Here is a 57,671-nt window from a genome sequence, read left to right as displayed (position 1 = left end):
AAGCAGTCGGCAGACTTCCTGAACTGGCTGCGTCCGGAAATTCACACGATGAATGAGGATATCAAGCTGGCGGGCCGCGAGTTGGCAAAGGCCCTGCTGGCGCGCATCGATGGAAAGCCGGTGGAAGGGTTGCAAACCCTCAGTCAGCCGGTCTGGTCCAGCCGCGCCCCGAAATTCGGCGCATAAGAAAAGGCCCGCTCGAAGCGGGCCTTTCAGTGTGGTTCTTAGAAAATATCCAGACCGCTGCCCCATGGGCCATGCGGCTTGTCAACACCATCGGTGCGCTCGAAACCATGCGCGCCGAAGAAGTCGCGCTGCGCCTGAATGAGGTTGGCACTGCCACGCGCACGACGATAGGCATCGAAATAGCCAAGTGCGGAAGCGAGTGCTGGAACCGGCAGGCCTGAGAGAACGGCATGGGAAACGACGCGACGAAGCGGCGCGTCCGTATCCTTCACCATCTGCGCGAAGGCGGGCGTGACGATGAGGTTGGCGACGTGCGGGTCCTTGGTGAAGGCCGATGTGATTTCATCCAGGAACTGCGAACGGATGATGCAGCCAGCGCGCCAGATGCGAGCGATGGTCGGCATCGGCAGATCCCAGCCGAATTCCTTGGAGGCGGCAGCCATCACTGCAAAGCCCTGCGCATAGGCGCCGATCTTGGCGGCCAGAAGCGCATTTTCCAGATCGGCAATGAAGGCCTTCTTGTCGGCAGGCGCTGGCAGAGCCTTTGGCAGACCGAGAATGGTCTCAGCAGCTTCACGCTCGGTCTTCTGCGAGGACAGGATACGGGCAGCAACGGCAGCTTCGATAGCAGTCGCTGCAACGCCCATGTTCTGTGCTTCGATGACGGACCACTTGCCGGTGCCCTTCTGGCCAGCCTTGTCCAGAATGAGATCGACCATCGGCTTGCCGGTGATCGGGTCTGCGGCGCGCAGAACCTTTTCGGTGATTTCGATGAGGTAGGAGTTCAGGCGACCCTTGTTCCATTCACCGAAGACATCGGCGATTTCAGCGGCGCTCAGCTTCAGGCCATCGCGCAGAATGCCGTAGATTTCGGCAATCATCTGCATGTCGGCATATTCGATGCCGTTGTGGATGGTCTTGACGAAGTGGCCTGCGCCATCATTGCCCAGCCACGCCACGCATGGATCATTGTCGTATTTGGCGGAGATGGAGGTCAGCACCTTCTCGACGCGCTTCCAGCTCTCTTCCGTGCCACCAACCATGATGGACGGGCCGTGACGCGCGCCTTCTTCACCACCGGAAACACCCATGCCGATAAAGGTCAGGTCGGTATCCTTCAGCGTATCGAAACGGCGGATCGTATCGCGGAAATTCGCATTGCCGGCGTCAATCATGATGTCGCCGTTTTCGAGATGCGGCTTGAGGATCTCCATCTGCTGATCGACCGGGTCGCCAGCCTTGATCATGATGATGATAGGGCGCGGCGGGCGAATGGCTGCAATGAATTCCTCGATGGTTTCGCAAGGAATGATCTGGCCCTGCAACTCGCCAGCATCGGCGTAGAATTTCTTCGTGACTTCCGGGGTTCGGTTGAAAACAGCAATCTTGTTGCCTTTTTCTGCGATGTTGAGCGCGAGGTTGGACCCCATTACGCCAAGACCGATCAAACCGATTTCTGCCTGTTCCACGAACGTATCTCCAAATTGCTTTTAACGGCGATGTTGTGGCACTCTAATGTGAAAACGGCAAGGCTAGCGCGAACTGAAACGATTATATTTTGATGACGCAAGTCAGCTTTGCGACATGCGCATGGAAGCCATGATTATCAGCCCGGTCGGTCGTCGCCATCATCCAGCGCCCGCCATGCTGAACCGTCCATATCGTCATACTGGCCACTTTTCAGCGACCACATGAAGGCGAAAAGACCAAGCCCGCCCAGAAACAGCGCCACCGGAATGAGGAACATCAGCATATTCATGCGAAGCGCACCTCGGGGCTTTTGCCCTCGCTCTTGTCTCTCGCGATCATCCGTTCAGCCGAGCCGTTCAGTCGCAAGGCATTGACGACCACGATGATCGATGATGTCGACATGGCGATGGCGGCAATCATCGGCGTGGCATAACCGGCAAGCGCGATCGGCACCGCGATGATGTTGTAGCCGATGGCGAGCGCGAAGTTCTGCCGGATCAGACGCCCCGCCTTTCTGGACGTATCGATAGCAAACCAGACGGCACGCAGATCATCCCGCATGAAAACGAAATCCGCAGCCTGCCGACCGATATCCGCAGCCGTCGCCGGTGCCATCGACACATGGGCGGCAGCCAGTGCCGGCGCATCATTGATACCATCGCCCACCATCAGAACCTTACGACCTTCGCCCGTCAATTCAGCGCAACGACTGGCCTTTTCGGCAGGTGATAGCCCACCCTGCCCGGCATCGATGCCCACCCATTTGGCAAGTGCCGCCACAGCGGCTGGGCGATCGCCCGAAACGATCTGCGTCGAAAAACCGGTATGATGAAGCTGCGCAATGGCAGCGGCGGCACCGGGGCGAATGCTGTCTTCGAACTGAAACTGCGCGACCTCGCTCCAATCGAGCGACAGAACGACTTCCGATGTCGCATCGTCACTTTGCGCAACCTCATCAGCGCAGGCAAAGCGCCGGTTACCAAGCCGGTAAATGCCATCAGATGTTCTCACCTCGACGCCCGAACCGGGAATTTCGCGGACATCTTCAAACATAGGCAGCGGACCATTCATCTCCCGGCAAAGGCTTTGCGAAAGAGGGTGGCGGGAGTTCGCGGCGATGCCAGCGGCAAGCCGCATCGTTTCTGCGGATATCGCTCCACCATTCACCAGTCGTGGCTGGCCCACCGTCAATGTGCCGGTCTTGTCGAACAGAACCGTATCGGCCTCCGCCAGCCGCTCCATGGCAGAACCGTCTTTCACCATGATGCCGTTTTTGAACAGCCGCCCGGCAGCGATCACCTGAACGACAGGCACGGCGATGCCGAGCGCACAGGGGCAGGTGATGATCAGCACTGCAATCGCAATCAGCATTGCCTGCTTCCAGTCACCACCTAAGACGCCCCAGGCGACGAAGGAGGTCAGCGCTAGCAGGTGCACGACCGGCGAATAATATTGCGCGGCACGGTCTGCCAGGCGGCGGTAACGCGCCCTGCCCCCTTCGGCAGCTTCCATAAGGCCGATGATTTCCGAGAGAAACGAATCCCGCGCCAGCGCCGTCGCTTCCATCACCAGCGGGCCAGTGAGATTGAGCGTTCCTGCCTGAATAATGTTGCCCACGCGCACCACGCGCGGCGCGCTTTCGCCATTGGCAATGGACACATCCAGATCGCTATTGCCGCTGACGATCCTGCCATCCACCGGCACACGCTCGCCCGCCGAAATCGCCACCCGATCACCGGGTACGATTTCACCGACGGGACGGTATTCACGGTTGCCATCCTCAAGCAAAACAGTCGCGCCGCGCGGCGAAAGCCGTGCCAAGCCTGCGATGGCCGAGCGCGCCCTGTCGCGCATCACGTGATCCAGCGTACGACCAATCAGCAGGAAAAACAGCAGCGAAACCGTGGCATCAAACCATGCATGCGCGCCGCTATGCATCGTCTCCCAGATGGACACGCTGTAGGACAGGGTGATCGCCAGCGCGATGGGCACATCCATATTGGTGCGCCCATGTTTCAGGGCGTTGTAGGCGGATTGATAGAAAAAGCGCCCGCCATAAATCAGCGCCGGTGCCGCGATCAGCGCCGAAATCCAGTGGAACATATCGCGCGTCGCCGCATCCGCCCCGGACCACACCGAAATCGACAGCAGCATGATGTTGACGGCTGCAAAACCGGTGAGACCAACGGCGCGGATCAGCCTGTTGCGCATGTCATCCGATGTCTCTTGCCCAGAGCCGAAAAGATGCGCCTCATAGCCTGTCGAGGCCACGGCCCTTGCCAGATCGGCAGGATCCGTTCGCTCCCCCACCACCTCTTCCTTCCAGACGATGGAGACTCGTTTGGAGGAGAGGTTGACGCGGGCGCGTTCCACTTGCGGCATCCCCGCCAGTGTGCTTTCGATGGTGGTGATGCAGGCACCGCAATAAACGCCGGGCACGGACAGGTCCGTCTGCCGCAGCCCCTGCCCCAGATCACGGCTGGCCAGCATCAGCTCTTCTGACGAAGGCAGCGCTCTCTTCAACCCGGCCTGTTCGAGAGCGATTTCCGTTCCGGGCGCGCAGCAGCTCATCTCACACCTCCGGCGATGTCGATGCGTGTTCCCTCATGCACGATCACAGCCCCATCCTTCACGGCAATCGCCTCGACGATCCAGTCGCCTGGGGCCAATTCGTGCCGGGCGGAGAATGTGTTAGGGCCGTGCTTTTCCAGAGACAGCGAAAAATCCTGATGCTCCCCCACCGGACGGCGGAAGTTCAGCGTCACCTTATCGGTATCGACGGCGCCGCGCTGCGGGTGAGACACCTCATATTCTACAGTGCTTCCATCAATATGAAGTTTGCCGACGATGCCGCTGGCGGCGCGGGCCTTCGCTGCCTCCGCCTTGCCATTGAACTGCTGGCTGGCGACATAGGTATTCGGCACCACCAACCCGCTCCAGCTGGTGACAGCGTTCCAGGCCATGGTCACATTCACGGAAATGATCGTGCCGAAGAACAGCAGCATGATGGTCAGCATGTGCCAGCCGGTGAAGGTAAAGCCCGGCTTTTCGCCCTGTTCAGCGCTCATTTCTTTGCTCCCGGCCCGTTGAAGACGGCCTTGTAATGTGCGGTTTCGGAATATTCGTCATCGACCGCTATGAAGTTGAAATCATCAGCAGCACGAACGGCGGCCCCGCTCGGCGTGGTCACGAAGACCCGCAGATTCGTCACCTCATCCGGCTTCACATCAATGCTGAAGGACCGTGCAGGCTCCGCTGCCATGCCGTTGATCTTCATCACCGCATCTGGCAGGCCATCGAGCGACAGTGTGATGGTGCGTGGCTGGGCGATCATGTTCAGCAGCCGCACCGTATAGCCGTTGCGGATCGAGCCATCCGACTCCATCACATATTGCGGATTGCGGTCATGCAGCACATTGACGGAAAGCCGTTCTCTGGTTGCCAGCGTCACCAGCATGACGACGCCGACAAGGCACCAGATCGTCATGTAGAACACGGTGCGTGGGCGGAAGATGATGCGCCAGTTGAAGTGCCTGACGGCATCGACAAACGTCCCATCCGGGTTTCGAACATTGCCGGGGCGGATGTCATGCGCACCGTCGCCGGTGGCAAGCGCCATGTTGTCTTCATATTCGCTGAGCGTCGCATAGGCGATCAGGCCGCGCGGCTTGGAAAGCTTGTCCATGACGCTGTCGCAGGCATCGATGCACAGCGCGCAGGTAATGCACTCCATCTGCTGGCCATCCCGGATGTCGATGCCCATGGGACAGACCGCAACGCAGGCATTGCAATCCACGCAGTCCCCCACCGGCTCTCCGGCGGAAATGGCCTTCTTGGCGTGGCGCGAACGGCGTTCGCCACGCCAGTCATGATAGGTCACGACCAGTGAATGCTCGTCCAGCATAGCACCCTGAATACGCGGCCACGGACACATATAGGTGCAGACCTGCTCGCGCATCAGCCCGCCCAGCACATAGGTCGTCGCCGTCAAGGTGGCGACGGTATAATAGGCAATCATCGCTGCATTGCCGGTCAGAAACTGCATGGCCAGCGTCGGCGCATCGGCGAAATAGAATATCCAGGCACCGCCGGTCAGAACGCCGATGACGATCCATATCGCGTGCTTCACCAACCGCTTACGGAGTTTCTCGAAAGTCCAAGGCCCGGCATCCAGCTTCATGCGCGCATTTCTGTCGCCCTCGATGAACCGTTCGACCACGAGAAACAGATCGACCCAAACCGTCTGCGGACAGGTATAACCGCACCATGCGCGCCCGACGGCAGACGTCAGCAGAAACAGCCCGAACCCGGCCATGACCAGCAATCCGGCAACATAGAAAAACTCCTGCGGCCAGATTTCGATGAAGAAGAAGTAGAAGCGACGGTTGGCAATATCGATCAACACAGCCTGATCCGGCGCGTATGGCCCCCGGTCCCAGCGAAGCCACGGTGTCAGGTAATAGATGCCAAGCGTGATCAGCATCACGATCCACTTGAAGCGCCGAAAACGGCCCTCCGCACGCTTGGGAAATATCTTCTTGCGCGCTTCATAGAGAGGCTGTCTGCGACCAGCGGAATTCACCGGTTCTGCATTCAGTCTTTCAACCGTATCGGAGCCGTTGCCATTGTTTCCGGCGCTGTAAATGTTCATGGGGCTAAGTGTCCGGTTTCTCACCCTTGCGTTTTGGCACTTCACCGGGCAACCATCCTTGACTTAGGTCAAGTCAGGACAAAGTGGCGCAGTCGAACCGCGCAGGACGAGGAGGCAACAATGACCACGATGACATCGCACATCGTTCACATCTCGATCGAACGTCCCTGGAAAGACGTTTACGCCTATGCAGCCGATCCGGCCCGTATGCCGCAATGGGCTGCTGGCCTTGCCAGTGGTTTGACGAACGATGGCGATGAGTGGATTGCGTCGGGGCCGCTGGGCGGTGTGCGCGTGAAGTTCGCCCAGCCGAACGATTACGGCGTCATCGATCACGTCGTGACGTTGCCGGATGGGATGGAGGTTTATAACGCGCTGCGGGTCACGCCCAATGGAGATGGGGCGGAGGTGGCGTTTACGGTGTTAAAGCTGTCTGGCATGACAGATGCCCAGTTTGAGCGCGATGCGGCGGCAGTGCTTGCGGACTTAAAAGCGTTGAAGGCGATTTTGGAGGGCGCGTGAGGCTGAACCCACACCTCACCTTTATCACCCTCAGGGCTTTCCCTCTCCGTCATTCCGGCCTTGAGCCGGAATCCAGCCGCGCCGCGTCTGCGGCGCGAAGATTTCTTTTTTGATCAAAGACTTGATCACGCTGGATCCCGCATCTAGTGCGGGATGATGGGGCATGGAGCGATACCGCCCCTTATTCCCCACCACCCAGAGAATGCACAAACAGCGTCAGCTGCTTGACCGTCGTATCGCCAAGGCGCTCTCCCCATGCGGGCATCAAACCGTGTTTGGGTGCGCGTATCTGTGCGATGATGCCATCTTCGCCGTGCGCCTTCAGCCAGATGGCATCGGCAAGGTTGGGTGCGCCCATGTCGCGGTTGCCCTTGGCGTCTTCACCGTGGCAAGACGCACAGTTGTCGGCGAAAATCTGTGCGCCCGGCTGGACCATGGACACATCACGTGGCGTACCCGTCAGGCTGACGACATAGGCTGCGACCTCGCGGATTTCGTCAGCTTTGAGCATTTCCGCGAAGGCTGGCATTTCCGAGATGCGCGTGTCGGCATCCTCGGCAAAACGAATACCATGCGTAATCGTCGTGTGGATGTCGTTGACGGTTCCGCCCCACAGCCAGTCGTCATCGTTGAGGTTGGGATACCCATTGCCGCCTTCTGCGCCCGAGCCGTGGCACTGAATGCAGTTGATCTTGAAGGCGGCGGCACCGCCTGCGACGGCAAACTGCATCAACTCGCCATCCTTCTGAATATCCTCCAGCGAAGACGAGGCGATCTTCTCAAGGTAGACGTTCTGTGCCGCCTTGGCATCTGTCACCTCGGCCACGAAATCTGCGCGGCTGTGCCAGCCAAGGAGGCCTTGCGTGCTGCTAGAGATCAGCGGCCATGCCGGAAAGGCAATCGTGTAGCCGATGGCCCAGAGGATGGTGACGTAAAAGGTCCATACCCACCAGCGCGGCATGGGGTTGTTCAATTCGCGGATGCCGTCCCATTCATGACCGGTGGTTTCTACGCCGCTGAGATCGTCAATGTGTTTATCGGACATGATCAGTCCTCCCTAAGCGGAATGCTGGCGGCATCGTCAGCGGATTTCTTGGAGCCGGGGCGCAATGTGAAAATGATGGTGCCTGCGAAAAACAGGGTCATGACAAGCAGGCCCCAGCTATCGGCGAAGTGGCGCATGGCCGTGTAGGTTTCCATGATGCGTCTCCTCAGCGATAACCGGCGGCATCGTCATAGGTCGAGAAATCGACCAACGTGCCGAGCATTTGCAGATAGGCAACCAGCGCATCCATTTCGGTGACCTTGGTCGGGTCACCATCGAAATCGCCGATCTTGGCCTTCGGGTAGCGTGCCTCCAGCGCCGTGGTATCGGCGTTGGGGTCGGCCTGCGCCTTCAGGTCGGCTGCCGCGTTTTCGATCATCTCGTCACTATAGGGAACGCCGACGGCACGGTTGGCCTTCAACTCCATCGCAGCATCGGGGATCTGCAGCGGTGTCGATTTCAGGAAGGAATAGCTCGGCATGACCGACTCGGGCACCACGGCCCGAGGCTCGACCAGATGCTGGACGTGCCATTCGTTGGAGTAGCGACCACCGACGCGCGCAAGGTCGGGCCCTGTGCGCTTGGAGCCCCACTGAAAAGGATGGTCATACATGCTTTCCGCCGCCAGACTGTAATGGCCGTAACGCTCCACCTCATCGCGGAACGGGCGGATCATCTGGCTGTGGCAGACATAACAGCCTTCGCGGATGTAGATATTGCGGCCTGCCAGCTCCAGCGGCGAATAGGGCCGCATGCCTTCCACCTTCTCGATGGTGTTTTCGAGATAGAAGAGCGGCGCGATTTCAACGATCCCGCCGATGGAGACCACGGCCAGAGAGCCGACCAGCAGCAAGGTCGCGTTTCGTTCGATGACGCCGTGTTTGTCGAGAATAGACATCGTTGAAACTCCTTATTCCGCAGGCTGCAGTTTGGGCGCTGCGGTCTTGAAGCCCGCCTCGTCGCGCTGGTAGCCCAGAATTGTCATGGTGACGTTGTAGGCCATGATCAGCGCACCCCCGAGGAATAGCGCCCCGCCCAGTGCACGCAGCACGTAGTATGGGAAGAGTGCGGCGACCGTTTCGGCAAACGAGTAGACCAGGAAGCCCTGCGCATCGTATTCGCGCCACATCAGACCCTGTTGAATACCGGCCACCCACATGACGGCGGCGTAGACGACGATACCGAGCGTTGCGAGCCAGAAGTGCCAGTTGACCATCCGAAGGCTGTACAGCCGTTCCCGACCCCAGAGCTTCGGCGTCAGGTAATAGATCGCACCGAAGGTGATCATGCCGTTCCAGCCGAGAGCGCCGGAGTGCACGTGGCCGATGGTCCAGTCCGTATAATGGCTGAGCGAATTGACGTCCTTGATCGACATCATGGGACCTTCGAAGGTCGCCATGCCGTAGAAGGCGACCGCCATGATCATCATGCGTACGATCGGGTCGGTACGGATCTTGTCCCATGCGCCAGACAACGTCATCAGACCGTTGATCATGCCACCCCATGAAGGCATCCACAGCATGATGGAGAAGACCATGCCCAGCGTCTGCGCCCAGTCGGGCAGTGCCGTGTAATGGAGATGGTGCGGGCCGGCCCAGATATACATGAAGATCAGCGCCCAGAAGTGGATGATCGACAGGCGGTAGGAATAGACCGGGCGGTTCACCTGCTTGGGGATGAAGTAATACATCATGCCCAGGAAGCCCGCCGTCAGGAAGAAGCCGACAGCGTTGTGGCCATACCACCACTGCGTCAGCGCATCCTGCACGCCGGAAAAAGCCGAGTAGCTTTTCACGCCAAGAAACGAAACCGGGACCGCCAGATTGTTGACGATATGCAGCATGGCAATGGTGACGATGAAGCCGAGATAGAACCAGTTCGCCACATAGATATGCGGTTCCTTGCGCTTGAAGATCGTGCCGAGGAAGGTAACGAGATAGGCGACCCAGACGATGGTGAGCCAGATATCGACATACCATTCCGGCTCCGCATATTCCTTGCCCTGGGTGATGCCCAGCAGATAGCCGGTTGCCGCCATGATGATGAAGAGGTTGTAGCCCCAGAACACGAACCAGCCGAGATCGCCGCCGAACAACCGCGCGCGTGACGTGCGCTGCACGACGTAGAAAGACGTGGCAATCAGCGCATTCCCGCCAAAGGCGAAAATCACGGCCGATGTGTGAAGCGGGCGAACGCGACCGAAATTGAACCATGGCTCGATGTTGAGATCGGGAAAGGCCAGTTGCAGCGCAACGATGACGCCCACCAGAAAACCGACGACACCCCAGAACACCGTGGCAATCACGCCATAGCGAATGACCTCATCGAAATATTCGGATTCGCGCTGCTCTTTCGACACCGGCTTTACGGGCGCGAAGGATACGCGGCGCAACATCAGTGCGGTGCCGACCAGCAGCACGAAAAACAGCACCCACATATGGGCGGCGAAAAGATTGTCGTGAGCGAAAGCCGCCCCGAGCAAGGCGAGGAAGGCCCCCACGGCCACCATCGCAGTTCCAAGCATAGAGTTCATTGTTGGTTTCCCCCAACGTCATCGCAGTTACGGCGCGGCGGGACGAACCACTGATAAGGCGGCAAACGTGCTTTCGCGTCGTCTGCTGCTTTGCCACCGGGATGGATAGCTGGCCTTGATTTGGATCAAGTTGGGGTGGGAGGGGCGGCAATCGGGCGCCAGAGCGCTACATTATAGGGGGGTGAGCCACACCCGCCAACATATCAACTACCCCTTCATCCGCAACGGCAACCCCGCCGCCACGAAATAAACCTCGCGCGCCACAGCCGCGATCTGCTGATGCAGCCGCCCGGCGTGGTCGCGAAACTCACGCGCCATCCGGTTCTCCGGCACGATCCCCAACCCAACCTCATTGGACACGAAAACAATCCGTGCCCGCGCAATCCCAACATGCGCAACCAAAGCAGAAAAGGCCGACTCAACATCACGCCCCTCCTCCATCATCAGGTTCGTCACCCAAAGCGTCAGGCAATCGACCAAAATGACGTTGTCCGGCTGGTCCAGCCGCTGCAACACATCCGTCAGCGCAAGTGGCTCTTCATGTGTCGTCCACCCGTCGCCGCGACGCTCGCGGTGATGGGAAATGCGATCCTGCATCTCATCGTCCCAAGCACGACCGGTGGCGATGTAATGCGCGGTCCCCTCGCCCGAGAGAACCAGATTTTCGGCAAAGGCCGACTTGCCGGAGCGCGCCCCGCCCAGCACAAGCACAGCGCGGGATGCGTCAGTCATGAGGAATGCCATGTGATGGTGAGAGAGACGATCCGGCTGCCAGTGCGATGTGTATCGCAAGCCTTGAAGCCACCGACATGAAAAGAGAACGATTCGTAGATATGGAGGCGTTCTCCCGGTAAATCATGCCATGCTGTCGCGGTAGTGAAACGAAGCCTGTTTCCCCGTCTGAACCATGCAGACATGTCGGCAAACAGGTTCGATGCAAAAGCGCCGGATCGTAATCAGAAGGTAGGACTGGTTGCTGTCATTGTCAAACGGCACAAAGCAAAAACCGCGCTGCAGCTTCGTGCAAACGCGGCTTTGAATTTCTGCAAACAACAGAAAGAACACCGCCGGTACGCAAAACAAATCCGGCGTGCAGGAACACCAGTAGCGGTATTTTGTTACCGGATAGTTAGCATCAGCAGGAAAAGAACAAAGGGATGAGATTTTAGCCAGATTGCCATGCACCCAAATCGCATCAATATTGCGCGGGAGATTCGGACAGCCAGAAGGTAGACGCGCACCATGACGACCATCGATTATATAGCGCTGATCGTGTTCATGATTGTTTGGTCGTCCTATACGCACATCACGACTTCGAAAACGCTGTTTGCCCGCACCAGTCTCAACCAGGCCATGGCGGAACGTCGCCGCCAGTGGATACACAATTCCCTCACCCGTGATCTAAAGATGATCGATACGCAGATCATGGCGGGCCTGCAAAATGGGACAGCCTTTTTCGCCTCTACGTCGATCTTCGCCATCGGCGGCTGCTTTGCTTTGCTGGGTGCGACCGATCAGGTGGAATCGGTGTTTCGCGACCTGCCGCTCGTTCATTATGCCGGTCGAACGGCGTTTGAAATGAAAGTCATAGGTCTGACCTGCCTGTTCGGATACGCCTTCTTCAAATTTGGCTGGTCCTACCGCCTGTTCAACTATTGCACCATCCTGTTTGGCGGCATGCCGATGATGCACCAGACGAACGAAAACAGACAGGCAGCCGAACATGCGGCGGAAACGGTCATCCGTATGAACATCATCGCCGCCAAAAATTTCAATGACGGCCTGAGAACCATCTTCTTCTCCATCGGCTATCTCGGCTGGTTCATCAGCCCATACGTGTTCATGGCATCGACCACCATCATCATGGTGGCGCTGCTTCGCCGCCAGTTTTTTTCGGAAGCGCGCCGGGCGATCATGGACGATCTGCCCAAGCCATGAAATCGCCTCACTTCACAGGCGAAGCGCTGCCAACAGTCTGTAACCGTTGCAAAGGACGGAAATTATGAGTGACGTTCCGGCAATGGCGACAGAAGTCAAAGCGAAAGGCCGTATCGGTGCGCTGGACACGCTGCGTGGCATCGCTCTCATCGCCATGGCGAGCTATCACTTCACTTGGGATCTCGAGATGTTCGGTTATCTCGATCCCGGCACGGCAACGCAAGGCTGGTGGCGTATTTATGCCCGCGCCATAGCGAGTTCCTTTCTTTTTCTCGCTGGTTTCAGCCTTTATCTTGCGCACCGTCGCGGCATACACTGGCCGTCCTTCGGCAAGCGCTTTGCGATGGTTGCCGGTGCAGCACTGCTGATTTCCGTCGCCACCTATTTCGCGGTGCCGGATGGATGGATATTTTTTGGCATCCTTCACAACATCGCGGCAGCCAGTCTGATCGGCCTGCTGTTTCTGCGACTGCCTTTCTTCGTCACTCTGCTGGCTGCGGGCCTTGCACTTGTGGCGCCTCGCTATCTCAGTTCAGACAGCTTCAATCCTATTTGGCTTTCATGGATCGGCCTGTCGACCGCGCCGCCGCGCTCGAACGATTACGTTCCCGTGCTGCCTTTTCTGGCGCCATTTCTGCTGGGCTTAACAATCTCGCAATTTGTAACGCCGCTTGGATGGCTCGACAGGCTCAGAAAGCCGAGCGGCAAACGCAATGTACTTGCGCTTTTCGGCCGCCACAGCCTCCTATTCTATCTCGTGCATCAGCCTGTCTTGATTGGCGTCGTCTATCTGGCATCGATCATCGCACCGCCAGCGCCGGTCGATCAGGTCGAGGCCTATAAAAATAGCTGTGAAGCAAGCTGCGTTCAGCAGCAGAACGGTGTGGAGCTCTGTCAGAGGTTCTGCGGATGCACGCTGGAGAGGCTTCAGGCTAAAAACCTGTTCGATCCGATGGTCTCGAACCGTCTGGAGCCCGACCAGCAGTCCAAATTGGGTGACATCGCCACCCAGTGCTCCGGCGAGCTTCAGTAAACCTTGTTCAGGTGCCGACGCCGATTTCGGCCAGGCGTGTGAGGCAGGCTTCCTCTACATTGTCGAGCTCGGCCAGCGTTTCCTCGATGTCCTTGCGCTTCTGACGCAACTCTGCGCGCTTCTCGTCCACCTTCTTCATCAGGAGAACGAGCTGACCGGATTCGCCCGGCGGCTCCTTGTAGACCTGAATGATTTCGCGGATTTCAGCGATGGTGAAGCCGATCCGGCGACCGCGCAAAATCTCCTGAATCAACCTGCGATCCGCCATGCGGAACAACCGCGTCCGGCCACGCCGCTCAGGATGGATCAGACCCTCATCCTCGTAAAAGCGAAGGGTTCGGGTGGAGACCCCGAATTCACGTGTCAGTTCCGTAATGCTATAATACTTGTTCAAGGCTTCATCCGATTCTGGAGCATCGATCCGGAAATTTAAGACTGTTCCCGGAATATCCGCTGCTCAAACAACGAGATAGAATGATGAGGCGTCCAGCGCTTCGCAATCTTATCTTTTAGCAAATCAATATGATTGACCTTCACGTAAAAGTCAATTTTGAGCCAATTAGATTGCTACTCCGAACCACCATGTTGCCAAACCTAGAAACGAAAAGAAGCCGACGATGTCGGTAACAGCGGTGACGAAGACCGCCGATGATACGGCTGGGTCCGCCCCGAACTTATCCAGCAGCAGTGGAATGATGATGCCGGCGATGGCTGCTGCAAACATGTTGATCAACATGGCGGTGGCGATGATGCCGCCGAGATTGACATCGTTGAACCAAAGCCCGGCAATCACACCGATGGCGCAGCCAAACAGCGCACCGTTCAGCAAGCCGACGCCCGCCTCACGCCGGATGATGCGGGCGGCATTGTGAATATCGAGGTTTCTGGTCGCAAGCGCGCGTACCGAAACCGTCATGGTCTGTGAGCCAGCATTGCCGCCCATGCCTGCAACAATCGGCATCAGAACAGCGAGCGCCACAATCTGCTCGATGGTCGCATCGAAAAGCCCGATGACGGAGGCCGCCATGAAGGCCGTGATGAGATTGACAGCCAGCCATGGCACGCGGGAGCGTGAGGTCACGGCAATGGAGTCGGACAGCTCTTCGTCACCCACACCACCAAGGCGCAGCAAGTCTTCTTCGGCCTCTTCCTGAATGACGTCCACTACGTCATCGATGGTCAGCACGCCGACAAGGCGACCATTGTCATCGACTACGGCGGCGGAAAGCAAGTCATATTGCTCGAAGAGCTGCGCGGCCTCTTCCTGATCCATCTCCGCTGCAATGGGATGGTTGGTTTCGTGCATGATCGATTCGACCTTCACTTGCCGCTTGGAGCGCAGCAGCCGGTCGAGATCAAGAGCGCCGACCAGTTTGAATGTCGGGTCAACAACGAAGATTTGCGAGAAGGATTCCGGCAACTCTTCTTCTTCGCGCATGTAGTCGATGGTCTGACCAACGGTCCAGAAGGGCGGCACGGCCACGAACTCCGTCTGCATACGACGACCGGCGGAGCTTTCCGGATAATCCAGCGCGCGCAGCAACCTGACACGCTCGGTAAATGGCATTTGCGCCAGAATGTCTTCGCGGTCTTCGCGGTCGAGGTCTTCGAGAATGTAGACGGCGTCGTCCGAATCCATCTCGCCGATACCGGCGGCGATCTGGTCGTTCGGCATCTGCTCCACGATATCGAGGCGGATGGCTTCATCCACCTCGGTCAGCGCTGTCATGTCGAAGTCGGAGCCCAGCAGCCGCACCATGGCGTGGCGCTGTTCCGGCAGAATGGATTCGAGCAGGTCACCCAGTTCCGATTCGTGCAGCCGGGCTACATTCTGTCGCAGGAACAGCACGTCGCGATCCGCAATCGCAGCGCCGACCATCGCCAGAAAATCAGACCGGATCGAGCCATCTTCGGAATATATATCCGCCATGATCTCGGGCCTTTTGGCATCTTCCGGCGCGGGATTATGGTCGTCGGCTTGCGTCAAGTGGCGCCCCTTTTTCCGGTTGATTGGCCTGCTTCGCGAAAGCGCAGGAGAATGGCTTTTAAAAGTACAATGTCAACAACAGGATAGGACAAAAGAAGTTGCAATTTCCTATCCTTCTCCCGCTTTGCGGAGGGATTTCCATTAACCAGTCGTGAAACAGTCTCGCGGAATTGAATGCCCGGTTGAAGCCACCGTGAAGTTACGAGTTGACATATGGTAGTTATGCGGGAATCTGAGGCAAAGCGCCGCAATACAATCGATCCGGTTGGCACCGGAAACGAGCGGCGTAAAAAGAAAAACAGATCAGAAAGAGACCTATCAAATGGGCAAGATGGATTTCATCGGCAAAGCCTCCTCCGCTGCGGGCGGTTGGGGTGCACTCAAAAGCGTCGGCAAGCGTCTTTTAGAATCGGGCGCACCGATTTCCGGCGCAAGAACCCTGTTGAAAGCCAATCAGCCTGATGGTTTCGATTGCCCCGGCTGCGCATGGGGCGACCCCGAGCACGGCTCCTCCTTCGAGTTCTGCGAAAACGGCGTGAAGGCCGTGGCGTGGGAAGCAACCGAAGCCCGCGTGCCGCCAGACTTTTTTGCAGGCCACACCGTTTCCGAGCTTCGCACATGGTCGGATTACAGCCTGGAAAAGCAGGGTCGCCTTACCGATCCGCTTCGCTATGACCGTGCGACGGATAAATACATGCCCGTCTCATGGGACGATGCCTTCGCCGAAATCGGTGGTGTTCTGAAGAGCCTCGACAGTCCTGACCGTGCCGAGTTCTACACCTCGGGCCGCGCTTCCAATGAAGCAGCCTTCCTCTACCAGTTGATGGTTCGCCTTTACGGCACCAACAATTTCCCCGACTGTTCCAACATGTGCCATGAGGCAAGCGGCGTCGGCCTCAAGGCCTCCGTCGGCGTCGGCAAGGGCACGGTTCTCTTGGAAGACTTCGAGAAGGCAGACGCCATTTTCGTCATCGGCCAGAACCCCGGCACCAACCATCCGCGCATGCTGGGTGACCTGCGCCGTGCGGCCATTCGTGGCGCGCGCATCGCGGTCTTCAACCCAATCCGCGAAAAGGGTCTGGAGCGCTTCACGGACCCGCAGGACAAGATCGAAATGATCACCGGCGGCAACACCAAGATTGCCACCAATTATTATCAGCCACGACAGGGCGGCGACATGGCCGCCGTACGCGGCATGAGCAAGGCCGTCTTCGCGGCTGACGATGCCGCCCGCGCTGCCGGCAAGCCTGCCATCATCGATTACGATTTCCTTGCAGAACATGCCGTGGAATTCGAAGCCTACCGCGCCGCCGTCGAGGCAACGAGCTGGGAAACTATTCTCAATCAGTCCGGCCTGACGCGTGAGCAGATCGAGGAAGCTGCTTCCATCTACATGGCATCCAATGCCGTTATCGCGACATGGGCGATGGGTATTACGCAGCACAAGCATTCCGTCATCACCATCCGTGAGATCACCAACTTCATGCTGCTGCGCGGCAATATCGGGCGTCCCGGCGCTGGCCTCTGCCCGGTGCGTGGTCACTCCAACGTGCAGGGCGACCGCACGGTCGGTATCGACGAAAAGGCCCCGCCTGCCCTGCTCGACGCGCTGGAAAAGGAACTCGGCGTGCCAATGCCGCGTAACCGTGGCCACAACACGGTCGAAGCCATCAGCGCCATGCTGGATGGCAAGGCGCAGGCCTTCATCGCGCTTGGCGGCAACTTCCTGCGCGCCACGCCGGATAGCCCGCTCATCATCAAGGCGTTCGAAAAGCAGAAGCTGACGGTCAACATCGCCACCAAGCTCAACCACTCGCATCTCGTGCCGGGCGAAACATCCTTCATCCTGCCCTGCCTTGGCCGTACTGAAATCGACCGCAACTCGCAGGGCAAGTCGCAGATCGTGACCGTGGAAGATTCCATGAGCATGGTGCACGGCTCGGGCGGTATCAACGAGCCCGCCTCGCCAGAACTGCGCTCTGAGGTCGCCATCATCGCCGGTATCGCAGCCGCGACACTCGGCAATGAGCGCGTTCAGTGGGCAAAGCTCGCCGATGATTACGATCTGATCCGCGATATGATCTCGCGCGTTCTGCCGGGCTTCCATGAATTCAACGAGCGTGTGCGCGTGCCGCGCGGTTTCCACCTGCGCAATGCGGCGGCAGAACGCGAATGGAATACGCCTGCCAAGAAGGCCACCTTCTTCACCGGCCCTCTGCCGGAAAAGACGGACCATCAGGAAGCGCTGTCCAAAGAGGGCATCTTCGTTCTGCAGACCTTCCGCAGCCACGACCAGTACAACACCACCATCTACGGCATGGATGACCGATATCGCGGCGTTTATGGCGAGCGGCAGGTGATTTTCATGAACCCGAAAGACATGGAAAAGCTGGGCGCACATGCCAAGCAGCGCGTCGATGTCATCGGTGAATATGGTGACGGCATCGAGCGCATCGCGGAAAACTTCCGCCTCGTGCCTTACAATATTCCAGAGGGCAGCGTCGGCGGTTACTACCCCGAGCTGAACGTTCTCGTGCCGCTGCACAGCTATGGCGAAGGCAGCTTTACGCCGACATCGAAATCGGTTCTGGTCTCGGTTCGCCTGCGCGCAGAGGCAGAGGCCGCCTGATGAATGACGATCAATCCGCCGCGCGCTTTCTGGCCGTGGTGGAACAGATCAGCCAAACGGCCCCGGTTGCGCTCGACGCCACCGGGGCCGCACTCATTGCAGCGGTGCACCTTGGCATCGGCAATGACAGCCGCAGCCTTTCCAACAGGCTCGGCATTGCCCACGCTCTGGTGCTGCGGGAAATCAACGCACTTTCCGGCCGCATGCTGACCATCGTCAAGCGCGATGCCCGCACGCAACGGACATGGGTGGAACTGACGGATGAGGCAGCGTCTCTCGCGCAATCCGCCTCTGAAACCCTGCTCAAAAGTTCACTCTCACCTACATAGAATAAATGGAACGCCTCTATGCCAATTCGGCCTATCGTGCCCTATCCACATCCGGCACTTGCCTCGCATTGCGAGCCTGTGACCGAGTTCGGTCCTGAACTGGCCCAGCTTGCGACTGATCTGCTGGAAACGATGCGCGCCGCCCCCGGCGTCGGCATCACCGCCGCCCATATCGGCGTGCTGCAACGCATTTTCGTGCTGGAATTGAAACCAGGTGACGTCAGGATTTACGTCAACCCGGAAATTCTGGAAACATCAGGTGAGAGCATGCGCCACGTTGAAGGTAGCGTTTCCATGCCGGGCTTTACCGAAGAGGTAGAGCGCCCATCCAAGGTGACGCTGCGCTTTCAGGATGTCTCTGGCCAGTGGCACGAAGAACAGGCTGAGGGCTTTCATGCCATCTGCATCCAGCATGAGATCGACCAGTTGAACGGCATGTTCTGGCTGAAGCGCCTGTCGAAGCTGAAGCGTGACCGGCTGGTGAAAAAATGGGAAAAGGCGCAGCGCTGATCAATCGACCGAGAGACTGAACGCGGCATCCCCACGCAGCGTGTTGCTGACGGTGCAGATCTCTTCGGCCTGATGAGCGATGGCCTCTCTCGTTTCCGCATCGAAATCGCCGGTGATCTTCAGGCGCATATCGAAATGCGTGATCCGCGCTGGCTCACCCTCGGACTTCTCGCCCGTCACGTGCGCCTCCACGCTTTCGAAACGATCCAACACGCCTAAGCGGCTGGCAGCGATGCGCGCGCTCAGCACCAGACATGCGGCAAGCGAGGAATAGAGCAGGTCGATCGGGTTGAAGCCGGGCTCGGACGCAGCCGTAACGACGGCAAGTGCACCGCCGGTCGGCGTTTCGATTTGCGGATGACCGTTGCGCCCCAATGTCGCGGTGGCACCGGTCTCGCGCTTTTTCACCCTGACTTCGCTCATACCAATGTCCTTAATTTCGAATTCTCAAAAATTACATTTTGCACAATGGAACCAAAAGACAAGCTTGCGCTTTTACTCACGGAACGGTGATCGACCGTTACAGATTTATAAAATAGGAGCTGGGACATATGGCTACAGGCGCACTCGTTAGTATTCTGATCACATTTCTGGTCATCGTACTCATTCTTTGGCTGATCAACCGCTTGCCCGTCGCTGGCAGCGCAAAGCAGATTGCTCAGGTCATCGTTATCATCATCGGTATTATTTCGCTGCTGAAGTATCTCGCAGTCTTTTAATTAATCCGACATAGACATCAAAACGCCCGACCCGGTTTCAAATCGAGGTCGGGCTTTTTGTTTATGGATCAGGCCGGGAAATATCTGACATAGGCAAATTCGACCCCATCCGGTGACCAGTTGGGCGAATTCATCGTCCCCTGCCCGCCGAACAAGTCGAACAGCGTTTCCACATTGCCGCCATCCGCGTCCATCATGCGCACGCGCACATTCAGATCGCGCGGATGATCGAAGACATCGGCGTCATAGGAAACGAAAACCACCTTGTCACCCCCAGGTGACGGATGCGGAAACCAGTCGCCATACTTGCTATCAGTCACGCGCTCGACACCAGAGCCATCCACCCGCACCCGCCAGATCTGCATCTGCCCGGTCCGGCTGGAATTGAAATAAATCCACTGCCCATCCGCCGAATAATCCGGCCCATCATTGCGCCCCTCGCCATGGGTCAGCCGCGTTTCGGTCGCCGTCTCCACATCCATGGAATAGATATCGAAAACCTGATCGCGAATACCGCAATAGGCGAAGCTTTTTCCATCGGGAGACCAGCCATGCCAGTAAGACGGCAGGTTATGCGTCATCAGCCTCGGCGCACCACCGGCAGACGGCAGAAGATAAATCGTGCTTTTGCCAAACTCCACCTTGTCGGAAATCGCGTAGAGCGAACCATCCGGCGAAATGCCATGGTCGTTGTTGCACTCGCTGGCAAAGCCGGTATCGACCTTCGCGACCGATGCCTCACCACCCAGTGACAGGCGGTACAACAAGCCTTCGCTATTCAGCAAAAGATACGAACCATCCGGCGACCAGTTGGGCGCTTCGAACAGTTCCGTTGTCTGCCATACTACCCGGTTCTCCCGGGTGCGAATGTTGAAGATTTCAACGGAACTGCGCATCTTGTCTGCCAAATTACCGATCCCTGAAGCGGTTGGTGATCGGATAGCGCCGGTCGCGGCCGAAATTCTTCTTGGTGATCTTCACGCCCGGCGCCGATTGGCGGCGCTTGTATTCGGCGAGATAGAGAAGATGTTCGATGCGGTGTACGGTCGCTATATCGTGGCCGCGCGCGACGATGTCTTCCACCGACATTTCCAGCTCCACGAGGCATTCCAGAATATCGTCCAGATTGGGGTATGGCGGCAGCGAATCCTGGTCGGTCTGGTTGGGGCGTAGTTCTGCGGATGGCGCTTTGGAAATGATGTTGGCGGGGATGACTTCGCCGGAAGGGCCGAGCGCCGTTGGCGGCACATGGCCGTTGCGCCATTTGGAGATGGCGTAGACCTGCATTTTGTATAGGTCCTTAATCGGGTTGAAGCCGCCATTCATGTCGCCATAGAGCGTGGCGTACCCGACAGACATTTCCGACTTGTTGCCTGTTGTGACAACCATGGAGCCGAACTTGTTGGAGATGGCCATGAGAATGGTGCCGCGTGCACGGCTTTGCAGGTTTTCTTCGGTAATGCCCTCTTCGGTGCCTTCGAAAAGCTCGGTCAGCGCTGTCAGGAAGCCATCCACCGGCTCGGCGATCGGCACGATGTCGTAGCGGCAGCCGAGCGCCCTGGCGCAGTCCGCCGCATCCTTCAGCGATTCCTCCGACGTGTAGCGATAGGGCAGCATGATGCAGCGCACCCGCTCCTCGCCCAGCGCATCCACCGCAATGGCGGCGCAGATGGCCGAATCGATGCCGCCGGAAAGGCCCAGCACCACGCTCTTGAAACCGTTCTTGTTCACATAATCTCGGAAGCCCAGCATGCAGGCGCGGTAATCCGCTTCCTCACCCTCGGGGATTTGCGAGAATGGGCCTTCGCTGCAATGCCAACCCTTGTCCGCACGCTTCCAGTCCGTGACCGACAGCGTCGACTCAAACTGGCTCATCTGGAAGGCCAGTGTCTTGTCCGCATTGAAGGCGAAGCTTGCGCCGTCGAACACAAGTTCGTCCTGACCGCCGACCTGATTGGCGAAGACCAGCGGCAGGCCGCTTTCGATGACTTGCCGCAAGGCCACCTGATGGCGCACATCCACCTTGCCGCGATAATAGGGCGAACCATTCGGCACGAGCAGTATTTCAGCACCGCTTTCGGCTAAGGTTTCGCAGACGCCGAGGTCGTTCCAGATTTCCTCGCAGATCGGAATGCCGATGCGAACACCACGGAAATTATAGGGGCCGGAAATCGAGCCTTCTGAAAACACGCGCTTCTCATCGAACTCGCCGTAATTCGGCAAATCCACCTTGTCACGCAGCGCGACGATCTTGCCGCCATCCAGCAGCGCGACGGAATTGTGCCGTCCCGTTTCGCCCTGACGCGGAAACCCGATGATGACACCGGGACCACCATCCGCCGTTTCCGCCGCCAGTTCCTCAACTGCCCTCAGGCAGGCCGTCAGGAAAGAGGGCTTCAAAACCAGATCTTCCGGCGGATATCCGGAGATGAAAAGCTCTGTTAGAAGCAGCAGATCCGCACCTTGCGATGCGGCGTCCGAGCGTGCTTCACGCGCCTTGGCAAGGTTGCCCTCGACGTCGCCAACAGTGGGATTGAACTGCCCGACGGCAATTCGAAGAATATTCGGATTGGTGTGTATCTGGGTCATAACATCTATCTAGCGTGGTCATGCTTGCGGTGCAACGCAGGCTATTAAAGTCGCTCAAAAAATTGCCGTCCGAATGACACTATGCTCTTCACGCAAAGGTTATGCTCGACGCCTGTGGATTTTGCATGGTTCATATCGCATTCACCCGACTTATGTGACAGTTACATGACACCTTCATGACGCCCGATTCACCGTGCGCGTCACGCATTGCCGGAGTTAAAATATTGAGGAATTCGGGGCCCAAAACATCGGTCGCGGAAAGGATGAAGCTCGTCCTTTCGAATCGTTCTACGCGCAATCTTTCCCACATCGCGATCGATTTCATACCATTGGTTAATCTCGCTCTTTCAGCGCTTTTGCTGGTGGTGTGCGTGGAGTGGATCGCACGCGGCTCGTTGCATGATCTCGGTACCTTTCTCACCTCGCCGGTCCGCCCGGGCATTACCACGCTTTTCGCAATAGTTTTGTCACTGCTTGCGCTGGATGCCGTCTTTGGCAGGCAGTATCAGTCGCTGCTGATTGCGACGCCTGTTCTGTTGATCACGGCATTCATGTCGCATCAAAAGCAGCTCTATCTTTCAGACCCTCTTTATCCATCTGACCTGCTGTTCGGACGCCAGATTCTCCAGCTCATGCCGGCCATGCTCAAAGCCCAGCCTTGGACAGCGTTGGCGGTCGCTCTGGGGCTGTCTGCAGCTGCAGCGTCTGCGGTGTTCCTATGGCGGTTCGTTCGACGACATAGCCCGGTGTTGACGCCAAAATCCCGTATCCTGCGTCTTGCACTTGCAGCGCCGCTGCTGACCGGTCTCGGGTCGCTTATGGAATATTCCCACCACTCTTGGCTTCGAGACCGGCTCAACATCATTCCGATGATGTGGGATCAGAAGGAGAATTATCGCCATAACGGTTTCCTGATGGCTTTCGCCTTCAACATACCCATGGCCAATGTCTCCGCGCCTGAAGGGTACAGCGAAAACACTATCGCGGACATCGTATCGGACCGCTCTGCCTTCACGGTAAACCACTCGACGTTCCCGGATGTCGTGATGATCATGAGCGAGTCTCTTTGGGACCCGACGCGACTTTCGAGCGTGCAGTTTTCCCGCGATCCAATGCCGAATATTCGCAGCCGACAATCGGGCCATGTCTTTTCGCCGGAGTTCGGTGGCATGACCGCCAATGTCGAATTCGAGGCGCTGACGGGTTTCTCAAACGCCTTCCTGCCCTATGGCAGCATTCCTTATCAGCAATATATTCGCCAGCCAGTGCCATCACTGGCGACATTCTTCCGCGCGGAAGGCTATGCTGCCATCGCCATCCATCCGTTTCAGGACTGGTTCTGGAATAGACGCGAGGTCTATAAATCATTCGGCTTTGAGGAGTTCCGCTCGGAAGAAACCCTGCCAGCGATGGAAAAACGCGGCATGTTCGCATCCGACGCCGCGCTGACATCGGAAATCATGCAGGCGCTAGATGCGGCAAAGAAGCCGACTTTTCTCTTTGCCGTCACCCTGCAGGGTCATGGGCCCTATGAGCCCAATCGCTACGACCAAAACACGGTCGATCTCAGCGGACCGTTATCCGAAAATGCTGCTCAAGCGCTTTCCACCTATGCGCAAGGCGTTTCGGAGGCCGATGACAATTTTGCGCGGTTGATCGAGTGGGCGAAGAACCGCCAGCGCGATACGGTTATCGTTCTGTTCGGCGATCATTTGCCGCCACTTGGTCATGTCTACGTCGAAAGCGGCCACATGCCCGGTATGGTGGCGACGCGACGTGCACCTCTCGACACAATGAAGAAAGAGCACGAAACGCCGCTCGTGCTCTGGTCATCCAAGACCGGACTGCATAACAGGATCGGAACCATCAGCCCGGCCCTCCTGCCCTACCATGTTCTCAAAACCGCAGGCTTCGGCGATCCGTTCTACACCGGTATCCTCGGTAACGTTCAGGCGTCCTATTCCGTTGTCGACCGGCACATGCTGGTGGAAAAGAATGGCTCGGCAGTCCCGGACTGGGCAACGGCTCCCCTCGCCATTCCCACCGTCATCAACGAATATCGCCAGCTTCAGTTCGATATGATGTTCGGCAGGCAATTCGGCAGGGAAAGGTTTTTCCCTGGCTTTTCATGGGTGAACGCAGACCAGCCTTCGACGTGATAACGGATTTCGTCGCCCTGCCGAATTCATTTGAATTCGGCAGTTACACGCGATTATCTCATGCGGCGATTCCGCGTCCTCTGGAGGCCAATGATGTCTGCCATTCCTGATTATATCCTCTCCCATTTCAAGCGGTCATCCAAAACGATCGGAGAAGCCGAGAGGCGTATTCTGGAAGTTGCGCATCAAAGAAAACTCATTTCCACAGATACGAATGCGGCTTTCTCGAAAGGCTCATCCTTTGGCGAGCGGTTGGCAGACAGTATTGCCCGCGTCGGCGGTTCCTGGGGCTTCATCATCAGCTTTATGGTCTTCCTTGCCGTATGGGCAGTCATCAACACTGTGGTGCTGGCGTCGGAAGCGTTCGATCCCTACCCCTTCGTCTTTCTCAACCTCATTCTTTCCATGCTTGCCGCCATTCAGGCGCCCATCATCATGATGTCGCAAAACCGCCAGGCCACGCGCGATCGCTTCGAGGCCGAGAAGGACTACGAGGTCAATCTGAAATCAGAACTTGAGGTGTTGTCGCTGCACGAAAAGATCGACAGCAAAGTGCTGGCCGAACTGGCGGCGCTGCGTGAAGACATTGCGAAACTGCATCGCCGTGTGGCTGGCGAAGGCAAGGATTGAGATTTGCCCGCCAGAAGCTGATAAACATCAGCTTTTTCCGGCTTTCTTTCGATTGGTTACGAATCCGTCAGATTCTTCCGCTACAGATTGACGCGGGCATTTGTTGCATTGCACTCTTGGTGCAGCGACGCGGGAATCACTTCCGCATCAGAATGGCATCACGCTTTTCTAAGCAGCGACGCCTACGCGCTGGAGCCAGATCTCCGGCTATTGCAATTCTGTCTCGAAGGCATTTTTCATGAACGAGTACGATCTTGTTGTTGTCGGTAGCGGTCCCGCTGGTAGACGCGCTGCCATCCAGGCCGCAAAGCTGGATAAAAAAGTCCTCGTTATCGAAAAAGGTAGCCGGGTTGGCGGCGTCTCCGTTCACACAGGAACCATCCCCTCCAAGACAATGCGCGAGACGGCCCTCAATTTGTCGGGTTGGCGCGAGCGTGGCTTTTACGGTCGTTCCTATCGCGTCAAACAGGAGATCAGCGCCGACGATTTGCGCAGACGCCTGTTGATCACGCTCGACCATGAGGTCGAAGTGCTGGAACACCAGTTTGCGCGTAACCGCGTCACCCACATTCGTGGCAAGGCGACCTTTCTGACATCGGATACGATGGAAATTGACAAGGACGATGGAGAGGTCGTCGTCGTCAGGGGCAAGAGCATTCTGCTTGCAGTTGGCACACGCCCGTTCCGCCCTGACTACATGCCTTTCAATGGCACAACGGTCATCGACAGCGACGAATTGCTTGAACTGAAAAAACTGCCTCGCTCCATGGTCGTCATCGGTGCGGGCGTCATCGGCATCGAATACGCCACGATCTTCAGCGCTCTCGATACCGCCGTCACCCTGATCGATCCCAAGCCTACGATGCTGGATTTCATCGACAAGGAAATCGTCGAGGACTTCACCTACCAGCTGCGCGATCGCAACATGAAACTTCTGCTCGGGCAAAAGGCCGACAAGGTGGAGCATACGCCGGAAGGCAAGGTTATGCTGACACTGGACAGCGGGCGCACGCTGACGACAGAAATGGTGCTGTTCGCCGCCGGCCGCATGGGCGCAACCGACACGCTCAATCTTGCCGCGGCAGGACTGACGGCAGACAGCCGCGGTCGTCTTTCGGTCAACCCTGAAACATTCGAAACATCCGTTCCGGGCATCTTTGCGGCTGGCGATGTGATCGGTTTTCCTAGCCTCGCATCGACATCCATGGAACAGGGCCGGATCGCCGCACGCGTCGCCGTGGGTGCCATCGGCATGGAACCCCAAAAATACTTCCCCTACGGCATCTACGCCGTACCTGAGATCTCCACATGCGGACTGACGGAAGAGGAAATGAAGGAACGCGGCATCGCTTACGAATGCGGTATCGCCCGTTTCCGCGAAACCTCAAGAGGCCACATCATGGGGCTCGATACCGGCCTTTTGAAGCTGATCTTTTCCTTGAAAACACGTCGTCTGCTTGGCGTTCATATTGTTGGTGAGGGCGCGACCGAGCTTGTCCATATCGGCCAGGCGGTTCTCAACCTCAAGGGAACGGTCGAGTATTTCGTCGAAAACACCTTCAACTATCCGACGTTGGCCGAGGCCTACAAGATCGCCGGTCTTGATGCCTGGAACCGCATGGGCGACATCAAGAAAGACAAAGGCGCCGTCTGATCGAAATCCTCGAACGCCCTACCAGCGAATATTGTAGCGGGCGTTCACCGATGGACGGAAGCGGTCTTCGTATCCTTGATTCAGCTTGCCGGTGACGGTGAAGTTGTCGCCAAACTTCTGCTCCACGGCGACGCTCGATGTAAATTCATCGAACGTCTCGCGGCTGGCACCGGTCAGAACGAAGGCGGTGCCAGTCGCCGAACGCGTCAACCGAAGCGATTGCGAGACATCCAGCCCGCTCCACTGCTGGGCGGTACCATCATAGCGAACCGTCATGTTGCGGTTGGATTCCACGTCGAAGTCAGGCGTGGCAATGCGCTTTTGCGATGTCGTCATGGTCCATGCGCTGGAGCCGGTCAGTGCATTCATCAGCACGGCAATATCACCCGCAACCCTCGCACCCGGAAGGTTGGAGGAGAGCAGTGTGACATTTCCCCAGAATTTCACCGGCGTATCAACAAGCGCCCCGCCTTCCGAGCCGACCATGCCCATCTCCAGACCGGCACGGATCGGCGTTTCGGTCGGCAACTTCGCACCGATCCGGGCGGAATAGGACTGGTCGGAATTTTTCGCGGGAGACCAGATCAGCCCCTTTTCCTGCGCATGCGCAGATACCGATGACAAGCCAATGGCGACGGCGGCGATGATGACGCCGTGACGTTTTCCTAACACCATCTCTGTTCCTCAAGCTTTGAACACGCACCATCTCTTGGGAGGCAGACGGCGTATGTTCCAGCAACTGGCGAGCGGCCAAGCTTAGCCTAAAATCGCTGTCGAGTTTGCAGATCACGCAACGATGGCGTCATGGCCATCTCTGTGGGCATCATCATGCCGGCACAGGCGCGTCGAAAATCATCCGGCGCAAAGATGCTATCGCTAGCGCCAAACGGAGAGTTGAAACTGAGGGCTTAAAGCCGGGCCGCACATGTTGCGCGACGGATTTGCCGTGCATCCGCACCTGCAAATCAATGAGGAGATTCTGCCAGATGAATGGAAGATGAACAAGAGCAGATGCAGCAAAAAATCATTGTGCGCTGCATTGTGATCGAAACGTCACTGCCAGCCTCGGCTATCACGTCGGACAGGCCGGAAAAGCAAAAGGCCGCAGCTTGCGCCACGGCCTTTCAAAATATCTTGCGAAAGAAGCTTATTCAGCGTCGCCTTCGGCGGCCTTCTTCTTGGCTGGAGCCTTCTTCTTAGGAGCGGCTTCTTCACCTTCAGCAGCGTCAGCCTTGGCTGCAGCCTTCTTCTTGGCAGGCTTCTTTGCAGCCTTTTCGCCTTCTTCGGCGTCGTCAGCCAGAAGCTCTTCCTTGGAAACGGTCTTGTCCGTTACCGAGATTTCGGTAAGCAGCTTGTCAATGACCTTTTCTTCGAAGATCGGAGCGCGGAGCGAAGCGGAAGCGCCGGGCGTATTGCGGAAGAAATCGAGGATTTCCTTCTGCTGGCCTGGGAACTGCTGCAACTGAGCAAACAGCGCGCGCTGCATTTCTTCTTCCGTGACTTCTACGCCAGCCTTCTCGCCGATTTCGGAAAGAACGAGGCCCAGACGAACGCGACGTTCAGCAAGCTTGCGATATTCTTCGCGGGCTTCTTCTTCGGTCGTGTCTTCGTCAGCGAAAGTCTTGCCGGACTGTGCGAGATCGGTGTTGATCTGACGCCAGATGTTTTCGAACTCGGCATCGACCAGACCAACAGGTGTTTCGAACTGGTAGACTTCGTCAAGCTGGTCGAGGATCTGACGCTTGACCTTTTGACGGGTCAGATTGTTGTACTGGCTCTCGATCTGGCCGCGAACGATTTCCTTGAGCTTTTCAGCGGACTCGAGGCCCAGCTTGGTTGCCAGTTCATCGTTGATTTCAACGTCGGCAGCAGATGCGACTTCCTTGACGGTGATGTCGAACACGGCTTCCTTGCCAGCAAGTTCTGCAGCCGGATATTCCGTTGGGAACGTCACGGTGATGGCCTTTTCATCGCCAGCCTTGACGCCGACGAGCTGGTCTTCGAAGCCAGGAATGAAGCGGCCCGAACCGATCACCAGTTCTGCATCTTCAGCAGCGCCGCCATCAAAGGCAACGCCATCGACGTTGCCGAGGTAGTTCATGGTGACGCGGTCGCCTTCAGCGGCCTTGCCCTTCTTGGTTTCGTAAGTACGTGCGCTCTCGGCGATCTTGAGGATCTGCTCGTTGATTTCGTCTTCGGTGACTTCAACGACTTCGCGCGTAACCTTGATGCCTTCGTTCGACTTCAACTCGATCGCAGGAATGATTTCGTAAGCAAGGTTGAATTCGAAATCAGCTTCCGCTGCGAGGATCTTGTCTGCTTCGTCCTGATCTTCTGTCATGGAAATGGAAGGCTGCGTTGCAGACTTCTCGCCACGGCCGGAAATGATCTCGGATGGCTTGTCACGAACGAGTTCGTTGACGAGATCAGCCATGATGGACTTGCCGTACATCTTCTTCAGGTGCGCGAGCGGCACCTTGCCAGGACGGAAACCGTTGATGCGAACCTTGTCCTTGGCGTCCACCAGGCGCTCGTCAAGGCGAGACTTCATATCGGCGGCCGGAATAACGACCTTGATTTCGCGCTTCAGCCCTTCAGCGAGCGTTTCGATAACCTGCATTTTCATACCTTCACATCATGGCGGCGGTGCTCAGACAGCCGTTGGTTTACTTTCGAGCACAGCGCCGGAATCGAAATTCCCCGGCCGTGGCTATATAACGTGCATGCACAAGCATTTTGCCGAGCAAAAACTGCGCTTGAGCCAAGGAAGCAGCAAGGGAAATCCCTGACATATCTTCCCGGCGATTCATGTGGTGCGGGTAGAGGGACTCGAACCCCCACAACTCTCGTCGCCAGAACCTAAATCTGGTGCGTCTACCAATTCCGCCATACCCGCGCTCTTGAATCCTGCATAAACAACATCTGGCACATGAGGCCTTCCGGAGCGCGCGTCTCTATATCACCCGTTTTCAGGAGCGCAAAGGAAAAATGACGGTTTTACGTCGGTATTTGCGGCTTCGTTTGTCCATTTACAGCGATTTTCACCCCCTCGATGGCGCTCGCGACGCCGCAAGGTATATTGCACAGCGCCCTGCCCGACTCGCTCTTCACAGCTCTGGAATTATCTGCGAACACACGAAATAACGTTTGCCGATGCCTCCAAAGCAATCCTGAGACGAGTTACGCGCCGATTTGCTCCTCAAATGCCGCCAAATTATGCATTTGTTAAGGAACGAACACCGATTCCAGGCGTTGCAATGCGCCAGGCGCATAGGTGGCATACTCCATTGTCTGTTTTTGTTTCGCCTAAACCGATTATATTCGGGATCAGGAAATGAGTTCGGCGCTGACCCAAGCGGCGCCCAAAGACGAAACGAAGGATATGACCATGAACATCACCCGCTCGCTGAACAACTGGCGCAAGTATCGTCAGACTGTAACTGAACTTGGCCGCATGAGCGACCGCGAACTCAGCGATCTCGGCATCGGCCGCAGCGACATCCGTCGCGTAGCACGCACTGCCGTCGGCATCTAATAAGTCTCTAACTTCGGCGCTACGCTGTGCCGAGTTAGTGCTTGCAAAAAAGGCCTTGAGCTTACGCTCCGGGCCTTTTTCTTTGTCTGCGTACTGGCTGCTCACGCCAAGCTGTGCCACGCTTTGCGAACGCACAAAAAATACGCAACATGTCGCCAAAGATGCAAATTTAGCCGACGCAGTGCACAAATGCATGGCAGTCGCCTAATATCTGCACTGCACATTCTCGATCCGCATATGTATATACACATCAACAGCAGAGAGCGCAGTCAGTCTCGCCTCAGCGGATGAAATTCGAAACATAAACTTAGATCGAGGAAACCACCATGAACCCTATTCGTATCGCAAAAAACTGGATCAGCTACCGCCGCACTGTTAACGAACTCGGCAACCTGTCCAACCAGGCTCTGAGCGACATCGGCCTGACACGCTACGACATCCGTAACGTTGCATCCCGTTCGTTCCGCTAATCAGCGTAAAAGACTATCTGCGAAACGACCTCCCACGCACGCAGATCGGTCGAGCGACAGGTAACAAAACGGCGCCTCTGGCGCCGTTTTTGATTCCAGAGTTTTTTCGCGCAGTAAATTGAATTGCGCAATTGGCTGACGACGCGGATGCCATAAACCGCATCTCTCAAGAACCACCAGCGGCCCCATCAACACCATACTTGACAAACACGACAAAATAAGAGAACATAAAGTGAACAAATGGAGTTGCAGCATGACGGCAGCAGATAAAACCATTGAACACGCTATGTCTCTCGTAGCCCAGTCCCGCGGACTTCGTGAACGCGCGCTTGAGCGCAGACGCGAGCTTCAACGGCGTGCCGAGCAGGTGACGACCAAACCTCTTTACATATTGAAGAAGAACGGTGGCAGGCAGCTTTCGCTGCGGCTCGACAGCTAAAGGCCAGCTCCTTTTTCGGGGACGCTCTCGGGTGTCGGTCTTTTTGAGAAACGTCGGTCTTGATACAAAAAATCCCGTGCCGGAGATATCCGCACGGGATTTTTCGAGACAAGATGTTTCATGGTTTACTGCATACGCTGAAGTGCTGTCTGCGGAGATGCGACTGCCGTTTCAGTGTTACCAGGCAAACGGTCCGTCTTTTTTAATACCATGACTGGTTTTTGTGCGGGTTCGGTTGGTGGCGTAATGCTGGCAGTCTTGAATTCCCGATCGACCGGGATCGAGGCGTTGATATTTTTGTTGAGCATGCAATCGGCCATGGCGGCGGAAGCGGAAAAGCCTATCATGGCTGCAATGATGAGAACTGGCTTCATGTCATTCTCCCTTCTTGTTATATTAGCAATATATACTTTTCTGCTGATGTCTTGGAATCACACCTTCGTGGTATCCGGATTTGAAATCCGGATTAACTCTTTCCAAGTTGGAAATTATTCTTCAGCGAGCGGCGAAAGATCATTGCAACATAAGTCCCTCTCAATGGGATTATGAGAGGCTTGTATGTAGAGGCGGAAGTATTGTTGGCCGCCTGCAGGATACGTCGAGTATTCGAACTATTTTGCAACTTCATGTTACATCTCCTTCGCCGAGATAAACGGAAGTCGCAGGCTTTGGTTCCTGCGCCAGCAAGCAAAGGTTAACAAATTGCATCAAGGAATGGCGTTATGCACTCACGAATTCGTGATCGCTCAATGTGAGACTTTTCCGGTTTCCGGCTAAGTCTCAGATTTCGAACGTGCCAGTGGCAATCCGGACGGCGTGACCGCCGATTCTGGCTCGGAAAACTTCGTTTTCCTTAACGTCCATATTGAGATGTATGTGTGAGGGGCGTCCCATTTCGACACCCTGCTCTATGAGGAGAGGATGATGCCCATCGGTCAAACCGTCGAAGTGATGGATCGCGCCAGAAAAAGCGGCGACGGCTGCGCCTGTTGCGGGATCTTCAGGGATACCCATATCGGGTGAGAACATGCGTGCGTGGAATTTCGCCGCGTGATTGACGCCTCCACGACAATAAAGATAGGCGGATGTCAACCGACCCTCGACCATCGGCGCGTTTCGCAACCAGAGACCGGCGTCGAAGTCCACCTCTTCCATAGCGGAGAGATTCTGTATCGGTATCATCACGAACGGAACACCTGCAGTCCATATAGACGGCACGTGATTTTCAAATCCAATCTGCGCTTCGGCGAGCCCAAGGGCATCGGCCAGCTGACCGCTGTCCAGCGGCAATTGTGCCTGTGATGATTTGCGTGGCAAGTCGAACTCGGCAAAGCTCGCCTCCCCGTTCCTCACGCGAATCGCACATCGAACCGGCCCGACTTTCTCTTCCAGCACCGCCACCATGTCGGCGTCCCCTTCGCCATGGCTTCGCTCGGCAATGGCGATAGCAGCGCCTACGGTCGGGTGCCCGGCAAATGGCAGTTCCAAGGCCGGCGTAAAAATCCGCAACGACGCGGCATAGGCTGGATTTGAAGACTTGGTGACGAAGACCGTTTCGGAGAGGTTCATTTCACGAGCGATTGCCTGCATGGTGACATCGTCGAGATCATCTGCGTCGAACATGACCGCCAGTGGATTTCCGGCCAGCTTCTGCCGTGTGAAGACATCGTAGATGCTGTACCCTATCGCCACATTCCACTCCCTGGTCAGCTGCCATTGTCCGCAAACTGCCTGACCTATCATGCCTCCGCAACCCTGTTTATTCAGAAGCCCTCAAGAAGCTGTGGACTTGGCCGTTGCATTTTTAAAGAGCTTGTCCTGACTGCAGGTCTTCATGTACCAAAGGCCATCAACAGGGGTGACGGCATGTCGCGTTCAACTGAGAGTCTGTGTTTCGTAGCCTCGACCACCGACAACGCGCAAAGCGCGCGCGACGAACTGATCTCCCACTACGGCAATGCCGCCTTTGATGAGGCGGACGTTATCGTGGTGCTGGGCGGTGATGGTTTCATGCTTCAGGTTCTCAATGAGACCATGAATTCGGGCAAGCGGGTCTATGGCATGAACCGCGGCTCCATCGGCTTTTTGATGAATGACTACCGCGTCAGAGACCTGCGGGAGCGGATTGCGGTTGCCACGGGTAACGACTTTCACCCCTTGCGAATGACGACCGTCGATGCCGACGGCCACGAATTCTCCGCTCTTGCCATGAACGAGGTCAGCCTTTTCCGCCAGTCGCACCAGGCCGCGAAGTTGCGTGTGGACGTGGACGGCAAGACGCGGCTGGAAGAACTCATCTGCGATGGCATGATGGTGGCGACGCCTGCGGGTTCGACAGCCTACAATTTTTCGGCACACGGCCCTATTCTGCCGCTGGAATCACCGCTTCTGGCGCTGACGCCGGTCAGCGCTTTTCGACCCCGCCGCTGGCGTGGCGCTCTGTTGCCGAACAAGGTCACGGTCGACGTCCACGTTCTCGAAAGTGAAAAACGCCCCGTCAATGCCGTTGCGGACCACACCGAGGTCAAGTCGGTGCAAACCGTGCGTATTGCACAATCTCAGGACAGAACCGCAAAAATCCTGTCCGATCCGGACCGATCCTGGTCGGACAGGGTGCTTGCAGAACAGTTTACGAATTGATGAAAACGACGATGATGATGAAAACCCTCCTCGCCGCTGTATTTCTCGCCGCCAGTGTCTGCACAACGCAGGCTCAGGCCATTGCGCCGTCAACGACAGCAGGCATCGACGCCCTGCCCGTTTCCACGATCTTTGTGACCAGCAGCGGAATGTGGGAGCAGACCGTCGATGACGCGGCGGAAGCCGCGGGCGGACAAAAACCAGCGGGAGAACCCACGCGAGGTTATTACAAAGTCATTGCCCTCCGCCAAGCCGATGGCACCGCTAAAATTTATCTCCAGCAAATCGCTTACACCGCGAACGGCCCGAGCCTCATCGAAACGATCGAGCTTGAGGAATTCACCCAGATGAAGTGCTATGTCACGGATATCCGACCGGAAAGCTCAACCGGCGCATCCGATACGCCGGGGCTTTTCGTCACGGTTCACCTCAAGACAAACCCGACCCAGAAGGACGCCGACGCGTGGACCGTGCTGATCGACGAGTTGGGTGACATGAAGATCGAAAAGGCCTCCAACTGAGGCACGGTCACAGACCGATGTCATCAGGTCCATCGAGCACCGCACCGAAATGGTGCCGCCACAGTTTAGCTCCCAAAGCGCCACTGCGGTCGAGGCTGGACCCGACGGTCAGCCAAGGAAGAAGCGTCGGGTGCAATCCGGCATCGAAAAAGCTGAACCCTGCGGCCAGAACGCAGGTATCGGCCTGAATACCGCAAACCAGAACACGGTCCAGGTTGAGCGATAAGAGATAGTCCACCGCTTCCTTCGGCGGCGAATAACCATGTTTGATGAAGACGCGATCAGCAGAGACGAGTGAATCGTCCGATTTTCCCGGCGTCCAACCCAACTGGCTTGCAAATGGTGTGATGGTTTCATCGTGCCGCTCGACGCTGGCGACTCTCGGCAGCCGCTTCGTCAAGGCAGCAATGCCACTGACGAGTTCGGGAGGCGGATCGAAGCTTGGCTGAACATCGACGATATAAAGAACCTGCTTCACCCGCATCTCTCCTACTGAAAAGCCTCCCGCAGACGATCTGCGAGAGGCCAGTGATGATAACCGAATGCGCAGTGGCGATCAGTCGATGTCGGCGACCTCGACATCCGCACCACCGCTGATGCGATGCGCAAGGGCTGCTTCCATGAACTCGTTCAGATCGCCATCGAGAACGTTGCTGGGCGCTGTGCTTTCCACACCCGTGCGCAGGTCCTTGACCAGCTGATAGGGCTGGAGAACGTAAGAACGAATCTGGTGGCCCCAGCCGATATCGGTCTTGGAGGCTGCCTGCGCATTCGCAGCTGCTTCCCGCTTCATCAACTCGGCTTCGTAGAGGCGCGAACGCAGCATTTCCCACGCCTTGGCGCGGTTCTTGTGCTGCGAGCGTTCCTGCTGGCAGGCCACGGCGATGCCTGTGGGAATATGCGTGATACGCACGGCCGAGTCGGTCGTGTTGACGTGCTGTCCACCCGCGCCCGACGAACGATAGGTATCGATACGGCAGTCGCTTTCGTTGATGTCGATCTGGATCGAGTCATCAACCACAGGGTAAACCCAAATGGAGGAAAACGACGTATGACGGCGCGCATTGCTGTCATATGGAGAAATACGAACGAGGCGGTGAACGCCCGATTCCGTCTTCATCCAACCGAAAGCATTGTGGCCCTTGACGAGAATCGTCGCAGATTTGATGCCCGCTTCTTCGCCTTCATGCACTTCCAGAACTTCGACCTTGTAACCCTGGCGCTCGGCCCAGCGGGTATACATGCGCAGCAGAATGTTGGCCCAGTCCTGACTTTCCGTGCCACCGGCGCCGGAATGGACTTCGACATAGGTGTCGTTGCTGTCGGCTTCACCTGACAGCATTGCTTCCACCTGACGGCGATTGGCTTCGCTGCGCAACGCCTTCAGCGCGTCTTCGGCTTCCTTGATGATATCCGCATCGTCTTCGGCCTCACCCATTTCGATCAGTTCGACATTGTCGTTGACCTGCTGTTCGAGAGCCTTGACGCCATTGATCGATTCATCCAGCTGCTGGCGTTCACGCATCAGCTTCTGAGCTTCGGTGGCATCGTTCCAGAGGTTTGGATCCTCTGCCTTGTTGTTCAACCAGTCCAGTCGTCTTATCGCCTGGTCCCAGTCAAAGATGCCTCCTCAGCAGGCTTATGGCCTGCTTGATTTCGTCGACTACATTCACGATTTCATTGCGCATTTCGCAGATTCTTCGCCTTCTTTGAAAACTGGTCGTGTGAATAAATGCGAGGGGCGCGGATGTAAAGCCCGCGCCCCTCGCCTATCCGTGATTTGAAGTCAGTAAAGTCCGCCACCGCCACCGGTAATGGCCTGCTGGGCCTGGGGCGAAGCGCGCAGAATATCTTCCTGCGACATGGCGCCATCCATACCGATCACGTTGAAGCTGCTGGCCGGGCCTGTGCCGGGCTTGAATGCTTCCATGATCGTATCCGGCTCGCCTTCATTCGCTGCCATACCGGTCTTGCGGTTGACGGCAATGAACTGCATGCCGTTGGGCACGATGAACTTGCTTGGCTCCAGATGCTTGGCCGCCAGCGAAATGAACTCACCGAAAATCGGTGCAGCCAGAGAGCCACCGGTGCCGCCACGGCCGAGTGGTGCCGGGCTGTCGAAACCGATGTAGAGACCAGCGACCAGATCAGGCGTATAACCTACAAACCAAGCATCTTTTTCGTCGTTTGTCGTGCCGGTCTTACCTGCAACCGGAAGATCAACCTTGATCTTGCCTGCCGCTGTACCGCGCTGAACCACGCCTTCCAGCATCGATGTCGTCTGGTAAGCGGTCATCGGATCGAGAACCTGCTCGCGATTATCAACGATCGTCGGCTCTTCCTGACCCTGCCAGTTGACAGCATTACAGCCTTCGCAGCCGCGCTCTTCGTGCCGGAAAATCGTCTTGCCGTAACGGTCCTGAATGCGGTCGATTACGGTTGGCTTGATCTGCTTGCCACCATTGGCAATGACAGAATAAGCGGAAACCATGCGCATGACAGTCGTTTCACCGGAACCGAGAGACATTGCGAGCAGCGGTGGCATCTTGTCGTAAATACCAAAGCGTTCCGCATATTCGGCGACGAGGTTCATGCCCATATCCTGCGCAAGACGCACGGTCATCAGGTTACGGGATTTTTCGATACCGAGACGCAGGGTCGATGGACCAGCCACTTCACCACCGTAGTTCTTCGGGCTCCAGACCTGACCGCCGGATACGACTTCCAGCGGCGCGTCCATGACAACGGACGCAGGCGTATAGCCGTTATCCAGAGCTGCTGCGTATATGAACGGCTTGAAAGACGAGCCCGGCTGACGCATGGCCTGCGTTGCGCGGTTGAATTCAGACTGGGCGTAGGAGAAGCCGCCGACCATGGCCAGAACGCGGCCCGTATGCGGGTCCATGACAACCATGCCGCCCTGCACTTTCGGAGGCTGGCGCAGGCGATATTCATTACCTGTGTCAGAAAGCGCTTCCACGTAGATAACGTCGCCGGTCTTCACAACGGAGGCTGGAGACTTCGCGGTCGGGCGCTGACCCTTGGCGTCGCGGTATGCCCACCGCATATTTTCAGGCTTGATATGGCCGCGGCTGCGTGCATCAGGATTGTCGCTGTCGCCATCAGGGCGGAGACCGACGTCGACGCCATCTGCCGATGCGGCAAGCACCACAGCCATGCGCCACTCGGGTACGTCACGCAAAGGCCGCAGCTTGGTCAACTCCGCGCTCCAGTCGCCGCTCGTCTCGATCTGATCGACCGGTCCATGAAAACCACGACGCTCGTCATAGTCCAGCAAGCCATCCTGAAGCGCCTTGCGGGCCTCCATCTGAATATCGGGATCGAAGGACGTGCGAACAGAAAGGCCGCCTTCCAGCAGGGCCTTCTCGCCGTATTTCTCAACGATCTGGCGGCGCGCTTCCTCGGAGAAGTAATCGGAGGCCGCAATGTGAGCGCCACCGCGGCGAATGTTGACGCCGAGAGGTTGTGTCTTCGCATCGGCGGCGTCCGCCTGCGTGATGTAGCCATTCTCGGCCATACGGTCGATGACCCAGTTGCGACGCTCCACGGCTGCCTTTTCACGACGCAGCGGATGATAGTTCGCCGGCCCCTTTGGAAGAGCAGCGAGATAGGCGGTCTCAGCAATCGTCAGTTCCGTGACCGACTTATTGAAATAGGTCAGAGCCGCACTGGCGATGCCATAAGAGTTCAACCCGAAGAAAATCTCGTTGAGATACAGTTCGAGAATCTTGTCCTTGCTGTAGGCCTGCTCGATGCGGAAGGACAGAATCGCTTCCTTGGCCTTGCGCTCCATCGTCTGTTCGTTCGTCAGCAGGAAGTTTTTGGCCACCTGTTGCGTGATGGTCGAGCCACCTTGCGTCGGACCACCCGTGACATAGGCAACGGCAGCACGCGCAAAGCCCGTAACGTCGATGCCGGGATGCTGATAGAAGTTCTTGTCTTCAGCGGAAAGAAACGCTGCCTTGACCCGGTCGGGCACCGCCTGAATGGGCAGGAACAGACGCCGTTGCTTGGCATATTCCGCCATGAGCGCGCCGTTACCAGCGTGAATACGCGTCGTAACCGGCGGCTCGTAACTGTTCAGCACGGCGTAATCGGGCAGATCCTTCGTAATGGTCACCAAATAAATGGCAACACCGCCAGCCACCACAAGGAACAGCATGCTGGCCAAGCCGAAGAAATATCCAATAAGTCTGATCATATTAAAGCTACCGATACTTCGAATCGTAACTGGTTGCGCCCGTTGTTATGAGCACATTCTTGCATATAGCATGCCGTTTTGCACACCGCTTCATCGATGACAAGCCGCCAAGAGCGGCATTCTCTCATACATTAAAGTGAGCCGTGGCGTTTCGCCGAACGAAACAACGCACTTCACCATCGAATCCTGTCACCGAGTAACGTTGGGAATGTGAGTAAAATAGGGCTCAGGTCCGACATTTTAGCCAGACGCCGCCCTGCAGGCCGCATTTATCGCGGAGGGTCGCCAAGATGTCACAGGTGTCGGTCGCATAAGGTGAAATCGGTGACACTTACACCTCGTTCACCCGCCGTTCGCCAATGCCTGGGCGCGGTAGCGGGTCACCGCAACCGCCAACGCATCGGCCACCTTCTCCCGCCACTTTTCATCCAGCAGAAGCTTTTCGTCCTCGGGGTTGGACAAAAAGCCCAGTTCGAGGAGAACGGACGGGACGTCATGAGCCCTCAGCACCTGAAATCCCGCATAACGATGCGGGTTGTTGATCAGCCCGACCTGTCCCTCGAATGAGTTGACGATGTTTTCTGCGAGAGTGACGGAGAAAGCCTGCGTTTCCCGTCGCGTCAGATCCAGCAGGATATCGGCAACCTCCGGCTGGGCATGCTGTTGGGCCACGCCTGCGATCTGATCGGACAGGTTTTCACGCTCGGCCAGATCCTGCGCCATTCGGTCCGACGCACGATCCGAGATGGTATAGACGGTCGCGCCGCGTATGCCCTTCTGCTTCAAGGTGTCAGCGTGAACGGAGATGAAAAGATTGGCGTTTTGCTGACGGGCGAGCGTCACGCGCTCGGAAAGCGCCAGGAACGTATCGTCATCTCGCGTGAGAAAGGCCTTGATACCGGCAATCTTGTTCAGCCGATCCATCAACTGCTTAGCGAAAGTCAGCGTGATGACCTTCTCATCCGTTCCGGTCACGCCGCCCTTGGCGCCGGCATCGATACCGCCATGTCCAGCGTCAACCGCAATAACGAAGTCGGACTGACGCCCGCTCTTTGGCACGACATCGGAGGTGATGGACGCCGTCGTGGGCGGAGCCAGCGCCTGCCAATTCTGATTCTTCAGAAGATCGGCGAATTTCTGTTTCGTCGCTATTTCCGTATCGAGTACGAAACGATGGACTTTGCCACCATCCTCGACCTTTGTTTCGGCAATCGCCACCTGCACCGGTTTTTTCGCGGTCAGTACGAGCCGTGCACTGCCCTCACCCATCGAGCCGAAACGAATGTCGCTGAACAGACCTGTCGGTGCCAAATCCTTGGTCGGGAAGGAGAACCCCACCGCAGGAAAATCCACGATGATGCGCGCCGGTCCATCCAGATAATGAACTTCGAATTCAGGCTCGTCGTTGAAGTCCATGACGATACGGGTCCGCGCCTCATCACCGATGATGCGGGCGGAGCTAACGATCAGGGCCGGCGGCTTATCGTCCGCGAGAACGCTCTCGGGTGCAGCCGCCACGGCGAATGAGAGCAGCGCGACAACGCTTGCGATTCGCCTGATGATAGCAATCGAGCTCGCCACTTTCGCCTTGCCGATGAAGTGTTTGATGGTCGTCAACGTCGTTTCCGTATTTTCGTCATTCAGACGGTCTATCCCGCCGTCCAGGCCAAATCACCGCTCAACATGGCGCAAGAATGGCCTGATTTGCGCATCCGCGCAACAATCGCAGCCGTTGGTGAAGCAATTCTTAACCGCCAAATTCCACCAATGATATGGCATATTTAGCCACCCTATTGCTATTATGACAGATAAAACATACAACATGAATGAGGGTTAAAAGTGTTGACGGGATAGATGCCCGCCGGCTGCCAATCGACAAAGACGCTGGCGCTGTAATATCGGGCAATCATCTGCCGTCGCTGCATTTTTCTCCTGAAACTGGATCAATTCTGGCCGTGGCCAGAACAATACCCGGTGGCATGCCACCGCACGCTCGAGGAGAGCATTTTCATCGGATCCTCCGGGGTCTATTTATTATAGTCGTTCTCGCTTGGCCAATGATGTCGTTGCAGCAGCTTTCACATGAACCGGATACCAGGAGCAGGCACATTGCTTTGCCAGTTGTCCGGATGCTGCCAGTTTACAGACGCCGGGCAAGACACTTCATTTCCGGCACACCCTTGAAAATAGATGAAAGGCCTGTCCTCGCGGCGGGCCTGTTCTCGTATAGGACAGGGCTGCGCCGAGGAGCACAGCTTACATGGCAGACAAAATGCTTATCGACGCCTCCCATGAAGAGGAGACACGCGTTGTAGTGGTTCGTGGGAATCGGATTGAAGAATTCGATTTCGAGTCGGAACACAAGAAGCAAATCCGCGGCAACATCTATCTGGCCAAGGTTACGCGCGTAGAACCATCCCTTCAGGCGGCCTTTGTCGATTACGGCGGCAATCGTCACGGATTTCTGGCTTTTGCAGAAATTCATCCCGATTATTATCAGATTCCCCTGGCCGATCGACAGGCGCTGCTGAGAGCGGAAGCCGAAGATCATCGCCGTAATGACGATTTCGAATCGGCCAACGACGCGCCCCACGAACAGTCCTCGGCGTCATCGCTCGCCGTTGATCTTTCGCAGGCGGACCAGCCTGATATCGGCATTGTTTCCGCCCCCGAAGTGACTGATGAAGCGAACGGCGCTGCAGAGATCGTAACGGAATCGGCTGAAAGCGAAGTCGATGCTGTCGAGGTTGTGGCTGAAGAGACCCCGTCCGAAGACGAAAAGCCAAAGAAGCGCGTTCGCCGTCCCCGCACGAAGAAAAAAACGGAAGCAGATGAAGTCTCTGCCGATGCAGCGCCTTCAAACGACAGTTCCGAGGATGATGGCAGCAAGGGCGGCGAAATGGCTGCCATGGTCGATACGGACACGATTTCGGAAGAGGTCGAAGGTCTTGGCCGTCGCGGCAATGACGATGACGACGATGATGACGATGACAACCATGAAAAGGAAGTCATCGAATCCGTCGGTGCAGAAGACGCGATGGAAGAAGTTCCGGATCGCGTTTCGCGCAAGCCGCGCAAGCAGTACCGCATTCAGGAAGTCATCAAGCGCCGCCAGATTCTTCTGGTTCAGGTCGCGAAAGAAGAGCGCGGCAACAAGGGCGCTGCTCTGACCACCTATCTGTCGCTTGCCGGTCGTTATTCGGTTCTGATGCCGAACACGGCGCGTGGTGGCGGTATTTCCCGCAAGATTACCCAGCCTACAGACCGCAAGCGTCTGAAGGAAATCGCGCGCGATCTGGAAGTGCCGCAGGGCATGGGCGTAATCCTTCGTACCGCCGGTGCCAACCGCACCCGCGTCGAAATCAAGCGCGACTTCGAATATCTGATGCGCCTGTGGGAAAACGTCCGCACGCTGACACTCAATTCCACAGCCCCTTGCCTCGTTTATGAGGAAGGTTCGCTGATCAAGCGTTCGATCCGCGATCTCTACAACAAGGACATCAGCGAGATCATCGTATCAGGCGAAGAAGGCTATCGTGAAGCGAAAGACTTCATGAAGATGCTGATGCCGAGCCACGCCAAGGTGGTTCAGCCTTACCGCGATATCCACCCGATCTTCTCGCGCTCCGGCATCGAAGCGCAGCTTGATCGCATGTTGCAGCCGCAGGTGACCTTGAAGTCAGGTGGCTACCTCATCATCAACCAGACGGAAGCGCTGGTTTCCATCGACGTGAACTCCGGTCGTTCGACCCGCGAGCATTCCATCGAAGAAACCGCGGTTCAGACGAATCTTGAGGCTGCGGAAGAAGTGGCCCGTCAGCTGCGCCTTCGCGACCTTGCCGGTCTCGTCGTCATCGACTTCATCGACATGGAAGAGAAGCGCAACAACCGCTCTGTCGAAAAGAAGCTGAAGGATTGCCTGAAGAACGACCGCGCCCGCATTCAGGTTGGCCGCATCTCGCATTTCGGCCTTCTGGAAATGTCGCGTCAGCGCATCCGCGCATCGGTTCTGGAATCGACTACGCAGGTCTGCTCGCATTGCGGCGGAACCGGCCATGTTCGCTCCGAGTCCTCCATCGCCTTGCATGTTCTGCGCGGCGTGGAAGAATATCTGCTACGCAACACCACCCACAACATCGCCGTTCGTTGTACACCGGATACGGCGCTCTACCTGCTCAACCACAAGCGCGCGACCATTGTCGATTATGAGGGCCGTTTTGGCGTTGCCATCATCATCGCGGCGGATGCCAGCGTCGGTGCACAGCACTTCGCGATCGATCGCGGCGAAGCCGTCGAAAACCCGGTCAAGATCGAAAGCCTCATCCAGATGCTTCCTGAAATCGAGGAAGAGGAAGACGACATCATCATCGAAGCCGATGAGGATGAAGACGAGGAAGAAATCGTAAAGGCCGAGAAGACCGAGCCACGCCAGCCACAGGCTGACAATGGTGAAGACGGCAAGCGCAAGCGCAAGCGTCGTCGTCGCCGTCGCGGCAAGGGTGCAGGCCAGAACGGTCAGGAATCGCAGTCTGAAGCCGGTGACGACGCTTCGTCCGATGACCAGGACGAAGATGGCGACTCCGATCAGGACGATGACGCAGCCGTCTCGGCAGAAAACGGTAGCGACGCTGCTGGTTCTGAAGAGAACAAGCGCAAGCGCCGCCGTCGTGGCAAGCGAGGCGGACGCCGCAATCGCGATGAGAATGGCGAAATCATCGAGGAAAACGGCGCAGAAGCTGAAGCCGAATCCTCCGAGGGTGTCGAAGACGGTGCTGCTGCCGCTGCCATTGAAGGCGTAGACGAACCCGCTGTTGCAGCGGCCGTCGAAGCTGACGCAGCAACGCCAACTGTTGAAGAAACCGAAAAGCCGAAGAAGCCACGCCGGACCCGCAAGGCGAAGGAAAAGGTCGGCGATGTGGTAGAAGCCGAAGCAGCTCCGGCTCCGGCTCCTGCTGCCGTTGCGGAAACGCCAGCCGCTTCTGCTCCTGTCGAAACAGTAGAACCGGTTGTCGTCAACTCTACGGTCGCTGAAGCTGCCATCGAGGAAGCAGGCGAAGCCTCTGCCGATCTCGGCAATGAAGCATCCGCTGAAACCAACAAGCCAGTCCGCGCCAACCGCGGCGACAACGTCTCGTCCTCCGAGCCCGTCGTAACCTCCGCAGCGCCCGAAGGCGGCGATCCATCCAAGCCCCGCAAGGGCGGCTGGTGGCAAAGACGCGGCTTTTTCTAAGCCACGGATTTAGATAGAGAACAGATTGGGGCTCCGCATTGCGGGGCCTCTTTTGTTTTGGGGTGAGAATATAAAAATAGGCGGCGTTGGGTGTGGTTCACCCCCCTCTGCCCTGCCGGGCATCTCCCCCTCAGGTGGGGAGATCGACTCGTGGCGACATCCCGGCACTCTCATGCGTCCAAGGAATGAGCCGGAAGACTTTTTATCCGCCTGGAGATGGTTGCAGATGCCATACTTAGAAACAAGAGCGATGTCGGCGCGCCCAGCCAATCTCCCCACCTGAGGGGGAGATGCCCGGCAGGGCACAGGGGGGGGAGCCACACCCAATGCCGCCTGTATATCTAGCGCTTACATCTTACGCTTTCGCCAAAAGCCAAATCACCGTGCCAATCACGATGGGAGCGCAGCAACTCAACGACTATCGCTTGGATACCATCGACGAAACCAAAAAAGCCGCATCGTTTTCGATACGGCTTTCCAATGTCGTCAATCACCATGCCCCGAGAGACACATAATCACGTCAACGATGGAGCAAACACTCACTCGTCGCGATAGACTTTTTCGCGGCGTTCGTGGCGTTCCTGGGCTTCGATGGACAAGGTGGCGATGGGGCGGGCGTCCAGTCTTTTGATGCCGATGGGTTCGCCTGTTTCTTCGCAGTAACCGTAGGTGCCGTCCTCGATCCGCTGCAGGGCCGCATCGATCTTGGAGATGAGCTTTCTCTGGCGGTCGCGGGCGCGAAGTTCGATGGCCCGGTCAGTTTCGGATGAAGCCCTATCGGCAAGATCCGGGTGATTTGCACTTTCCTCGGCGAGATGACCAAGGGTCTCCCGCGCTTCCCTTAAAATGTCGTTTCTCCAACCCACGAGCTTCGACCTGAAATAGGCTCGCTGGTTGGCATTCATGAACTCATCGCTTTCCGAGAGCACATAATTGCTAAGATCGATCTTCTCACTCACGCGATTCTCCTCGAAGAACATCTCATATTGCGCGGGTATACTCCAAGGACATAGGGCCATTCAAGTGCGCAGAATAGTTTTCAGGCATTTTTAAATCTGTCACAAAATTCAGCTAAATGTTTATTTTTTTATGCTTTATTGACATGACACGAATTATTTCTTTGATCACATTTTCATAACTTGCCTATACCGCCCGCCACTTGCAGGCGGGCGGTCTATTCCTGTAAAGCTGCTGCGAATGTTTCGCTGCGCACAGGATACCCGGCCATGAACGAGCCCTCACCGCTGCCCTCCCGGGTCTATCTGTTGCGCCATGCCCATGCCGCTTGGGCCGGTCCGGGCGAACGGGATTTCGACCGGCCGTTGGACGACGCAGGTTATGCCGAGGCCGAAGTCGTCGCAGACCGCGCCGCCGACGCAGGCTACCTTCCAGACGTCGTCATCAGTTCCACAGCGCTTCGCTGTCGCCAAACAGCGCAGGCGGTTCGGCGGGCTTTCAACGACAGATTCGATGTCGATTACGTGGACGAGATGTACAATGCCGAGGTCGATACCTATCTCGCTTTGATCTCCGCGCAGAGCGCCAGCCGCTCCGTCATGCTGGTGGGGCACAATCCGACGATCGAGGCTGTCGCCGAGGCCATGATCGGGAAAACACAGATCGAGGCCCATCTTCCGTCCGGTTTTCCAACGGCTGGGCTTGCAGTATTAGACGCGCAACCCTCGCCCGATGGTGACGGTGTCGATTGGCGTTTGACCGCCTTCCTTTCTCCTTAATATGCGAGACGTCCGGTACGCGGAAAACTTTCCGAGTGCCGCTTCTTTTTTGAGCAGCGCATGAGCCTATATATTTCGGGATAGTGAAATATTTTGTGGGAAACTCCTGTTGCCGCCATCCTTCACCTCCGTCACAGACAGCGCTCTCATCGCCATCGACAATCTTGCCGACCGTGCCAGCGCGCTGACCAACCCGACATTGCGGTTGGGCGTGACCGGCCTGTCCCGCGCGGGCAAGACGGTTTTCATCTCTTCGCTGGTGCATAATCTGCTGAATGGCGGTCGCCTTCCTCTGTTCGAGGCCATCCGCTCTGGTCGCGTATCGAATGTTCGGCTGGAGCCGCAGCCGGATGATGCCATTCCACGCTTTCAGTATGAGGATCACATTCAGGCGCTGGTGCGAGACCGCATTTGGCCAGATTCGACGCGGGCGATTTCAGAGCTGCGCATCACGCTGGATTACGAAAGCGCAAGCGGCTGGGGCCGCTGGTTCTCGCGTGGACATCTCGCCATCGATATCGTCGATTACCCTGGCGAATGGCTGCTCGACCTTCCCCTCCTGTCCCAAGACTATAAGACCTTCAGCGACAACACGCTGGCGCTGGCATCTGGCGGTGTGCGGGCGGAGCTGGCACAAGACTGGCTGGAGATTGCCAATTCCCTCGACATCGACGCCCCTGCCGATGAAATGACGGCGCGACGTCTGGCCGAGAGCTTTGCGACCTATCTGCGCGCCTGCAAATCGGATGAGCGTTCGCTTTCCACGCTGCCGCCGGGACGGTTTCTCATGCCGGGCGATCTGGAAGGCTCTCCTGCCCTCACCTTCTCACCGCTTCCGGGCCTGACTGAAGGCAAGGCACCCAAGGGCTCGCTGCGCGCCATGATGGAGCGGCGTTACGAGGCTTACAAATCCATCGTGGTGAAGCCGTTCTTCCGCGAACACTTTGCCCGGCTTGACCGCCAGATCGTGCTGATCGACGCGCTACAGGCCGTCAATCGTGGACCGGAGGCGGTGCAAGACCTGGAGCGGGCGCTGGGCGATGTGCTGGCCTGTTTCCGTCCCGGCAAGAACAGCCTGCTGTCCTCGCTGGTGGGCCGCCGCATCGACAAGGTTCTGGTGGCGGCGACAAAGGCCGACCATCTGCACCACGAAAGCCACGACCGGCTGGAAAATCTGACACGGCGACTGGTAGATCGTGCCATCACCACCATCGGCATGAGCGGCGCTGGCATCGATGTCATGGCGCTGGCCTCCGTGCGCGCCACGAAGGAAGCCAGCGTGCGGCAGGATGGTCATGCGCTGCCTGTCATCGTCGGCACGCCGATTGCGGGCGAGAAAATCAATGGTGAGATTTTCGACGGCAACCGCACCACGGCAATATTTCCCGGTGACCTGCCGGAAGACCCGGAGCCGCTGTTTCGCGCGCTGGATGCCGGAGGCAGTGCCGCCGATCTGCCGGATGTGAACGTCGTGCGCTTCCGCCCGCCCAAGCTGGAAGAAACCAGTGGCGGCATAAAATTGTCCGTTCCGCACATCAGGCTCGACCGCGCCATGCAGTTTTTGTTTGGAGACCGGCTCGCATGAAAGACGAAAACAACACGCCCGGCCGTCGTCCGGCTGCATTCACGCTGGAAAGCGAAACTCCAGAGCCTCGCACCATCGAAGCAAGACGCGCGCCGCGTAGTTTCGATGCGGATTTTTCGCTGACGCCAGAGGAGGAAGACCCGTTTCTGGCACCTGAGGAAATGGATACCGCAGCCCTCCCCGTCGCCGCACCGCGCAAGCGCCGTTTCTCCTTCGCCAAGCTGGCCATGGGTGCACTCGGCGTGCTGTTCTCGCTTGCCTTCGGCCTGTGGGCGGATCAGCTCATCCGCGATCTGTTTTCGCGCTCCGACTGGCTGGGCTACACCGCAAGTGTGGCGCTTATCATCGCCGTCTTCGCCGTGCTGGCTCTGGTGGCGCGTGAGGCGCTCGGCATCATGCGGCTGAACGCCGTTCAGTCGCTGAAGGCAGATGCGGAAGCTGCGGCGCTGGAGAAGAAACCCTCTGCCGCCCGCACGGTCATCACCCGCCTCAATGGCGTCCTCTCTCACCGGGCAGAAACGGCCAAGGGTCGTGCCGCGCTGAAAGAAACTGAGAACGATGTGATCGACGGACCGCACCTGATCGAACTAGCTGAACGCGAGCTTTTGAGCCCGCTCGACCGGCAGGCGCGCGCCTTGATCCTGAACTCCTCCAAGCGCGTCTCTGTCGTCACCGCCGTCAGCCCCCGTGCGGTCGTCGATCTTGCTTATGTGCTGTTCGAGGTTACGCGGCTGGTGCGGACCATGGCGGAGCTTTACGGCGGGCGTCCCGGCACGCTCGGCATGCTGCGGTTGCTGCGAGATGTTATCGCTCATCTGGCAGTTACGGGATCTATTGCGGTTGGGGATGGCCTGGCGCAGCAGGTGCTGGGCCACGGGCTCGCCTCGCGCCTTTCCGCCCGTCTGGGTGAAGGCGTCATCAACGGTTTGATGACCGCACGAATCGGCATTGCCGCCATGGATTTGTGCCGTCCCTTGCCATTCCGCGCGTTGAAGCGCCCCGGTATCGGAGATTTCGTTTCGGATTTGACGCCCGATCTGACGGGTGGCAAAGCCGCTGAAAAGGCTTGATTTTCGAGGCGCTTCCGTCCCGAAAGGTTACCGTCACGCTGGTGAATTACCGCAAAAGAAACGAAGCATTAACCATTCCCGACTTAGATTAAGCCCACACAAAGCGGCCTATTCGCCAGGGAAAGTATCATGTATTCGCGCTTCTTTTCGCTACTGGGTGGCCTCGCCGCCGTTATGTCCGTCAGTGGCGGACTTGCAGTTTCCGACGTTCAGGCAGCATCTCGCGACGATCAGTTCTTCGGCTCGGTGGCCGGCGTCTGGTCCGGTCCTGGCGAAATCGTGGCTGGCAAATACAAGGGCACTAAGTTCACCTGCGACCTGACGGGTGAACCGCTTGGCGACAAGGATACCGGCATCAAGCTTGGCGGCACTTGCCGTGTCGGCGTGTTCAAACAGCCCATGTCCGCCATCATCTCCAAGAGCGGCAACAGCTACGAAGGCAAGTTCCTCGATGGCTCCGAAGGAAAAGGTCTCGACATCGTTTCCGGTCAGGTCAGCGGTGACAAGGTGGTGCTTGGCATCAACCGTGCAAAGCTCAACGGTGCCATGGTTGCCCGCGTCACAAACAACACGTCCATGAACATCACCATCTCCGTCAAGGTCGCCGATCAGATGGTTCCTGTTATCGGCCTGACACTGGCGCGCAATGTCGACCAGATGGCCGTAGGCTCCATCAAGCCATAATTGATCAATCATCGGGATTTCGTGAACGGGAGTGTCCACCACTCCCGTTTTTCGTTTGCAATCCTTATTCCGCTTTTGTCCGCATGGTCGAGCCACTCAAGAACCGGCTTGCCATTCACCACCAAGTCCGCCGCAATATCGGCCAATGGCATGAGAACGAAGGCTCGTTCGGTCATGCGTGGGTGCGGAATTTCCACACGATACGTGGTGATATGCTGCTGTCCATAGGTCAGCACGTCGATATCGATAGTTCGCGGACCCCAGCGCTCGTTACGGATACGCTTCATCCCACGTTCTATTTCCAGACACAAATCCAACAAAGCTTCAGCAGCCAGTGTCGTCTGGATCAGCGCGCAACTGTTGAAGAAATCAGCCTGATCGGTCTTGCCCCAGGGGGGCGTGCTGTAAAGATTTGAAACGGCAATCAAACGGCAGTCGACGTGGCGGGAAAAAGCGTCCAATGCCTGCGCCATAGCGGCGGGGGGATCACCCAGATTTCCGCCGAGCCCCAGCGATGCGACGATGCTGTCATCAGCCATTCTGCTCGATACTCACCTGCGCATAATCCAGAATACCCGGAACCGGTGCCGAGGGTTTCCGCACCGTGATCTTCACGCGCATGATCTGCGGATAACGGCGTCGTAAAGCGGTCGCGAGATCGTTGGCCAGAGCCTCGATCAGATAGCGCCGCTGACCAGCCACGATCTTTTCGATAAGATCGAAGGCGACCCCGTAGTCAACCGTGTTCTGGATATCGTCGGTTTCGAGCGCATCGCCCGCCTCGACCTCCATCTCTGCATCCACGAAAAAACGTTGCCCGAGCGTCTCTTCCTGCTCCAGCAGGCCATGACGAGCGAAAAACGAACAGTTCTTCAGAAGTATCGTGTAACGGCTCATCTCTGTCCCATCTCTATTTTTGTTTTTTCTGTCTCAGGACCGCATCGGCAATGGCAAGCGCGTCGCGCGTCATCGCAACATTGTGTACACGAAATATGGCAGCTCCCGCCAGTCGTAGAATGACCGTCGTCGCGGCAGTACCCACATCACGCTCTATCGCCCCCTCCTGCCCGGTCAACGCGCCGACAAAACGCTTTCTGGACGTTCCTGCGAGAATAGGCAGGCCAAAGGCGTGAAGCTCTTCGAAACGAGACATCAGCGCGACATTTTCCGCCGTATCCTTGGCAAAGCCAAATCCTGGATCAAGCACGATGGAACGGCGGGCAATGGCTGCGGCATTCGCTATCTCCAGAGAAAGGTCGAGAAAGGCAAACTGATCCTCGATCACGTCCGGCAGCTTCTCACGTTCCCGACCGGTATGCATGATGCAGACCCCCGCTCCGGCCTTCCCAATAACCTCGGCCATGGCGGCGTCCTTGCGCAGACCGAAAACGTCGTTGACGATGTGCGCGCCTGCTTCCAGGGCAAGCTTTGCAGTGGAGGCGCGGTAGGTATCGACCGACACCAGTGCGTCGGTTTCCTTCACCAGCCGTTCGATGACAGGCAGAACACGGTCCTGTTCCCGCTGTTCGCTGACGACATCTGCGCCGGGCCTTGTGGATTCCCCGCCGATATCGATGATATGCGCGCCCTCTTGGATGCAGGCCATCGCATGTGCCACGGCCATATCTGCCGCCAGGAACTGCCCGCCGTCGGAAAAGGAATCAGGCGTCGCATTGACGATAGCCATAATAAGGCCATCCCCATCAAGTTTCAGGGAACGCCCATGCGCGACTTGCCACACATTGTCACTGGCTGTTATCACGTAACATCAAGCCTTTCCGGAATAACGGAGTGCCCGCCATCTCTTATCTCACCACTCCGCCCATGAAATATGACGTCACGCGCTTCTGGCGTTCTATGCCGCAATCATCTTCCAAGTTCAACCGGAAGGTCGGCACATGAGAATGCAGTCCCGCGTGATCTGCGCCTTGCTGTCTGGCGCGATGTTTCTGTTCGTTCCGGAGCTGGCAAACTCAGAGACTGCCATCAGCAAATCCTTCTCCTATTTCAAAATCGGCGGCAAGAGCGCCGAGGATTTGGATCGCGAGCTCTCGCGTCATGGCCCCCTGACTAAATCGACGGGTGCGCGGCATCCAGGTGCGACCGAGATCAAGTTCGGTGGTGAACTGACCTATGTCGAACAAGGCGGGCTATGTGGCGTCGGGTCCGTGAACGTCAAGCTGCATACCAGAATCCTTCTGCCGCAATGGACCAATCGCAGACGCACCACGGCAAATCTGGCCCTGATCTGGGATACGCTGGCAGCCGACATCAAACGGCATGAGGAGCGGCATGCCGAGATTGCACGCAACTACGCCCGCGCTCTCGACAAAAAACTTCGGTCACTTCGCCCCCAGAAGAACTGCGAAGAGATGCAGGCGCTCGTCACCCGGACAACGCAAGGCGTGATGGACGAACACGACAAGGACCAGCTGCGCTTTGACCGTGTGGAGTCCAAAAACTTTGATGCACGCATGACGCGTCTGCTCAAAAATCGCCTGTCGCAAAAACCATAATTTTTGTTAAGATATAAGTAAATCAGTTTATTGCATAATTTATTTAAACCAAATCATAAAATGAAAAACTTGCGTGATCGCGCGTTATTGATCGTTGAGTTCTTGTCGTGGCTGCGCCGTCAAGACTCGTCTAATCTGCGTAAATACCGCGTCGAATTCACCGGCGCGCAGACGTCCCTTTGCCGGTTCCTCCGGCGCGTCTTGAGCCGCAGGTTTTTCCTCCTGCCTGATGGTGATGCGCCCACCTCGCCTCGCTTGTCCCGCGACACGGAAAGCGAGGCTTTTTCTGGCTTGATGGCGAATGCGTCAGCCCTGACGTTCCGGTACATGCACCACCAGACCGTCGAGCGCATCGCTCATCTTGATCTGACAGGAAAGCCTGGAGGTCGGGCGCACATCGAAAGCGAAGTCCAGCATGTCCTCTTCCATCGGTTCCGGCGGGCCAACGCGCTCACTCCAGGCATCGTCGACGTAGACATGACAGGTAGCACAGGCACAGGCGCCGCCGCATTCCGCATCAATGCCGGGCACGGAGTTGCGCATGGCATTTTCCATTACGGTGGAGCCATTGCTGACGTCGAGTTCGTGCGCCGTGCCGTCGAAAGCAACGATGGTCAGTTTTGTCATGTGGGAAATCCAGAACGAAGGTTTGAGAATGTTTCTAAACAAATAGAAAAGCCGGGTCCGCTTGGCAACCCGTCAATACGGTTACCGTGCGAAACCGGCCTTAAAAACATTCAGCCAGCAGCCGTTAACGGCAAAGCTTCAAGATAAAGTTTTCCGCCTCAATGACAGACGATGCCACTTTTGCAAGAGATGCGCTGTCACGACTACCGTTCTCTACCGCCTCTACCGCCGCAGAAACATTGAACGCGCCGACGGCATCTGCCGAGCCCTTCAGGCGATGCGCAATTGCCTTCATTTCGATGTCGTTGGCGACTGAAAGTTCATGCAACAAGGTCCGCGCATTGCGCGTGAACAACTGCAGGACTTCGATCTCCAAATCCTTGTCACCCATTGTCTGACGCGCCAGATGCACGAAATCGATGGGTTTGCTGGTGGTCGGCGCTGGGCCGCCACAATTGTCAGGAGCTTCGAAAGCAATACTCAACGCTGCCATTTGGTAGAATTCCTCGTTTGGGCCATTTTCTTGTTTTGAGGCACTTATGTCCTGCATTTACGCAGGCTAGGACTGCGATGAGCTTAAATTGGGGCGCAACGAAGGTGGAAATCTTTCGCTATGGTTAATTTATGCTAAACTTATGCGAAACAAGGCGTTCAGCCTTTTGATGAGGTTTAAAAACTGTTAACAAACCGCCACTTGGCCAAACCCCAGGCGCGTCATTAATTGTTTAAAAGCCGCGAATGTGTCACTACGATACTGCCGTGTTCCTCGGCCCTTATGCGGGCTTTGTGAATCCGGCTTGTGAATGTAGTTTACCTAGGGGCTCGGCAACCTGCTCTCAGGAATTAGTAAGAAACGAGGCACTATATACCGGCAGGTATCGTGTCTTGAGGCATGATGGCGGATATCCGTAAGCGGCGGCAAACGGAAGACGGCATGAGGCCGGGCGTAGAGTAACGAGGCGTAACCGCATGGCGAACAACAAGATAAGCGACTCGATTGACGAGACTGCGTTTCAGGCGTTGGAAGATGCCCTGCAACTCGGCGCATACGAAAACAAGCCTGAACCTCGGAAAAAATCCACTCCAAAGCCTGCGGAGGCCAGAGTGCCAGACCAGACGAGAGCGCCTGAAAAGAACAGACAGCGCGCGGCAGAGCCACAGCCGCAACGCCCCACCCCCGAACAGGCGGCTCCAAGATCGCCATCTCTCGAGGCCGCCAACGACGGTTCCAAGCGCAGTCCGGCCATGATTCTCAAGTCGCTGGACGCCGGTTCCATGTCGGGTGCCCTTCGCAACGCCGCTATCGTCTCTGTTCTCTGGGCCATTGCCGGTGCAGGTCTCGCCAATGTCATTTACGGCAATCTGATCTGGAACGTATCCTCGATCGCCGAGCTCTTCGCCGTCCCCGGCGTCATGGCGATCATCGTCGGCGTCATCGTGCCGATCATGCTGTTCTTCGCCTTTGCGATCATGATGGCCCGCGCCAAGGACCTGCGCAACGCAGCCCGCTCCATGGCTGAAGTGGCCCTTCGCCTCGCCGAACCCGAAACCATTGCGTCCGATCGCATCATGTCCGTCGGCCAGGCCGTGCGGCGCGAAGTTTCGGCCATGAATGACGGTATCGAGCGTACGATTGCCCGTGCGACCGAACTCGAAACGCTCGTCCATTCCGAAGTGAATGCACTTGAGCGCAGCTATGCCGACAACGAGTTGCGTGTCCGCAGCCTCGTTCAGGAATTGAGCGCAGAGCGTGACGCCATCATCAATCACGCGGAACGGATCCGCTCCTCCATCGTCGGCGCACAGGACCAGATCAAGGAAGAACTCTCCATCGTCGGTGAAGAGCTCTCCATGCGCCTTGCCACCAGCGGCGAGGCTTTCGCCTCGATGATCGATACGCGCTCGGCTGCCCTTCTGGAAAAATCCCGCATTTCCACGGAAGCAATGGGCAGTCTCATTGCCGCCAAGACCGACAATCTTCTCAAGGCCCTGAATACGTCCGGCGCGTCGATTTCCAACGAATTCGATCTGCGTATGCACGATCTTTCGACAACGCTGGACGAACGCGGTCGCCTGCTTCTGGAGCAATTTGCAACGCAGGCATCGACGCTGAGCGAAGGAACCGAAAACCTCAACAACTCGCTGGAAGAGCGCACGCGCCTTCTCAACGACATCTTGTCCAAGCGTACGCTTGAACTTAGCCAGAACATCGATCGCGGCCAGGAAATCATTGGCGGCTCTCTCGACAACGTTCTCGGCAAGCTCAGCACGACGCTGGAAGAAAAAGGACTGTCCTTCCGCCAGAGCCTGCAAAGCTCTGCCGATGATGCGATCATGGATCTGGACCTGCGGTCTGGCCTGTTCGAAGAAAAGCTTCAGACAACGGTCGGTCTGGTCAACTCCGCATTCGACGAGCGGGTGGCCGATTTCACCAGCGCCTTCGATCAGCGTGCGGGCAGCCTCGACAGCAAGCTGATGGAAAGCCTTGCACGCATCAACGAAACTGTGGCTGGCGGTACCGAATCCATCGACGGCATGCTGAATTCCGGCATCGAACGCCTTAGCACCACCCTCACCGACCAGTCCTTTGCTCTGGCCACTACGTTGGGTACGGGTCAAGAAATGCTTGAAAGCTCGCTGGAAAGCCACACCCGCGAACTGAGCAACGCCATCGGCGCACGGACAGCGGAGATCACAGGCGCTTTCAGCAGCACGCATCAGCAGATCGATTCCGTTCTTGCCGAACGCAGCGCAGCCCTGTTCAGCGCGCTGTCCGACAGCCAGGACCGTTTCGATTCCGCACTCGCAAGCCGTGCCGAAGCGATTACCGGTTCGGTTTCGGGTACCGCAGTTCACCTCGCAGCTCTTCTTGAAGAGCGTGCGGCTGCCATCAACAGCGTCGTTGCCGACGTCGAGCGCCGTCTTGCTGAAACGCTTGATAGCCGTGCAGCCGCCATCACCGGTGCGGTCTCTGGCGTGGAAGAGCGTCTAGCCGATACGCTCGACGTTCGCACTGCCGCCATTCACCACGCCGTCGCCGGTGTGGAAGATCGGATTGCCGACACGCTGGAAACCAGAACGGCGGCTCTCGCCAACGTTGTCGCCGGCGTCGAGGAACGCATTGCTGATGCCCTCGACAGCCGCGCCATGGCGCTGGACATGACATTCTCGTCAGCGGAAGAGCGCCTGTCTGAGACCTTGGATAGCCGGACAACCGCGCTGACAAGTGCGGTCTCGGGCGTCGAATCCCGCATTGCCGATACGCTGGACAGCCGCACCGCCGCCTTGAGCGGCGTCGTGTCGGGTGTGGAAGAGCGTATTGCGGACGCCCTCGACAGTCGGACGATGGCTCTCGACATGGCGTTCTCCAGCGCTGAAGAGCGCCTGTCGGAAACGCTTGAAAACCGTGCCAACGCTCTCACCAGCGTCGTCTCCGGCGTAGAGGAGCGCATTGCAGACACACTCGATAGCCGCACCATGGCCATCGACATGGCATTCTCGGGCGCGGAGGAGCGCATCGCTGAGTCCCTCGACACCAGAACGGCTGCGCTCAGCACCGTTGTTTCAGGCGTCGAAAGCCGTATCGCAGACACGATCCTGAACGGAACGACGGCACTCAGCAACGCAGTCACCGGCGTCGAAGATCGCATAGCCGAGACCCTCGACAGCCGCACGGCTGCGCTCAACACCGTCGTATCCGGCGTCGAGGAACGCATTGCTGACGCCTTGGATAGCCGTACGATGGCAATCGACATGGCGTTCTCGAGCGCAGAAGAACGTCTGGCCGACACGCTGGAAGCGCGCACTTCCGCGCTGACCACAGCCGTCTCTGGTGTAGAAGAACGTATCGCAGACACGCTCGATAGCCGCACCATGGCCATCGATATGGCATTTTCGAGCGCCGAGGACCGTCTGGCCGACACGTTGGAAACCCGGACAAGCGCGCTGACCACCGCCGTCTCCGGCGTCGAAAGCCGTATAGCGGATACACTCGACAGCCGCACGGCCGCGCTCAACAGCGTCGTCTCCGGTGTCGAGGAGCGTCTGGCCGATACGCTGGACAGCCGCACTCTGGCCATCGACATGGCATTCTCCGGCGCGGAAGAGCGGATCGCAGAATCCCTCGATAGCCGTACGGCTGCTCTTAACACCGTGGTTTCCAGCGTCGAGGAGCGCATTGCAGATACGCTCGACAGCCGTACGATGGCTATCGATATGGCGTTCTCCGGTGCAGAAGAGCGCCTGGCTGAAACGCTAGATACCCGGACGTTCGCGCTCACCAGCGCGGTCACAGGCGTCGAAAGCCGCATTGCCGATACACTTGAGAGCCGCACAGCCGCCTTGGCAAATGCCGTTTCCGGTGTGGAAGATCGTATTGCAGACGCGCTGGATAGCCGTGCGCTCGCCATCGATATGGCCATTTCGGGCGCGGAAGAACGCATCACCGAAACCCTGGACAGCCGGACCTCTGCCCTCACCCAGTCGGTCAGCGGCGCGGAGCAGCGCCTCACCTCTACGGCCTCGGCCATCGAGGAAGCGCTTTCTGTTGGCCACCTTCGTCTCGATACCATGCTTGGCGTTCAGGCCGATGCAATCACCCGGACGGTCGAACGCAACAGCGATCTCATCGAGCAGACCGTTGGCACGGCAGCCACTCGCATCGAAACCGCCATTGAGGGCGGCGCAGGTCGCTTTACCGAGACCATGGAAAGCGGTGTCTCGCGTCTGGAAAACAATCTTGTTTCCTCGCATGACCTGCTGCGCGGAACGCTTGACCAGCATCACGACACGCTGAGCGAAACGCTCGGCTCTGCCCAGGATCGCATGAACGACCTGCTCTCCGAACAGTCCATGTCTATCGGCACGACCATTGCTTCGAGCGCCAGCATGCTGGAAATGTCGCTGGAAAATCAGCAGGAGGCTATTCAGCGGACCATCGATGCCAGCGGAGCAACTCTCGAGGAGCGCCTGAGAAACAGCGCAGGCACCGTCGCAGAAAAGATCGACGCAGCGACGCGCGAGATCGGCGGCGCAGCCGATTCCCTTACCGCCCGCGTCGAGCAGTCCGTCAGCAGCGTTTCCGCCCATCTCGACCAGAGCGGCGCGCGGCTGGAGAGCAATATCGACAGCTTGCAGAGCCGTATTCAGGCTGATCTGGGTCAGGTCAACGCCTCCATCGAAGATGCAAGCCGCAAGATTTCCGAAACGCTTGATGGCAAGACTGCCGATCTCGTGCGTACCAGCGATGACGCCACCCAGCGCATTGCAGGCGTTCTGGATAGCGGAACGGCCCGGATCGACGAACGTCTTGGCACCATGGATCGAGCACTCAATATCGGTCTTGAAAACGTCAACCGTACGATCGAGGGCAAGGCCACCAATCTCGCCGTCAGCCTGCGCGATGCTGTCGTCAACGCAACGCAGACCATGGATAACGAGGCTCTGCGTTCGACCGAACTGCTGGCCAAGACCGGCGCTGAATTTGCCGACCAGATGAAGAACCGCAACGACGAATTCACCCGCGCAATCGAACAGCGCTCGGAAGAAATCGTTGGTCGCATTTCCGATGCGCAGGGCCGCCTCTCCGGCCAGGCTGCAGCGGTTGCGCAGACCTTCTCGGAAGCCGGCAACGCCATCGTCAACAAGGTTGCCGAAGCCGAAGCAGTCGTACGGTCCCAGGTGGGCGCGATTTCCGAAACGCTTTCCGGTGTCGAAAGCTCGCTGGACGCACGTGGCGAATCCATCCGCTCTACTCTCGACAGCCGCACCCGTGAACTCAACTCAATGCTGGCCAGCCGTTCTGCTGAACTGT

Annotated in this window: 53 protein-coding genes and 1 tRNA gene (2 of these 54 cut by a window edge); 23 read left to right on the top strand and 31 right to left on the bottom strand. The window is 57.4% G+C overall.

The window, feature by feature from the left end; all coding sequences use genetic code 11:
• On the top strand, positions 1-186 hold the 3' portion of the coding sequence (locus ASF29_RS05360; protein ID WP_062449402.1) for a LacI family transcriptional regulator. The gene continues 876 nt to the left of window position 1, outside the view; the window shows 186 of its 1,062 coding nt (coding positions 877-1,062); the start codon falls outside the window, past its left edge; it ends in the stop codon at positions 184-186.
• A 38-nt stretch (positions 187-224) separates the two neighbouring features.
• Here ASF29_RS05360 and gndA read toward each other — a convergent pair whose 3' ends face one another.
• The 5 genes from gndA to ccoG form a co-directional block, all read right to left on the bottom strand.
• A complete protein-coding gene (gndA, locus tag ASF29_RS05355; protein ID WP_062449301.1) occupies positions 225-1,655 on the bottom strand; it encodes an NADP-dependent phosphogluconate dehydrogenase in 1,431 nt (476 codons plus the stop codon).
• A 137-nt stretch (positions 1,656-1,792) separates the two neighbouring features.
• Positions 1,793-1,945 (bottom strand): cbb3-type cytochrome oxidase assembly protein CcoS, encoded by a 153-nt coding sequence (gene ccoS / locus ASF29_RS05350; protein WP_062449299.1) that lies wholly within the window; start codon positions 1,943-1,945, stop codon positions 1,793-1,795.
• The gene (locus ASF29_RS05345) at positions 1,942-4,227 is read right to left on the bottom strand and encodes a cation-translocating P-type ATPase (RefSeq protein ID WP_200925513.1); all 2,286 of its coding nucleotides are present in this window, start codon (positions 4,225-4,227) and stop codon (positions 1,942-1,944) included. Before ASF29_RS05345 ends, ccoS begins: the two co-directional genes overlap by 4 nt.
• Positions 4,224-4,724, bottom strand: coding sequence for a FixH family protein (locus ASF29_RS05340; RefSeq protein ID WP_062449297.1), 501 nt, complete (start codon positions 4,722-4,724; stop codon positions 4,224-4,226). Before ASF29_RS05340 ends, ASF29_RS05345 begins: the two co-directional genes overlap by 4 nt.
• Positions 4,721-6,307, bottom strand: coding sequence for a cytochrome c oxidase accessory protein CcoG (gene ccoG, locus ASF29_RS05335; protein WP_062449295.1), 1,587 nt, complete (start codon positions 6,305-6,307; stop codon positions 4,721-4,723). The genes ASF29_RS05340 and ccoG overlap by 4 nt, the downstream gene beginning before the upstream one ends.
• 120 nt (positions 6,308-6,427) lie before the next feature.
• Here ccoG and ASF29_RS05330 point away from each other — a divergent pair, with 120 nt between their 5' ends.
• The gene (locus ASF29_RS05330; RefSeq protein ID WP_062449293.1) at positions 6,428-6,829 is read left to right on the top strand and encodes a polyketide cyclase; all 402 of its coding nucleotides are present in this window, start codon (positions 6,428-6,430) and stop codon (positions 6,827-6,829) included.
• Positions 6,830-7,010: 181 nt separating this feature from the next.
• Here the strand turns inward: ASF29_RS05330 and ccoP are convergent, their stop codons facing one another.
• From ccoP to ASF29_RS24280, 6 genes are all read right to left on the bottom strand, one after another.
• Entirely contained in the window at positions 7,011-7,874 is an 864-nt protein-coding gene (gene ccoP, locus ASF29_RS05325; protein ID WP_062449290.1) for a cytochrome-c oxidase, cbb3-type subunit III, read from the bottom strand.
• A gap of 2 nt (positions 7,875-7,876) precedes the next feature.
• Positions 7,877-8,029 carry a CcoQ/FixQ family Cbb3-type cytochrome c oxidase assembly chaperone gene (locus tag ASF29_RS05320; RefSeq protein ID WP_062449288.1) on the bottom strand — a complete coding sequence of 51 codons (153 nt, stop codon included), beginning with the start codon at positions 8,027-8,029 and terminating at the stop codon, positions 7,877-7,879.
• Between the two features lie 11 nt (positions 8,030-8,040).
• A complete protein-coding gene (ccoO, locus tag ASF29_RS05315; protein WP_062449287.1) occupies positions 8,041-8,772 on the bottom strand; it encodes a cytochrome-c oxidase, cbb3-type subunit II in 732 nt (243 codons plus the stop codon).
• Positions 8,773-8,784: 12 nt separating this feature from the next.
• Complete coding sequence (ccoN, locus tag ASF29_RS05310) at positions 8,785-10,407, bottom strand: cytochrome-c oxidase, cbb3-type subunit I (RefSeq protein ID WP_062449284.1); 1,623 nt, start codon at positions 10,405-10,407, stop codon at positions 8,785-8,787.
• A 207-nt stretch (positions 10,408-10,614) separates the two neighbouring features.
• On the bottom strand, positions 10,615-11,139 hold the full coding sequence (gene cobU / locus ASF29_RS05305; protein WP_062449399.1) for a bifunctional adenosylcobinamide kinase/adenosylcobinamide-phosphate guanylyltransferase: 525 nt from the start codon (positions 11,137-11,139) through the stop codon (positions 10,615-10,617).
• A gap of 123 nt (positions 11,140-11,262) precedes the next feature.
• On the bottom strand, positions 11,263-11,592 hold the full coding sequence (locus ASF29_RS24280; RefSeq protein ID WP_156462534.1) for a hypothetical protein: 330 nt from the start codon (positions 11,590-11,592) through the stop codon (positions 11,263-11,265).
• Positions 11,593-11,649: 57 nt separating this feature from the next.
• Here ASF29_RS24280 and ASF29_RS05295 point away from each other — a divergent pair, with 57 nt between their 5' ends.
• Both ASF29_RS05295 and ASF29_RS05290 read left to right on the top strand, forming a co-directional pair.
• The gene (locus tag ASF29_RS05295; RefSeq protein ID WP_062449279.1) at positions 11,650-12,345 is read left to right on the top strand and encodes a DUF599 domain-containing protein; all 696 of its coding nucleotides are present in this window, start codon (positions 11,650-11,652) and stop codon (positions 12,343-12,345) included.
• 64 nt (positions 12,346-12,409) lie between these two features.
• Positions 12,410-13,378: a DUF1624 domain-containing protein gene (locus ASF29_RS05290; protein WP_062449277.1), complete on the top strand. Its 969-nt coding sequence runs from the start codon at positions 12,410-12,412 to the stop codon at positions 13,376-13,378.
• Between the two features lie 7 nt (positions 13,379-13,385).
• On the opposite strand, the gene ASF29_RS05285 is transcribed toward ASF29_RS05290, so the two are convergent.
• Together ASF29_RS05285 and mgtE are read right to left on the bottom strand one after the other, a co-directional pair.
• A complete protein-coding gene (locus ASF29_RS05285; RefSeq protein ID WP_062449275.1) occupies positions 13,386-13,772 on the bottom strand; it encodes a MerR family DNA-binding transcriptional regulator in 387 nt (128 codons plus the stop codon).
• Positions 13,773-13,937: 165 nt separating this feature from the next.
• Positions 13,938-15,308, bottom strand: coding sequence for a magnesium transporter (gene mgtE / locus ASF29_RS05280; protein WP_156462541.1), 1,371 nt, complete (start codon positions 15,306-15,308; stop codon positions 13,938-13,940).
• Between the two features lie 379 nt (positions 15,309-15,687).
• Here mgtE and ASF29_RS05275 point away from each other — a divergent pair, with 379 nt between their 5' ends.
• Genes ASF29_RS05275 through ASF29_RS05265 form a run of 3 tightly spaced genes read left to right on the top strand, consistent with a single transcriptional unit; the run spans position 15,688 to position 18,833 of the window.
• Positions 15,688-17,994, top strand: coding sequence for an FdhF/YdeP family oxidoreductase (locus ASF29_RS05275; RefSeq protein WP_062449398.1), 2,307 nt, complete (start codon positions 15,688-15,690; stop codon positions 17,992-17,994).
• Positions 17,994-18,323, top strand: coding sequence for a hypothetical protein (locus ASF29_RS05270; protein WP_062449271.1), 330 nt, complete (start codon positions 17,994-17,996; stop codon positions 18,321-18,323). The genes ASF29_RS05275 and ASF29_RS05270 overlap by 1 nt, the downstream gene beginning before the upstream one ends.
• Before the next feature lie 18 nt (positions 18,324-18,341).
• Entirely contained in the window at positions 18,342-18,833 is a 492-nt protein-coding gene (locus ASF29_RS05265; protein ID WP_062449269.1) for a peptide deformylase, read from the top strand.
• Here ASF29_RS05265 and ASF29_RS05260 read toward each other — a convergent pair whose 3' ends face one another.
• Positions 18,834-19,256 carry an OsmC family protein gene (locus tag ASF29_RS05260; protein WP_062449267.1) on the bottom strand — a complete coding sequence of 141 codons (423 nt, stop codon included), beginning with the start codon at positions 19,254-19,256 and terminating at the stop codon, positions 18,834-18,836.
• Positions 19,257-19,384: 128 nt separating this feature from the next.
• On the opposite strand from ASF29_RS05260, the gene ASF29_RS24650 reads away from it, so the two are divergent.
• The gene (locus ASF29_RS24650) at positions 19,385-19,552 is read left to right on the top strand and encodes a Thivi_2564 family membrane protein (protein WP_156462533.1); all 168 of its coding nucleotides are present in this window, start codon (positions 19,385-19,387) and stop codon (positions 19,550-19,552) included.
• 68 nt (positions 19,553-19,620) lie between these two features.
• Here the strand turns inward: ASF29_RS24650 and ASF29_RS05255 are convergent, their stop codons facing one another.
• On the bottom strand, positions 19,621-20,448 hold the full coding sequence (locus tag ASF29_RS05255) for a TolB family protein (RefSeq protein ID WP_062449396.1): 828 nt from the start codon (positions 20,446-20,448) through the stop codon (positions 19,621-19,623).
• 13 nt (positions 20,449-20,461) lie between these two features.
• Positions 20,462-22,141: an NAD+ synthase gene (locus ASF29_RS05250; protein WP_062449266.1), complete on the bottom strand. Its 1,680-nt coding sequence runs from the start codon at positions 22,139-22,141 to the stop codon at positions 20,462-20,464.
• 263 nt (positions 22,142-22,404) lie between these two features.
• Between ASF29_RS05250 and ASF29_RS05245 the strand changes: the two genes are divergently transcribed.
• The 3 genes from ASF29_RS05245 to sthA all read left to right on the top strand — a co-directional run bounded on the left by ASF29_RS05245 (position 22,405) and on the right by sthA (position 26,584).
• On the top strand, positions 22,405-24,300 hold the full coding sequence (locus tag ASF29_RS05245) for an LTA synthase family protein (RefSeq protein ID WP_244473493.1): 1,896 nt from the start codon (positions 22,405-22,407) through the stop codon (positions 24,298-24,300).
• A gap of 93 nt (positions 24,301-24,393) precedes the next feature.
• Complete coding sequence (locus ASF29_RS05240; RefSeq protein ID WP_062449262.1) at positions 24,394-24,930, top strand: DUF1003 domain-containing protein; 537 nt, start codon at positions 24,394-24,396, stop codon at positions 24,928-24,930.
• A 238-nt stretch (positions 24,931-25,168) separates the two neighbouring features.
• Positions 25,169-26,584, top strand: a complete 1,416-nt coding sequence (gene sthA, locus ASF29_RS05235; protein ID WP_062449260.1) for a Si-specific NAD(P)(+) transhydrogenase — start codon at positions 25,169-25,171, stop codon at positions 26,582-26,584.
• Between the two features lie 18 nt (positions 26,585-26,602).
• On the opposite strand, the gene ASF29_RS05230 is transcribed toward sthA, so the two are convergent.
• The 3 genes from ASF29_RS05230 to ASF29_RS05220 form a co-directional block, all read right to left on the bottom strand.
• Entirely contained in the window at positions 26,603-27,259 is a 657-nt protein-coding gene (locus tag ASF29_RS05230) for a hypothetical protein (protein WP_156462532.1), read from the bottom strand.
• Positions 27,260-27,731: 472 nt separating this feature from the next.
• The gene (gene tig, locus ASF29_RS05225) at positions 27,732-29,204 is read right to left on the bottom strand and encodes a trigger factor (protein WP_062449258.1); all 1,473 of its coding nucleotides are present in this window, start codon (positions 29,202-29,204) and stop codon (positions 27,732-27,734) included.
• A 191-nt stretch (positions 29,205-29,395) separates the two neighbouring features.
• Positions 29,396-29,480, bottom strand: a tRNA-Leu gene (locus ASF29_RS05220).
• A gap of 492 nt (positions 29,481-29,972) precedes the next feature.
• Here ASF29_RS05220 and ASF29_RS05215 point away from each other — a divergent pair.
• From ASF29_RS05215 to ASF29_RS05210, 3 genes are all read left to right on the top strand, one after another.
• Entirely contained in the window at positions 29,973-30,119 is a 147-nt protein-coding gene (locus ASF29_RS05215; protein ID WP_082453394.1) for a DUF1127 domain-containing protein, read from the top strand.
• Between the two features lie 326 nt (positions 30,120-30,445).
• Positions 30,446-30,589, top strand: a complete 144-nt coding sequence (locus tag ASF29_RS25075) for a DUF1127 domain-containing protein (RefSeq protein WP_082453389.1) — start codon at positions 30,446-30,448, stop codon at positions 30,587-30,589.
• Between the two features lie 253 nt (positions 30,590-30,842).
• Positions 30,843-31,028 carry a hypothetical protein gene (locus ASF29_RS05210; protein ID WP_062449253.1) on the top strand — a complete coding sequence of 62 codons (186 nt, stop codon included), beginning with the start codon at positions 30,843-30,845 and terminating at the stop codon, positions 31,026-31,028.
• 125 nt (positions 31,029-31,153) lie between these two features.
• Here ASF29_RS05210 and ASF29_RS05205 read toward each other — a convergent pair whose 3' ends face one another.
• Both ASF29_RS05205 and ASF29_RS05200 read right to left on the bottom strand, forming a co-directional pair.
• Positions 31,154-31,402 carry a hypothetical protein gene (locus ASF29_RS05205; protein ID WP_062449251.1) on the bottom strand — a complete coding sequence of 83 codons (249 nt, stop codon included), beginning with the start codon at positions 31,400-31,402 and terminating at the stop codon, positions 31,154-31,156.
• Between the two features lie 406 nt (positions 31,403-31,808).
• Positions 31,809-32,720, bottom strand: coding sequence for a PhzF family phenazine biosynthesis protein (locus tag ASF29_RS05200; protein WP_062449249.1), 912 nt, complete (start codon positions 32,718-32,720; stop codon positions 31,809-31,811).
• A gap of 174 nt (positions 32,721-32,894) precedes the next feature.
• Between ASF29_RS05200 and ASF29_RS05195 the strand changes: the two genes are divergently transcribed.
• A complete protein-coding gene (locus tag ASF29_RS05195) occupies positions 32,895-33,668 on the top strand; it encodes an NAD kinase (RefSeq protein WP_062449247.1) in 774 nt (257 codons plus the stop codon).
• A gap of 14 nt (positions 33,669-33,682) precedes the next feature.
• Positions 33,683-34,189: a hypothetical protein gene (locus tag ASF29_RS05190; protein ID WP_156462540.1), complete on the top strand. Its 507-nt coding sequence runs from the start codon at positions 33,683-33,685 to the stop codon at positions 34,187-34,189.
• Positions 34,190-34,196: 7 nt separating this feature from the next.
• On the opposite strand, the gene ASF29_RS05185 is transcribed toward ASF29_RS05190, so the two are convergent.
• The 4 genes from ASF29_RS05185 to ASF29_RS05170 all read right to left on the bottom strand — a co-directional run bounded on the left by ASF29_RS05185 (position 34,197) and on the right by ASF29_RS05170 (position 40,019).
• Positions 34,197-34,667, bottom strand: coding sequence for a cysteine hydrolase family protein (locus ASF29_RS05185; protein ID WP_062449393.1), 471 nt, complete (start codon positions 34,665-34,667; stop codon positions 34,197-34,199).
• Between the two features lie 78 nt (positions 34,668-34,745).
• Positions 34,746-35,877 (bottom strand): peptide chain release factor 2 gene (gene prfB, locus ASF29_RS05180; RefSeq protein WP_162237879.1). Its coding sequence is split into 2 segments (ribosomal slippage): positions 34,746-35,807 and positions 35,809-35,877, totalling 1,131 coding nucleotides; the frame shifts between segments, so codons are not numbered across the junction.
• Positions 35,878-35,975: 98 nt separating this feature from the next.
• The gene (locus ASF29_RS05175) at positions 35,976-38,411 is read right to left on the bottom strand and encodes a penicillin-binding protein 1A (RefSeq protein WP_062449241.1); all 2,436 of its coding nucleotides are present in this window, start codon (positions 38,409-38,411) and stop codon (positions 35,976-35,978) included.
• 342 nt (positions 38,412-38,753) lie between these two features.
• Positions 38,754-40,019: an N-acetylmuramoyl-L-alanine amidase gene (locus ASF29_RS05170; protein ID WP_062449391.1), complete on the bottom strand. Its 1,266-nt coding sequence runs from the start codon at positions 40,017-40,019 to the stop codon at positions 38,754-38,756.
• A 652-nt stretch (positions 40,020-40,671) separates the two neighbouring features.
• Between ASF29_RS05170 and ASF29_RS05165 the strand changes: the two genes are divergently transcribed.
• The gene (locus ASF29_RS05165; RefSeq protein ID WP_062449239.1) at positions 40,672-43,641 is read left to right on the top strand and encodes a ribonuclease E/G; all 2,970 of its coding nucleotides are present in this window, start codon (positions 40,672-40,674) and stop codon (positions 43,639-43,641) included.
• A 539-nt stretch (positions 43,642-44,180) separates the two neighbouring features.
• On the opposite strand, the gene dksA is transcribed toward ASF29_RS05165, so the two are convergent.
• On the bottom strand, positions 44,181-44,600 hold the full coding sequence (dksA, locus tag ASF29_RS05155) for an RNA polymerase-binding protein DksA (protein ID WP_062449389.1): 420 nt from the start codon (positions 44,598-44,600) through the stop codon (positions 44,181-44,183).
• Between the two features lie 267 nt (positions 44,601-44,867).
• Between dksA and ASF29_RS05150 the strand changes: the two genes are divergently transcribed.
• From ASF29_RS05150 to ASF29_RS05135, 4 genes are all read left to right on the top strand, one after another.
• On the top strand, positions 44,868-45,377 hold the full coding sequence (locus ASF29_RS05150) for a histidine phosphatase family protein (RefSeq protein WP_062449235.1): 510 nt from the start codon (positions 44,868-44,870) through the stop codon (positions 45,375-45,377).
• A 109-nt stretch (positions 45,378-45,486) separates the two neighbouring features.
• Positions 45,487-46,962: a YcjX family protein gene (locus ASF29_RS05145; protein WP_062449233.1), complete on the top strand. Its 1,476-nt coding sequence runs from the start codon at positions 45,487-45,489 to the stop codon at positions 46,960-46,962.
• The gene (locus ASF29_RS05140) at positions 46,959-48,032 is read left to right on the top strand and encodes a YcjF family protein (RefSeq protein WP_062449231.1); all 1,074 of its coding nucleotides are present in this window, start codon (positions 46,959-46,961) and stop codon (positions 48,030-48,032) included. Before ASF29_RS05145 ends, ASF29_RS05140 begins: the two co-directional genes overlap by 4 nt.
• A 129-nt stretch (positions 48,033-48,161) precedes the next feature.
• Positions 48,162-48,716, top strand: coding sequence for a hypothetical protein (locus tag ASF29_RS05135; protein WP_062449229.1), 555 nt, complete (start codon positions 48,162-48,164; stop codon positions 48,714-48,716).
• An 8-nt stretch (positions 48,717-48,724) separates the two neighbouring features.
• Here the strand turns inward: ASF29_RS05135 and folK are convergent, their stop codons facing one another.
• From folK to folP, 3 genes are read right to left on the bottom strand one after another with little or no spacing between them, the layout of a single operon-like run.
• On the bottom strand, positions 48,725-49,255 hold the full coding sequence (folK, locus tag ASF29_RS05130) for a 2-amino-4-hydroxy-6-hydroxymethyldihydropteridine diphosphokinase (RefSeq protein ID WP_062449227.1): 531 nt from the start codon (positions 49,253-49,255) through the stop codon (positions 48,725-48,727).
• Positions 49,248-49,613, bottom strand: coding sequence for a dihydroneopterin aldolase (folB, locus tag ASF29_RS05125; RefSeq protein ID WP_062449225.1), 366 nt, complete (start codon positions 49,611-49,613; stop codon positions 49,248-49,250). Before folB ends, folK begins: the two co-directional genes overlap by 8 nt.
• A gap of 13 nt (positions 49,614-49,626) precedes the next feature.
• Positions 49,627-50,403 (bottom strand): dihydropteroate synthase, encoded by a 777-nt coding sequence (gene folP, locus ASF29_RS05120; protein ID WP_082453388.1) that lies wholly within the window; start codon positions 50,401-50,403, stop codon positions 49,627-49,629.
• A 211-nt stretch (positions 50,404-50,614) separates the two neighbouring features.
• On the opposite strand from folP, the gene ASF29_RS05115 reads away from it, so the two are divergent.
• Positions 50,615-51,232, top strand: a complete 618-nt coding sequence (locus ASF29_RS05115; protein WP_062449221.1) for a DUF922 domain-containing protein — start codon at positions 50,615-50,617, stop codon at positions 51,230-51,232.
• 306 nt (positions 51,233-51,538) lie between these two features.
• Here the strand turns inward: ASF29_RS05115 and ASF29_RS05110 are convergent, their stop codons facing one another.
• Together ASF29_RS05110 and ASF29_RS05105 are read right to left on the bottom strand one after the other, a co-directional pair.
• Complete coding sequence (locus tag ASF29_RS05110; RefSeq protein ID WP_062449219.1) at positions 51,539-51,859, bottom strand: 2Fe-2S iron-sulfur cluster-binding protein; 321 nt, start codon at positions 51,857-51,859, stop codon at positions 51,539-51,541.
• Between the two features lie 124 nt (positions 51,860-51,983).
• Complete coding sequence (locus ASF29_RS05105; RefSeq protein WP_062449217.1) at positions 51,984-52,352, bottom strand: Hpt domain-containing protein; 369 nt, start codon at positions 52,350-52,352, stop codon at positions 51,984-51,986.
• A gap of 476 nt (positions 52,353-52,828) precedes the next feature.
• Between ASF29_RS05105 and ASF29_RS05100 the strand changes: the two genes are divergently transcribed.
• A protein-coding gene (locus tag ASF29_RS05100; protein WP_062449215.1) for a hypothetical protein crosses the window boundary here: on the top strand, positions 52,829-57,671 show its 5' portion. The gene runs 1,985 nt beyond the window's last position; the window shows 4,843 of its 6,828 coding nt (coding positions 1-4,843); the start codon lies at positions 52,829-52,831; its stop codon lies beyond the right edge, outside the window.

Origin of the sequence: Rhizobium sp. Leaf262, assembly GCF_001422245.1 — a bacterium.
Classification (GTDB): domain Bacteria; phylum Pseudomonadota; class Alphaproteobacteria; order Rhizobiales; family Rhizobiaceae; genus Agrobacterium.
This window is presented reverse-complemented; position numbering and strand designations above follow the sequence as displayed.

Excerpts from the sequence above, each read along its gene's own strand:
- ASF29_RS05320 (WP_062449288.1), bottom strand. The coding sequence starts at position 8,029 with ATGGAAACCTACACGGCCATGCGCCACTTCGCCGATAGCTGGGGCCTG.
- ASF29_RS05205 (WP_062449251.1), bottom strand. The coding sequence starts at position 31,402 with ATGAAGCCAGTTCTCATCATTGCAGCCATGATAGGCTTTTCCGCTTCC.
- ASF29_RS05330 (WP_062449293.1), top strand. The coding sequence starts at position 6,428 with ATGACCACGATGACATCGCACATCGTTCACATCTCGATCGAACGTCCC.
- ASF29_RS05240 (WP_062449262.1), top strand. The coding sequence starts at position 24,394 with ATGTCTGCCATTCCTGATTATATCCTCTCCCATTTCAAGCGGTCATCC.
- ASF29_RS05290 (WP_062449277.1), top strand. The coding sequence starts at position 12,410 with ATGAGTGACGTTCCGGCAATGGCGACAGAAGTCAAAGCGAAAGGCCGT.
- ccoG (WP_062449295.1), bottom strand. The coding sequence starts at position 6,307 with ATGAACATTTACAGCGCCGGAAACAATGGCAACGGCTCCGATACGGTT.
- tig (WP_062449258.1), bottom strand. The coding sequence starts at position 29,204 with ATGCAGGTTATCGAAACGCTCGCTGAAGGGCTGAAGCGCGAAATCAAG.
- ASF29_RS05165 (WP_062449239.1), top strand. The coding sequence starts at position 40,672 with ATGGCAGACAAAATGCTTATCGACGCCTCCCATGAAGAGGAGACACGC.
- ASF29_RS24650 (WP_156462533.1), top strand. The coding sequence starts at position 19,385 with ATGGCTACAGGCGCACTCGTTAGTATTCTGATCACATTTCTGGTCATC.
- ASF29_RS05265 (WP_062449269.1), top strand. The coding sequence starts at position 18,342 with ATGCCAATTCGGCCTATCGTGCCCTATCCACATCCGGCACTTGCCTCG.
- ASF29_RS05105 (WP_062449217.1), bottom strand. The coding sequence starts at position 52,352 with ATGGCAGCGTTGAGTATTGCTTTCGAAGCTCCTGACAATTGTGGCGGC.
- ASF29_RS25075 (WP_082453389.1), top strand. The coding sequence starts at position 30,446 with ATGAACCCTATTCGTATCGCAAAAAACTGGATCAGCTACCGCCGCACT.
- ASF29_RS05245 (WP_244473493.1), top strand. The coding sequence starts at position 22,405 with ATGAAGCTCGTCCTTTCGAATCGTTCTACGCGCAATCTTTCCCACATC.
- sthA (WP_062449260.1), top strand. The coding sequence starts at position 25,169 with ATGAACGAGTACGATCTTGTTGTTGTCGGTAGCGGTCCCGCTGGTAGA.
- ASF29_RS05275 (WP_062449398.1), top strand. The coding sequence starts at position 15,688 with ATGGGCAAGATGGATTTCATCGGCAAAGCCTCCTCCGCTGCGGGCGGT.
- ASF29_RS05250 (WP_062449266.1), bottom strand. The coding sequence starts at position 22,141 with ATGACCCAGATACACACCAATCCGAATATTCTTCGAATTGCCGTCGGG.
- ASF29_RS05340 (WP_062449297.1), bottom strand. The coding sequence starts at position 4,724 with ATGAGCGCTGAACAGGGCGAAAAGCCGGGCTTTACCTTCACCGGCTGG.
- ASF29_RS05210 (WP_062449253.1), top strand. The coding sequence starts at position 30,843 with ATGACGGCAGCAGATAAAACCATTGAACACGCTATGTCTCTCGTAGCC.
- ASF29_RS05135 (WP_062449229.1), top strand. The coding sequence starts at position 48,162 with ATGTATTCGCGCTTCTTTTCGCTACTGGGTGGCCTCGCCGCCGTTATG.
- cobU (WP_062449399.1), bottom strand. The coding sequence starts at position 11,139 with ATGACTGACGCATCCCGCGCTGTGCTTGTGCTGGGCGGGGCGCGCTCC.
- folB (WP_062449225.1), bottom strand. The coding sequence starts at position 49,613 with ATGAGCCGTTACACGATACTTCTGAAGAACTGTTCGTTTTTCGCTCGT.
- ccoO (WP_062449287.1), bottom strand. The coding sequence starts at position 8,772 with ATGTCTATTCTCGACAAACACGGCGTCATCGAACGAAACGCGACCTTG.
- folK (WP_062449227.1), bottom strand. The coding sequence starts at position 49,255 with ATGGCTGATGACAGCATCGTCGCATCGCTGGGGCTCGGCGGAAATCTG.
- ccoP (WP_062449290.1), bottom strand. The coding sequence starts at position 7,874 with ATGTCCGATAAACACATTGACGATCTCAGCGGCGTAGAAACCACCGGT.
- ASF29_RS05255 (WP_062449396.1), bottom strand. The coding sequence starts at position 20,448 with ATGCGCAGTTCCGTTGAAATCTTCAACATTCGCACCCGGGAGAACCGG.
- ASF29_RS05345 (WP_200925513.1), bottom strand. The coding sequence starts at position 4,227 with ATGAGCTGCTGCGCGCCCGGAACGGAAATCGCTCTCGAACAGGCCGGG.
- ASF29_RS05115 (WP_062449221.1), top strand. The coding sequence starts at position 50,615 with ATGAGAATGCAGTCCCGCGTGATCTGCGCCTTGCTGTCTGGCGCGATG.
- ccoS (WP_062449299.1), bottom strand. The coding sequence starts at position 1,945 with ATGAATATGCTGATGTTCCTCATTCCGGTGGCGCTGTTTCTGGGCGGG.
- ASF29_RS05260 (WP_062449267.1), bottom strand. The coding sequence starts at position 19,256 with ATGAGCGAAGTCAGGGTGAAAAAGCGCGAGACCGGTGCCACCGCGACA.
- ASF29_RS05140 (WP_062449231.1), top strand. The coding sequence starts at position 46,959 with ATGAAAGACGAAAACAACACGCCCGGCCGTCGTCCGGCTGCATTCACG.
- ASF29_RS05270 (WP_062449271.1), top strand. The coding sequence starts at position 17,994 with ATGAATGACGATCAATCCGCCGCGCGCTTTCTGGCCGTGGTGGAACAG.
- ASF29_RS05110 (WP_062449219.1), bottom strand. The coding sequence starts at position 51,859 with ATGACAAAACTGACCATCGTTGCTTTCGACGGCACGGCGCACGAACTC.
- folP (WP_082453388.1), bottom strand. The coding sequence starts at position 50,403 with ATGGCTATCGTCAATGCGACGCCTGATTCCTTTTCCGACGGCGGGCAG.
- mgtE (WP_156462541.1), bottom strand. The coding sequence starts at position 15,308 with ATGGCGGATATATATTCCGAAGATGGCTCGATCCGGTCTGATTTTCTG.
- ASF29_RS05230 (WP_156462532.1), bottom strand. The coding sequence starts at position 27,259 with ATGGTGTTAGGAAAACGTCACGGCGTCATCATCGCCGCCGTCGCCATT.
- ASF29_RS05295 (WP_062449279.1), top strand. The coding sequence starts at position 11,650 with ATGACGACCATCGATTATATAGCGCTGATCGTGTTCATGATTGTTTGG.
- ASF29_RS05175 (WP_062449241.1), bottom strand. The coding sequence starts at position 38,411 with ATGATCAGACTTATTGGATATTTCTTCGGCTTGGCCAGCATGCTGTTC.
- ccoN (WP_062449284.1), bottom strand. The coding sequence starts at position 10,407 with ATGAACTCTATGCTTGGAACTGCGATGGTGGCCGTGGGGGCCTTCCTC.
- ASF29_RS05190 (WP_156462540.1), top strand. The coding sequence starts at position 33,683 with ATGATGAAAACCCTCCTCGCCGCTGTATTTCTCGCCGCCAGTGTCTGC.
- ASF29_RS05150 (WP_062449235.1), top strand. The coding sequence starts at position 44,868 with ATGAACGAGCCCTCACCGCTGCCCTCCCGGGTCTATCTGTTGCGCCAT.
- ASF29_RS05215 (WP_082453394.1), top strand. The coding sequence starts at position 29,973 with ATGAACATCACCCGCTCGCTGAACAACTGGCGCAAGTATCGTCAGACT.
- ASF29_RS05195 (WP_062449247.1), top strand. The coding sequence starts at position 32,895 with ATGTCGCGTTCAACTGAGAGTCTGTGTTTCGTAGCCTCGACCACCGAC.